Origin of the sequence: Streptomyces sp. enrichment culture (assembly GCF_964272855.1) — a bacterium.
In the GTDB taxonomy this organism is placed as follows: Bacteria; Actinomycetota; Actinomycetes; order Streptomycetales; family Streptomycetaceae; genus Streptomyces.
This window is the reverse complement of sequence record NZ_OZ186847.1, coordinates 1,319,960-1,376,404: the sequence shown is the minus strand read 5'-3', so window position 1 is coordinate 1,376,404 and position 56,445 is coordinate 1,319,960. Positions and strand designations below refer to the sequence as shown.

Sequence of the window (56,445 nt, the reverse complement as noted above, 5' to 3'; positions counted from 1 at the left end):
CCGTCCTCCGATCGCGTTCACCGAGGTGCGATCGGGCATACCCCGTGGGAGCGCCCTCAGACCTCATGGTCGCGCAGGTGACCGGGTACGGGGGAGCCGGCGCCCCGAACGCCGTGTGCCCCCGGCCCGTACGTCGACGTGCCCGGCTGATGGTCTACGTCTCGACTCACCCGGTCGGTGCGTCGTGCAACCCTGCCCGGGTCTCGGCTCCCTCAACCGGTACGTCGCCGCGCCTCGCCCCGACCCCGGCCCCGCCTCCGGCGCCCTGGCTCCCCGGTTCGCCATCCGCCCCGCCCGCCGCAGGCGTGTGCGTCCGCGTCCGCCCCGGCAGCGCGCCCCCGATCGCCGCGCCCGCCGCCGCGAGGGCGGCGAAGGCCGTCAGCGGGGTGTGCAGACCACCGGCGGTCACGAGCAGGGTCGCCGCGGCGACGCCGAGTGCCGGTCCGACGTTCAGGGCGGTCTGCTGGAGCCCGCCCGCCACCCCGGCCGACTCGGCGGGGGCATGCCGTACGACGACGTGGGTGGCCGCCACCATCACCGTGCCGAACCCCGCGCCGACCAGCGCGAAACCGGTGCACAGCGCGAGCGTGCCGGACGCGGTGGACAGCAGCAGGGCTCCGGCGGCGAGCACCAGCGTGGCGGTGACGGTGGCCCGCCGGGCGCCCGTGCGCCGCAGCAGGACCGGGCTGACGGCCGCGGCGGCGATCATCAGCACGGCCAGGGGCAGGCTGCGCAGGGCGCTCTGGAACGGGTCGAGGCCGAGCGGGCCCTGGAGGAGGTACACGCAGACGAACAGCGTGCCGTGCAGCGCGGCCGAGGCGGTCACCAGCACGCCGAGCGCCGATCCGACGGCCGCCGACCGTACGACGTCCGCGGGCACCAGCGGGTGCGGGGCGCGCCGCTCGTGCCGTACGAACGCCGCACCGGCGACCGCCGCCACCGCGAGGGCCGCTCCCGCCGAGGCGGTGCCGCCGCTGTCCGCCACGCCGGCGAGGCCGTGCACCAGGGCGGCGAGGGCGAGCGCGAGCAGCAGCGCGCCGGGCAGGTCCAGCCGTACGGCGGCCCTCGGCGGCTCGGGCGTCCGCGTGGTCAGGGCGAGCAGACCGAAGGCGAGCGCCGGTACGACGTGCAGGAAGAACACCGCCCGCCAGCCCAGCTCCGTCACCAGTGCCCCGCCCAGGACCGGCCCCGCTGCCGCCGCCACCCCGATCGCGGCGGTCCGAACGGCGAGAGGCGTACGCAGCCCGTCGGGCGGGTAGGCGGCGCGTAGCATGCCGAGCGTGGCGGGTTGCAGCAGCGCCCCGCACACCCCCTGGGCGATCCGCAGCCCGATGACCCAGCCGATCCCGGGGGCCAGTCCGATTCCGGCCGAGACGACGCCGAAGCCCAGCATGCCGACGCCGAACAGCCGCCGGTGCCCGTACCGGTCGCCGAGCCGCCCCGCGAACACCAGCAGCGCCGCCACCGCGACGAGATACCCGGTGGTGGTCCACTGCACCTGCGCGAAGGAGGCGTCGAGGTCCCGCTGGAGGGTGGGCTGCGCGACGGTCAGGAGGGTGCCGTCGAGGGCGACGACGACCGCCCCGGCCACACTGCTCGCCAGGGTGAGCGCGCGGTTCACCGGTCGCTCCCGGGACCGAGGTGGGCGTCCAGCGCGGTGTGCAGCAGTGATCCGAAGTCGTCCGCGCCGACGGCGAGTTGCAGGCTGCCCCAGCCCCACAGCTGGGCGATGCCGTGCAGGTTCGCCCACAGCGCGCCCGCGACGGCCCGGGCGTCGGCGCCGGGACACGCCCGGCCGACCAGCTCCACCAGCAGGCCGAAGAGGGGAAGGCTGGTGTCCCTCAGCCGCAAGTGGCCGCTGGCCAGCAGATCGTGACGGAACATCAGCTCGTACATGCCGCGGTTGCCCAGCGCGAACTCCAGGTAGACGCGGCTCAGTGCCGCCACCTGTGCGCGCGGGTCCGCCGCACCGTCGCCGAGCGCTTCCCGGGCCCGTTCGCCGAGCGCGTCGAAGCCGCGGCGGGCGATGGCCGACAGCAGTTCCAGATGGGTGGGGAAGTGGCGACGCGGCGCCCCGTGCGAGACACCGGCCCGGCGGGCGATCTCCCGCAGGGTCAGTGCCTGGGCGCCCTCGCGGGTCACCAGGTCCACGCCGGCGTCGACCAGTCGTGCGCGCAGATTCGGCTCGGCTTCACTCATAGACAGTGTCTACCAGCTCTGTGTAGACACTGTCTACTCGTGGGTCCCTCGTATTCGCTCGCGGGAATGCGAGGCCGGGTCGCGGGAGTTGACCGGGGTATGACCCAGGACGACCTGCTGAAGCTGTTCTCCGAAGGCCACGACGGCGTGCTCGTCACCCTCAAGCGCGACGGCCGCCCCCAGCTGTCGAACGTCAAACACACCTACGACCCGGACGAGCGGATCATCCGCGTCTCGCTCACCGACGACCGCGCCAAGACCCGCAACCTGCGCCGTGACCCCCGGGCGTCGTACCACGTCACCACCGACGACCGGTGGGCCTACGCGGTCGCCGAGGGCACGGCCGACCTCTCACCCGTCGCCGAGGACCCGCACGACGAGACCGTCGAGGAGCTGATCCGGCTGTACCGGGACGTCCTGGGCGAGCACCCCGACTGGGACGACTACCGGGCCTCCATGGTCCGCGACCGGCGTCTTGTGCTGCGGCTGCGGGTGGAGCGGGCGTACGGGATTCCCCGTTCCTGAGGCGCTCCCGAGGAGGCGATTCCCTGCTCCCGAGGAGGCGATTCCCTGCTCCCGAGGAGGCGATTCCCTGCTTCTGAGGAGGGGGCTCCCCGTCCCTGACCTGATCAGGGAGCCCCCGCTGCTACCGGCGAGCCGTCGCCCCGGGGAACCCGTGCGCGCGGGCGCCCACCACCACCGCCAGCACCGGCACCAGCAGCACCAGCACGGTCCACGGGAACGCGGTCGCGCCGAACAGGCCGAGCAGGATGCCGCCCACGGCCCCGCCGCCGGCCATCGCCGCGTTCCACAGCGTGACGAGCATCGCCTGCGCGGCGTCGGCCTGCTCGCCACCCGCCTCCGCGACCGCGGTCTGCAGCAGGGTCGGCGCGCCGCCCCAGCCGAGCCCCCAGAGCGCCGCCGCCAGCCACACCAGCGGCTCGGTGCCGGCGTACCCGGCCAGCAGCACGGCGGCCGCGCCGACCAGCAGGGTGCTCGCCACGGTGAGCGCGCGCAGCCGCCGGTCGATGTGCGCGCCGACGACCCAGATGCCGATCAGCGACGCGCCGCCGAACACCAGCAGCACCAGGTCCGCCCGGTCGCCCATGCCGAACCGGTCGAGGAACGTGGCGATGTACGCGTACAGCACGGTGTGCGCCAGCACGAAGACCAGGGTCACGAAGAGCACCGGCGCCACCCCGGGCACGGTCAGCGCCCGCAGCATGCCGCCGCGCGCCTCCGGCCGCTGTCCCGGGCGGTCCGGGACGCCCACCGCGATCCAGCCGAGCAGGACCGCGGTGAGCGCCGTCATCAGCCAGAACGCCGTCCGCCAGCCCAGCGCCCCGCCCAGGTACGTGCCAGCGGGCACGCCGAGCGACAGCGCCACGGGGATGCCGGTCATGACGACCGCGACCGCCTTGCCCTGGAGGGCCGGGGGTGCCAGGCGGCGGGCGTATCCGGCGAGCAGTGCCCAGGCGAGGCCCGCGGCCACCCCGGCCGTGAACCGGGCCGCCATGGTCAGCGGATAGTTCGCCGACGCCGCGGTGACCGTGTTGGCGACGGCGAACCCGGCCATCGCCGCCAGCAGCAGCCGCTTGCGCCGCCAGTGCGCGGTGGCCGCGGACAGCGGGATCGCGGTGAGTGCCGTACCCGCCGCGTACACCGTCACCGACTGACCCATCGCGCTCTCGCCCACCCCGAGGTCCGTGCTCATCGCGGGCAGCACACCCGCGGGCAGGGTCTCGGTGAGGCTGGTGACGAAGACGGCGGTGGCCAGGGCGAGGAGGGCGGTCAGGGGCAGCCGGGGCGACGCCGTGCGCGGCTGCCGTTCGAGGTCCGTGTCGAGAGGAGTCCGGTTTCGCATGCCCGCAGGCTCGGGCCTGACACTGATGTCAGGTTCAAGGGGCGAGCCCCCGGAACGCCGAACGTCCGGGGGCTCGGGAGGCGGGGGGCGCTCAGGCGGTGACCGCCGCCGGGCTGGGCGTCTCGGCGGGCGTCCGCTCGCCGAGGAGTTCCGTCGGCACCCGGTGCGTCTCGCGCGCCGACAGCGCGGCGATCACCGGCGGCACGCACAGCGCGGCGGTGAACAGGGCCACGGAGAACCAGTCGTCCCCGTCGGGGCCCGCGATCTGCGCCGCGAACGTGACCGCGAACCCGGCGACGGCGAAGCCGATCTGCGTGCCGATCGCCATGCCGGACAGCCGCACCCGGGTCGTGAACATCTCGCCGTAGAACGCCGGCCACACCCCGTTCGCCGCGCTGTAGACGACACCGAAGGCGACGATGCCGAGCAGCATCGTCAGCGGGTAGGAGCCGGTGGAGATCGCCCACAGGTACAGGAACATCGTCACCGCGCTGCCGACCGCGCCGACGAGGTAGACCGGGCGGCGGCCGATCCGGTCCGACAACGTGGCCCACAGCGGGATCGCGGCGAGCGCGACGACGTTGGCCAGCGCGCCCACCCAGAGCATCCCGGAACGGCTCATGCCGACCGAGTCGCCGGTGGCGTACGCCAGCGCCCACACCGTGAAGATGGTGCTGACCGAGGCGATCAGGGCGCCCGCGACCACCCGCAGCACATCCGCCCAGTGCTCGCGCAGCAGGATCGCCAGCGGCAGCTTCGCGACCCCCTCGGTCGCGGCCTGCTGCTCGAAGGCGGGCGTCTCGTCCAGCTTGCGGCGGATCACCCAGCCGACCACGGCGACGGCGACGCTCAGCCAGAACGGCACCCGCCAGCCCCACGCCATCAGGTGCTCCTCGGGCAGCGCGGCGATCGGGATGAAGACGAGCGTCGCCAGCAACTGGCCGCCCTGGGTGCCGCTGAGAGTGAAACTGGTGAAGAAGCCGCGGCGGCCCGGCGGCGCGTGTTCCAGCGTCATGGAGTTGGCGCTGGCCTGTTCGCCCGCCGCCGAGATGCCCTGGAGGACCCGGCACAGCACCAGCAGCACCGGGGCGAGGGTGCCGACCTGGTCGCGGGTGGGCAGACAGCCGATCAGGAAGGTCGACAGGCCCATCAGCATCAGCGTGAAGACCATGATCTTCTTACGGCCGAGCCGGTCGCCGAAGTGACCGAGGAAGAGCGCCCCGACCGGGCGGGCCGCGTACGCGACACCGAACGTGGCCAGCGACAGCAGCGTCGCGGTGGCCGGGTCGGACTCGTCGAAGAAGACCTCCGGGAAGATCAGGGCGGCCGCGCTGCCGTAGATGAAGAAGTCGTAGTACTCGAGCGCACTGCCGATCCAGGCGGCCGCGGCGGCCTTCTTCGGCTGGCCGGGCGGGGCGGCGGAGGCGGGGGCGGGGACGGACACGGCGGCTCCTTCGGGGGACTCCGACGCAGCGGAGTGAGGGGAGAGGGGAAGTGCCGGATCTCGGCTAATTAACCCACTGGATAGTTAATCGGGGTTGGTTAGGGATGCTGCGCCCGTGTGTCGTGCATGTCAAGGGGTCGTGCACAGAGGATTTCCGGGACTTCTCCGGAGCCCCGGCGGCGCCTGGAGCGGCTGGGGGTGGCCGGGGATCGGGGTCAGTCCGCCGCTCGGTCCGCCGTCAGATAGGCGATCACCATGTCGCCGAGCATGGCCCGGTAGTGCTCGCGCTGGGCGGGGTCGACCAGGTCGCGGCCGAACAGGGCGCCGAACGTGTGCCGGTTGGCGACCCGGAAGAAGCAGAACGAGCTGATCATCGCGTGCAGGTCGACCGCGTCGACGTCGGCGGTGAACAGCCCCGACTCCTGGCCCGCCGCCAGGATCCGGCGGATCACGTCCAGCGCCGGCGAACCGATCCGCCCCAGTTCCTCGGAGGCGGCGATGTGCTCCGCGCCGTGGATGTTCTCGATGCTGACCAGCCGGATGAAGTCCGGGTGCTGCTCGTGGTGGTCGAAGGTCAGCTCGGCCAGCCGCCGGATCGCCGCCACCGGGTCGAGATGCTCGACGTCCAGCTGCTGTTCGGCCTCGCGGATCACGCCGTACGCGCGCTCCAGCACGGCCGTGAACAGCTGCTCCTTGCCGCCGAAGTAGTAGTAGATCATCCGCTTGGTGGTGCGGGTGCGGGCGGCGATCTCGTCGACCCGGGCGCCGTCGTAGCCGGCCCGGGCGAACTCCTGTGTCGCCACGTCGAGGATCTCGGCCTTGGTGCGGGCCGCGTCGCGGATCCGCCCGTTCGGTCGTGCCGGTTCGTCGACGCTGGTCATCGGAATCCTTCGGGCGAGGGGCCAGTGCCGAGATTGTAAGAGGCCGCCGGGCGGGGCTTCCCCTGGCGGGGCACTGCTGCTATGACTAACGTACTAGTTCGTACATTAGCTTCGTCGTCGGCTCCGCGGCATCGGCTCTCCGGCAGCCGCCGCGGGCGACCCGCACAGGAGGTCCGCGTGGCCCAGGACTCGTATCTCGTCGGACTGATCGGCTCCGGCATCGGACCCTCGCTCAGTCCGGCACTGCACCAGCGCGAGGCCGACCGGCAGGGCCTGCGCTACCTCTACCGGCTCCTCGACCTCGACCGCCTCGGCCTCCCGCCCGAGGCGGTCGGCGACCTGGTGGGCGCCGCCCGCGACCTGGGCTTCGACGGGCTGAACATCACCCACCCGTGCAAGCAGCTCGTCCTCGGCCACCTGGACGCGCTCGCCCCGCAGGCCGAGGCGCTCGGCGCGGTCAACACCGTGGTCTTCGAGGGCGGGCGCGCCGTCGGCCACAACACCGACGTCACCGGCTTCGCCGCGTCCTTCGCCCGCGGGCTGCCCGACGCGCCACTGGAGCGGGTGGTGCAGATGGGCGCCGGAGGCGCGGGCGCCGCCGTCGCGCACGCCCTGCTCACCCTCGGCGCCGGGCGGATCACGGTCGTCGACGCCCTGCCCGAGCGGGCCGCCGCCCTCGCCGGCCGGCTCGCCCGGCACTTCGGCGACGGCCGCGCCGCCGCGGGCACCCCCGACCGGCTGCCCGCACTGCTCGCGGACGCCGACGGCATCGTGCACGCCACCCCCACCGGCATGGCCGCCCACCCCGGACTGCCCTTCCCCGCCGGCCTTCTCCGGCCCGCCCTGTGGGTCGCCGAAGTCGTCTACCGGCCGCTGGAGACCGAACTGCTGCGCACCGCCCGCGCCGCCGGCTGCGCCACGCTGGACGGTGGAGGGATGGCCGTATTCCAGGCAGTGGACGCGTTCCGGCTGTTCACCGGACACGAGCCGGACAGCGCGGCGATGCTGGCGGACATCGCCGAGCTGGCCGGGGCCGTGGCCGCCCCGAAGTAGGGCCGGAAGACGAGCCCTCCGGGGACGCCCGCCCCGCCGAACCAAGGCACTCGCAGAGAAGAGGTACCGCCGTGCGTACGTCCATCGCCACCGTCTCCCTCAGCGGCCCCCTCACCGAGAAGCTGACGGCCGCCGCCCGGGCCGGCTTCGACGGAGTGGAGGTCTTCGAGAACGACCTGCTCGCGAGCCCCCTCACCCCCGAGGAGATCCGCGCCCGGTGCGCGGACCTGGGCCTGAGCATCGACCTCTACCAGCCGATGCGGGACCTGGAGGCCGTGCCCGCCGAGGAGTTCGCCCGCAATCTGCGCCGCGCCCGGCGCAAGTTCGAGCTGACGCGCAGGCTCGGCGCGGACACCGTGCTGGTCTGCTCGTCCGTCTCCCCGCTCGCCGTGGACGACGACGCGCTCGCCGCCGAGCAGCTGAGCGGACTCGCCGACGCGGCAGCGGAGTACGGGGTGCGGATCGCCTACGAGGCGCTGGCCTGGGGGCGGCACGTCAACACGTACGACCACGCCTGGCGGATCGTCGAGGCGGCCGGGCATCCGGCGCTCGGCACCTGCCTGGACAGCTTCCACATCCTGTCCCGGGGCTCGGACCCCAAGGGCATCGAGGACATCCCCGGCGAGAAGATCTTCTTCCTGCAGCTGGCCGACGCGCCGCTGCTCGCGATGGACGTGCTCCAGTGGAGCCGCCACTACCGCTGCTTCCCCGGGCAGGGCGGATTCGATGTGGCGGGGCTGGTACGCCATGTACTGCATACGGGATACAGCGGACCGTTGTCCCTGGAGGTGTTCAACGACGTCTTCCGGCAGGCCGAGGCCGGCCCGACCGCCGTCGACGCCCGCCGCTCCCTGCTCCTCCTCCAGGAGACCGTCGGCGCGGCCGCCCTGCCCGAGCCGGTCGTCCCCACCGGCGTCGCCTTCGCCGAACTGGTCACCCCGGACACCGAGCCGGTCGCCGCGCTGCTCAGCGCGCTCGGCTTCACGCGCACCGCACGCCACCGCGGCAAGCCCGTCGACCTGTGGCAGCAGGGCGAGGCCCGCATCCTGGTCAACACCGGCCCGGCCGTTCGCCGTGAGGGCACCGGGCTCGCCGCCATCGGCCTGGAGTCCCCCGACCCGGCCGGTGCCGCCCGCCGCGCCGAGGCCCTGCTCGCGCCCGTCCTGCCCCGCCGCCGGGCCGTGGGCGACGCCCAGCTGGACGCCGTCGCCGCCCCCGACGGCACCGAACTCTTCTTCTGCGCGACCGACCGGCCCGGACACCCCGACTGGCGCGCCGACTTCGAGCCCACCGGCCACGGTCCGGCAGCCGCCGCCACCGCCGCCATAGGCGTCCGCCGCATCGACCACCTGGCCCTCACCCAGCCCTGGCACCAGTTCGACGAGGCCGCCCTCTTCCACAGCAGCGTCCTCGGCCTGCGCGCCCAGGAGAGCGTCGACGTCGCCGACCCGTACGGTCTGCTGCGCAGCCGCGCCGTCACCAACGACGACGACACCGTCCGGATCGCCCTCACCGTCGGCGCGGCGCCCACCGACGACACCGTCCGCGCCCAGCACATCGCGCTGGCCACCGACGACGTGGTCGCCGCGGCCCGCCGCTTCCGCGCGGCCGGCGGCCGTCCGCTGCCGGTCCCCGGCAACTACTACGACGACCTCGCCGCCCGCTTCGACCTGCCCGACGAGGAACTGGACACCTACCGCGAGCTCGGCATCCTCTACGACCGGGACGCGCACGGCGTCTTCCGCCACTGCTACACCCACACCGTCGGCCGGGTCTTCTTCGAACTCCTCCAGCGCGACGGCGGCTACCGCGGCTACGGCGCCCAGAACGCGCCGGTCCGCCTGGCCGCCCAGCACACCGCCCGCCACCTCACCGGCGGATGAGCCATCACCGGCGGATGCCCCTTCGTCTGCGGACGCCCCTTCACCGGCGGGCACCCTGCACCGACGGCCGACGCCTCACTGGCGGCTGACCGTCCGGGTCACGCCGGCCAGCACGGCCGTCGCCAGGATCCAGCCGGTCAGCACCAGGACGTACGCCAGCGCCTGGTGCGGGCCGGTCGGCGCGAACGCCGTCTCCTGCCCGAAGGAGATCACCGGCAGCAGCAGGTCGAGGGTGTAGAACACCGGGTTGAAGTCCGGCGCCTCGTCGGGCTTCAGCGGCGGCGGGTGCTCCAGCGCGTAGGCGACCGAGCCGACGGCGAGCAGCGACAGCAGCCAGCCGAACGCGCGCAGCGGCCGGAAGCCGTAGCCGACGGTGGCGTCCTGGACGTGGCCCCACAGACGGCCGTACCAGGGGAGCGTGGAGCGGTGCCGGCGCTGCTTGGCGAGCTGCACCAGCCGGGCCGCGTGGTCGTCGCCGATGCGCCGGTACGCGGCGGTCAACTGCTCGTAGGCGTGCGGGACATAGCCCTCGCCGTCCCGCTCCAGCATGGGCAGCCGCCGCTCGGCGGGCTCGTGCGGGGTGAGCGAGGTGTAGGCGAGGCTGCTCAGCAGCACCCGCTGCGGCAGCGTCTCCGGCTCCAGGAACAGCACGTCGATCTGTGCGCGGCGCACGTTCAGCGTGCCCTCCACCGGCGGGCCCTTGCGCAGCCACAGTTCCCCGACGGTGCTGCTGCTGGCGTGCAGCGCGGTGCCGGAGGGGTTCGAGACCTGGGCGTACGACAGGTCGAGGCGGCCCGCGATCCGGGCGCCGCGCAGTCCGATCCAGCCGCGTACCCGGGCCCGCCGCAGCAGGAAGTCCCCGCCGACGGCGAGGGTCTGCGCGTCCACGGCGGCCTCCCCGTCCCGCTCCAGCAGGGCTTCGGTGAGGTTGACCGAGCCGGTGACGGAGGCCCCGTTGAGGCGTATCTCGCCCCGCGCGCGCAGGCGGGGCGCCCACAGGTCGTCGTCGATGACCGACTGGTTGAGTTTCAGGACGGGGCCGGAGCCGTCCGGCGCGGTCAGTTCGGCGTCCTCCAGGAACAGGGCGCCGGATATCTGCGTGCCGGCGAGCTGCACCTGTCCGTCGATCCGGCAGCCGCTCAGCCGCAGGGTGCCGTCGATGCGGGCGCTGCCCAGACCGAGTCCGGGCAGGACCGACCCGTGCAGGCTGAGCCGTCGCAACTGGATGCCGTACAGCTCGGGCCGCTCGGCGAAGTGGCAGTGGCTGAGGCGGACGGGGTGGGATTCGAGGACGGCGTGGGTGAGGTCGAGCGGGCCGGTGATCCGGGCTCCGGCGACCCTGAGCGCCGCGATCTCGCCGTCCTCCTGCGGCGCGTGGAGCAGCAGTGCCTTCAACGCCGAGGCTCGGATGGTGCGTTCGGGCCCCCAGGCCGTCCCGTCGGCGGCGTCCTCGTCGTCGGTGGCGCGGAAGTCGACCCGCTCCCCGCGCGGGAAGGCCCGCCAGACGCGCAGCTCGGCCGGTGTCAGATCGGTGATCTCCATCAGCGGCGACTCTGGCGGGCCCTTCGAACGGCTGTCAACTCAGCGCAGGGGAGACCCCACGGTGGCCCTACTTCTTCGCCGACTCGACGGCGTGGCCGCCGAACTGGTTGCGCAGCGCGGCGATCATCTTCATCTGCGGCGAGTCCTCCTGACGCGAGGCGAACCGCGCGAACAGGGAGGCCGTGATCGCGGGCAGCGGCACGGCGTTGTCGATCGCCGCCTCCACCGTCCAGCGGCCCTCGCCGGAGTCCTCGGCGTAGCCGCGCAGCTTCTCCAGGTGCTCGTCCTCGTCGAGGGCGTTGACGGCGAGGTCCAGCAGCCAGGACCGGATGACCGTGCCCTCCTGCCAGGACCGGAACACCTCGCGCACGTCCGTGACCGAGTCGACCTTCTCCAGCAGCTCCCAGCCCTCGGCGTAGGCCTGCATCATGGCGTACTCGATGCCGTTGTGGACCATCTTCGCGAAGTGCCCGGCGCCGACCTTGCCGGCGTGGACGTAGCCGTACGGCCCTTCCGGCTTGAGCGCCTGGAAGATCGGCTGGAGCCGGTCGACGTGCTCCTTCTCGCCGCCGACCATCAGCGCGTAGCCGTTCTCCAGGCCCCACACACCGCCGGAGACGCCGGCGTCGACGAAGCCGATGCCCTTGGCGCCGAGCTCCGCGGCGTGCTTCTCGTCGTCGCTCCAGCGGGAGTTGCCGCCGTCGACGACCGTGTCGCCGGGCTCCAGCAGGTCCGCCAGCTCGTCGACGACGGACTGGGTGGGCGCGCCGGCCGGGACCATCACCCACACGGTGCGGGGCGCCTCCAGCCGCTCGACGAGTTCGGCGAGGCCGCTGACGTCGGACAGCTCGGGGTTGCGGTCGTAGCCGATGACGGTGTGGCCCGCGCGGCGGATCCGCTCGCGCATGTTGCCGCCCATCTTGCCGAGGCCGATGAGGCCCAGTTGCATCGGTGCCATGATCAGTTCTCTTCCTTGAGGTCACGGTAGGCCGCGACGAGGGCGGCGGTGGAGGAGTCGAGGCCGGGCACGTCGGCGCCTTCGGTGAGCGCGGGCTCGACGCGCTTGGCGAGGACCTTGCCGAGCTCCACGCCCCACTGGTCGAAGGAGTCGATGTTCCACACGGCGCCCTGGACGAACACCTTGTGCTCGTAGAGGGCGACGAGCTGGCCGAGCACCGACGGGGTCAGCTCCCGGGCGAGGATCGTCGTCGTCGGGTGGTTGCCCTTGAAGGTGCGGTGCGCCACCTGCTCCTCGGCGACGCCCTCCGCGCGGACCTCTTCGGAGGTCTTGCCGAAGGCGAGGGCCTGGCCCTGGGCGAACAGATTGGCCATCAGCAGGTCGTGCTGCGCCTTGAGTTCGTCGCTCAGCTCGGCGGCGGGGCGGGCGAAGCCGATCAGGTCGGCGGGGATGAGCTTGGTGCCCTGGTGGATGAGCTGGTAGTAGGCGTGCTGGCCGTTGGTGCCGGGGGTGCCCCAGACGACGGGCCCGGTCTGCCAGTCGACCTCCTGCCCGTCCCGGTCCACGTACTTGCCGTTGGACTCCATGTCCAGCTGCTGCAGGTAGGCGGTGAACTTGGACAGGTAGTGGCTGTAGGGCAGGACGGCGTGGGACTGGGCGTCGTGGAAGTTGTTGTACCAGATGCCCAGCAGGCCGAGGATCAGCGGCGCGTTGGCCTCCGGGGGCGCGGTGCGGAAGTGCTCGTCGACCGTGTGGAAGCCGTCGAGCATCTCCCGGAAGCGGTCCGGGCCGATGGCGATCATCAGGGACAGGCCGATCGCGGAGTCGTAGGAGTAGCGGCCGCCGACCCAGTCCCAGAACTCGAACATGTTGTCCGGGTCGATGCCGAACTCGGTGACCTTCTCGGCGTTCGTCGACAAGGCGACGAAATGCCTGGCCACGGCCTTCTCGTCGCCACCGAGCCCGGCGAGCAGCCAGGAGCGGGCCGATGTCGCGTTGGTGATCGTCTCGATGGTGGTGAACGTCTTGGACGCGACGATGAACAGGGTCTCCGCCGGGTCCAGGTCGCGGACCGCCTCGTGCAGGTCGGCGCCGTCCACGTTGGAGACGAAACGGACCGTCAGGTCCCGTGCCGTGTACGGGCGCAGGGCCTCGTAGGCCATCGCGGGGCCGAGGTCGGAACCGCCGATGCCGATGTTGACGACGTTCCGGATGCGCTTGCCGGTGTGGCCGGTCCACTCGCCGGAGCGGACCCGCCCGGCGAAGTCGGCCATCTTGTCGAGGACCGCGTGGACGGCGGGCACCACGTTCTCGCCGTCGACCTCGATCACCGCCTCGCGCGGGGCCCGCAGCGCGGTGTGCAGCACGGCCCGGCGCTCGGTGTTGTTGATCCTCTCGCCGCGGAACATGGCGTCCCGCAGCCCGAACACGTCCGTCGCGGCGGCCAGTTCGCGCAGCAGCTCCAGCGTCTCGTCGGTGATCAGCTGCTTGGAGTAGTCGATGCGCAGATCGCCCACGCGTACCACGTACCGCTCCGCGCGGCCGGGGTCGTCGGCGAACAGGTCCCGCAGATGCGCCTGCCAGGCGGCGCGGTGGTCCTCCAGGGCCGTCCACTCGGGACGGCGGCTGAGCCGGGGGGTGTCGGACATCTCAGGCGTTCTCCTTGGTGCCCTCGCCGCGCAGGGCGACGGCGTACATCTCGTCCGCGTCGAGGCGCCGCAGCTCCTCGGCGATGAGTTCTGAGGTGGGACGCACCTTCAGGGCGAGGGTGCGCGGCGGCTGGCCCGGCAGGGTCAGCGTGGCGAGCGGGCCCTCGGGCCGGTCGATGACGATCTCGCCCTTCTCGGTGCCGAGGCGGACGCCGGTGACGACCGGTCCGGCGGTCTCCACCCGCTCGACCTTCACGTGCAGCCGGGCCTCCAGCCAGCGGGCCAGCAGTTCGGCGCTGGGGTTGTCGGCCTCGCTCTCCACGGCCGCCGAGGTGATCGTCAGCTTGGCCTGGTCGAGGGCGGCGGCCAGCATCGAGCGCCACGGGGTGAGCCGGGTCCAGGCGAGGTCGGTGTCGCCGGGCGCGTACGAGCGGGCCCGGACGTCCAGGGCGGCCAGCGGCGTCTCGACGGCGTACATGTCGGTGATCCTGCGCTGCGCCAGCGCGCCCAGCGGGTCCTTGGCGGGCACGTCGGGGGCGTCCACCGGCCACCACACGACGACGGGCGCGTCGGGCAGCAGCAGCGGCAGCACCACCGAGTCGGCGTGCTCGGAGACCTCGCCGTAGGTGCGCAGGACGACCGTCTCGCCGGTGCCGGCCTCGGAGCCGACCCGGACCTCGGCGTCCAGCCGGGACCGGGTGCGCTCGCGCGGGGTGCGGGCGTGCCGCTTGATGACGACCAGGGTGCGCGAGGGGTGCTCGTGCGAGGCCTGCTCGGCCGCCTTGATCGCGTCGTAGGCGTTCTCCTCGTCCGTGACGATCACCATCGTCAGGACCATGCCCACGGCCGGGGTGCCGATGGCGCGGCGGCCCTGCACCAACGCCTTGTTGATCTTGCTTGCCGTGGTGTCGGTCAGGTCGATCTTCATGGCCTGCGCCAGCTCCGTCCGTCTCGTGCGAGCATCTCGTCCGCTTCCTTGGGTCCCCAGCTGCCCGACGCGTACTGGGCGGGCCTGCCGTTCGAGGCCCAGTACCGCTCGATCGGGTCGAGGATCTTCCAGGACTCTTCCACTTCCTGGTGACGGGGGAACAGGTTGGCGTCGCCGAGCAGCACGTCCAGAATCAGCCGCTCGTACGCCTCCGGGCTGGACTCCGTGAACGACTCGCCGTACGCGAAGTCCATGGTGACGTCCCGGATCTCCATCGACGTGCCCGGCACCTTCGAGCCGAACCGGACCGTCATGCCCTCGTCGGGCTGGACGCGGATGACGATCGCGTTCTGGCCGAGTTCCTCGGTGGCCGTGGTGTCGAACGGGGAGTGCGGGGCCCGCTGGAAGACCACCGCGATCTCGGTGACCCGGCGGCCCAGGCGCTTGCCGGTGCGCAGGTAGAACGGCACACCCGCCCAGCGGCGGTTGTCCACGCCCAGCTTGATCGCGGCGTAGGTGTCGGTGACGGAGGCCGGGTCGATGCCGTCCTCCTGGAGGTAGCCGCGCACCTGCGCGCCGCCCTGCCAGCCGCCCGCGTACTGCCCGCGCACGGTGTGCCGGCCCAGGTCCTCCGGCAGCCTCACCGCCTTCAGCACCTTCAGCTTCTCGGTGAGCAGCGACTCGGCGTCGAACGCGGCGGGCTCCTCCATGGCGGTGAGCGCCATCAGCTGCAGCAGGTGGTTCTGGATGACGTCCCGCGCTGAGCCGATGCCGTCGTAGTAGCCGGCCCGGCCGCCGATGCCGATGTCCTCGGCCATCGTGATCTGCACATGGTCCACGAAGGACCGGTTCCAGATCGGCTCGAACATCTGGTTGGCGAAGCGCAGGGCCAGGATGTTCTGGACCGTCTCCTTGCCCAGGTAGTGGTCGATGCGGAACACCTGGTCCGGCTCGAACACGTCGTGCACGATCGCGTTCAGCTCCCGTGCGCTGCCCAGGTCGTGGCCGAACGGCTTCTCGATGACGGCGCGCCGCCAGGAGCCCTCCGGGGCGTCCGCGAGGCCGTGCTTCTTCAGCTGCTGGACGACCTTCGGGAAGAACTTCGGCGGTACCGAGAGGTAGAAGGCGTAGTTGCCGCTGGTGCCGCGCGAGGAGTCCAGCTCCGCAACCGCCGCGCGCAGCTGCTCGAACGCGTTGTCGTCGTCGAAGTCGCCGGGGATGAACCGCATGCCCTCGGCGAGCTGCTGCCAGACCTCCTCACGGAAGGGGGTGCGGGCGTGCTCCTTGACCGCGTCGTGCACGACCTGCGCGAAGTCCTGGTCCTCCCAGTCCCGGCGGGCGAACCCGACGAGGGAGAAGCCCGGCGGCAGCAGGCCGCGGTTGGCCAGGTCGTAGACGGCCGGCATCAGCTTCTTGCGGGACAGGTCGCCGGTGACACCGAAGATGACGAGCCCGGACGGGCCCGCGATCCGCGGCAGCCGGCGGTCGCGCACATCGCGCAGCGGGTTGGCCCAGCCGGCCGCGGGCGCGGTCAGCTCCTGGAGCGGTGTCTCGCTCATTTTTACGCCTCAACTCCCTTGCTCCGCAGGGACTTCGTCACCGCGTCCAGCAGGTCCTGCCACGCCACCTCGAACTTGGCGACGCCCTCGTCCTCCAGCTGCTGGACGATCTCGTCGTAGGAGATGCCGAGCCGCTCCACGGCCGCGAGGTCGGCGCGGGCCTGGGCGTAGCCGCCGGTGACGGTGTCGCCGGTGATCTGGCCGTGGTCGCGGACGGCGTTCAGGGTGGCCTCGGGCATGGTGTTGACCGTGCCGGGGGCGACCAGGTCGTCGACGTACAGGGTGTCCTTGTACGCCGGGTCCTTCACGCCGGTCGACGCCCACAGCGGGCGCTGCTTGTTGGCCTTGGCGCCGGACAGGGCCAGCCAGCGGTCGCCGCCGAACACCTCCTCGTACGCCGCGTAGGCGAGCCGGGCGTTGGCGAGCGCGGCCCGGCCCCTGAGGGCGAGGGCGTCGTCGGTGCCGACGACGGTCAGCCGCTTGTCGATCTCGCTGTCGACACGGGAGACGAAGAACGAGGCCACCGAGTGGATGGTGCTCAGGTCCAGGCCCGCGGCCTGGGCCCGCTCCAGGCCGGCGAGGTAGGCGTCCATGACCTGCCGGTACCGCTCCAGGGAGAAGATCAGTGTGACGTTGACGCTGATGCCCTGGGCGATGACCTCGGTGATGGCGGGCAGGCCCGCCTTGGTCGCCGGGATCTTGATCATGACGTTCGGGCGGTCGACCAGCCAGGCGAGCTGCTTCGCCTCGGCGATGGTGGCCGCGGTGTGGTGGGCGAGGCGCGGGTCGACCTCGATGGAGACCCGGCCGTCCCGGCCGCCGGAAGCGCTGTATACAGGATGCAGAATATCGGCGGCGGCCCGCACGTCGGCGGTCGTCATCATCCGGACGGCCTCGTCGACCGTGACTCCGCGCACGGCGAGGTCGGCCAGCTGCTCTTCGTAGCCCGCGCCCGAGCCGATGGCGGCCTGGAAGATGGACGGGTTGGTGGTGACCCCCACCACGTGGCTGGTCTCGACGAGTTCGGCGAGATTGCCGGAGGTGATCCGACCGCGGGACAGGTCGTCCAGCCAGATCGACACGCCCTCGTCGGACAGGCGCTTGAGTGCTCCCGCGCTCGCGGTCGCTTCGGTCATTCTGATCATCTTCTTTCTGGCGGTCGGATCAACCGCGCGCGGCGGCCAGGGATTCCCGGGCGGCGCGGACGACGTTCTCGGGGGTGAAGCCGTACTCGGCGAAGAGGGTCCTGGCGTCGGCGGAGGCGCCGAAGTGTTCGAGGGAGACGATGCGTCCTGCGTCACCTACGAACCGGTACCACGTCAGCCCCACCCCGGCCTCGACAGCGACACGCGCCTTCACGGACGGCGGAAGCACCTGCTCGCGGTAGGCGCGCGGCTGCTCCTCGAACCACTCCACGGACGGCATGGACACCACGCGCGCCCCGACGCCCTCCGCCTCCAGCAACTCGGCGGCGGCGACGGCGAGCTGCACCTCGGAGCCGGTGGCGACGAGCACGACGTCCGGGGTCCCGGTCGACGCCTCTCGCAGCACGTAGCCGCCCTTGGCCGCGTCCTCGTTCGGCTCGTACGTCGGTACGCCCTGACGGGTGAGGGCGAGGCCGTGCGGGGCGGGCCGGGTGGCGTGCCGGCGCAGGATCTCCCGCCAGGCGATCGCGGTCTCGTTGGCGTCGGCGGGGCGCACGATGTTCAGGCCCGGGATGGCGCGCAGCGAAGCCAGGTGCTCGACCGGCTGGTGGGTCGGGCCGTCCTCGCCGAGGCCGATGGAGTCGTGCGTCCACACGTACGTCACCGGCAGCTGCATCAGCGCGGACATCCGCACCGCGTTGCGCATGTAGTCGGAGAACACCAGGAAGGTGCCGCCGTAGACACGGGTGTTGCCGTGCAGCGCGATGCCGTTCATCTCCGCGGCCATCGAGAACTCGCGGATACCGAAGTGGACGGTGCGGCCGTACGGGTCGGCCTCCGGCAGCGGGTTGCCCTCCGGCAGGAACGAGCTGGACTTGTCGATCGTCGTGTTGTTCGAGCCGGCCAGGTCGGCCGAACCGCCCCACAGCTCCGGGACGACCTCACCGAGCGACTGGAGCACCTTGCCGGACGCGGCACGGGTGGCGACCGCCTTGCCCGGCTCGAAGACCGGCAGCTTCTCCTCCCAGCCGGCCGGCAGCTCGCCCTTGCTGATCCGGTCGAACTCGGCGGCACGCTCGGCGTGGGCGGTACGCCAGGCGGTGATCCGCTTGTCCCAGGCGGCGTGCGCCTCGGCGCCCCGGTCGAGGGCCCGGCGGGTGTGCGCCAGGACCTCGTCGGCGACCTCGAAGGCGCGCTCCGGGTCGAAGCCGAGGATCCGCTTGGTGGCGGCGATCTCCTCCTCGCCGAGCGCGGACCCGTGCGAGGCCTCGGTGTTCTGCGCGTTCGGCGCGGGCCAGGCGATGATCGTGCGCATCGCGATGATCGACGGCCGCTCGGTCTCGGCCCGCGCCGCCTTCAGCGCCGCGTACAGGGCGGCCACGTCGACGTCGCCGTTCCCGGCGGGCTCGATCCGCTGGGTGTGCCAGCCGTAGGCCTCGTACCGCTTCAGCACGTCCTCGGAGAAGGCGGTCGCGGTGTCGCCCTCGATGGAGATGTGGTTGTCGTCGTAGAGGAAGACCAGGTTGCCCAGCTTCTGGTGGCCGGCGAGCGAGGACGCCTCGGCGGACACGCCCTCCTGGAGGTCGCCGTCGGAGACGATCGCCCAGATGGTGTGGTCGAACGGCGACTGGCCGGCCGGGGCGTCCGGGTCGAACAGGCCGCGCTCGTAGCGCGCCGCCATCGCCATGCCCACGGCGTTCGCCACGCCCTGCCCGAGCGGTCCGGTCGTCGTCTCCACACCGGCGGTGTGCCCGTACTCGGGGTGGCCGGGCGTCTTCGAGCCCTGGGTGCGGAACGCCTTGAGGTCGTCCAGGCTCAGCTCGTACCCGGCGAGGTACAGCTGGGTGTAGAGCGTCAGCGAGGTGTGTCCGGGGGACAGGACGAAGCGGTCGCGGCCCGTCCACTCGGGGTCCGCGGGGTCGTGCCGCATCACCTTCTGAAAGATCGTGTACGCGGCGGGGGCCAGGCTCATCGCCGTGCCCGGGTGCCCGTTGCCGACCCGCTGTACGGCATCGGCCGCCAGGAGGCGGGCGGTGTCGACGGCACGCCGGTCGAGCTCGGTCCACACGAAGTCGTCGGTGGTCTGCGTGCTCATCTGATGGCAGTCCCCTTCAAAAAGTCACTGAAAGACATGTCTTGGCTGGTCAGACGCGTTCGACTTTAAAAGTCTGACTTTTACGCGTGAAGGTCGGGGTGTGTCAGCCTGTGGTGAAAGTGGGACACCCCGAGCACGACCGAGGCGGCGTAACGAAGACATGGCGGACAGAACCGGCCCAGAGGGCGACAACGGCGGCATCAGAACCTTCGCCTTCCCCGCCGAACGCAGCATCAGCGGCGTCGGCATGCAGGTCGGCCCCATGGGCGCCGACCGCACCTGGCACTCCGACGCGCCGCTCGGCCGCGTCCACCGCATCGACTTCCACGTCGTGATGGTCTTCGCCGCCGGCCCCGTCCGCCACATGGTCGACTTCACCGAGTACGAGGCGACGGCCGGCGACGTGCTCTGGATCCGCCCGGGACAGGTACACCGCTTCACGACCACGAGCGAGTACCGCGGAACCGTCCTCACCATGCAACCCGGCTTCCTGCCGCGCACCACCGTCGAGGCCACCGGCCTGTACCGCTACGACCTGCCGCCGCTGCTCCACCCCGACCCGGCCCGGCTCACCGCCCTGGAGGCCGCCCTCGCCCAGCTGCGCCGCGAGTACGAGGACACCGCGACCCTCCCGCTCAGCCTGCACACCGCGGTCCTGCGCCACTCCCTGACCGCGTTCCTGCTGCGCCTCGCGCATCTCGCCGCCAGCTCCGCGGAGGCCGGACGGCACCCGGGCGACACCACCTTCACCCTGTTCCGCGACGCCGTCGAGGGGGGCTTCGCCACCAACCACAGCGTCAGCGCCTACGCCGACGCCCTCGGCTACTCCCGCCGCACCCTCGTCCGCACGGTCCGCGCCGCGACCGGCGAGACACCCAAGGCGTTCATCGACAAACGGGTGGTGCTGGAGGCGAAGCGCCTGCTGGCCCACACGGATCTGCCGATCGGACGGGTGGGCGTCGCGGTCGGCTTCCCCGACGCGGCGAACTTCTCCAAGTTCTTCCACCAGCACACGGACATGACACCGGCGGCGTTCCGCGCGGAGCTGCGATAACGCGAAGGGGCTCCACGCGGGCGTGGAGCCCCTTCACGTCGGGGTCGGTCAGTGGCCGAACTCGAACCAGTTCACGTTCACGAAGTCCGCCGGCTGCCCGCTGGTGAACGTCAGATACACGTCGTGCGTGCCGGTCACCGAGGAGATGTTCGCCGGGACCGTACGCCAGGACTGCCAGCCGCCCGTGTTGCCGACCGCGAAGCTGCCGATCGGCGCGTTGCCGCGGCTGTCCAGCCGGACCTCGACCAGCCCGCTCACCCCGGAGGCGGCCCCGCTCGCGACGCGGGCGCGGAACTGGGTGGCCGCCGTGGACCCGAAGTTCACGCCCTTGTAGAGCGTCCAGTCGCCGTTGGCGACGGCGCCGATGTTCTGCCCGCCGCCGGTGTCGGACGTGGGCTCGCTGAACACGCCGGACTGGCCGTCGAACGACTCGGCCTGGATGGCGCTGTACGCGTCCCGGTTCCCCGTCGGCGGGGGAGTGGTACCGCTCCCACCGGCCGACAGCACTTGGACGTAGTCGACGAGCATGGAGTGGCCGGGGACCGTGCCGGCGTCCGGGCCGCCGCCGAAGGCGTCGGGGAACCCGCCACCCATCGCCACGTTGAGGATGACGAAGAAGCCGTGGTCGGTGGCGTTGGACCAGGTCGTCGCGTCCACCTGGTTCTCGCGCACCGTGTGGTAGTTGTTCCCGTCGACGTAGAAGCGGATCTCCTCCACGCTCGTCGAACGGTCCCACTCCATGCGGTAGGTGTGGAATCCGGCCTGGCAGCTGGTGCCGGGGCAGGCGGTGGAGCCGCCGATGCCGCTGGTCTCGTTGCAGGGGCCGCCCGGAGAGGTGCCGCAGTGCATGGTGGCCCACACGGTGTTCAGGCCCTGGGTGTTCTCCATGATGTCCAGCTCGCCGACGGCGGGCCAGTTCCAGTAGTTGCCCCGGTAGGGCGCGCCGAGCATCCAGAACGCGGGCCAGTAGCCCTTGGCGGCGGCCCCGGTGACGTTGGGCACCTGGATGCGCGCCTCGACGCGCAGCTTGCCGTTCGCCGGGGGCTGGAAGTCGGTGCGGTTGGTCTCGATCCGGCCGGACGTCCACCGCCCGGCGGCGTCCCGGCGCGGGGTGATACGGAGGTTGCCGCTGCCGTCCAGGGAGACGTTGTCGGGGCTGGACGTCATGGTCTCGATCTCGCCGGTGCCCCAGTTGGCGGGGCCGCCCGGGTAGCCGGTGCCGGTCGCGTACCGCCAGTCGGCGGTGTTGACGCCGCTGCCCGCCGCGCCGTTGAAGTCGTCGACGAAGACCTGTGTCCAGCCGGACGGGGGCGGTGGCGCGGCGGCGGTGGCGGACGGCGCGGTGACCGTCGCCGCGGCCGCCGCCAGGGTCAGGGCGCCGACGGCGGCGGCCAGTGCCCGCCGCAGCGGGCGCCGTCTGGAAGGTGTGCCGGGGGGTGCGCTCATGTGGGGGTGCCTCTCGGTACGGGAGTGGGGTCACGGGAGCCCGCGGGAGCGCTCGCGGCGCTTTGAGAGCGCTCTCAAGGTGCGCCCAATGTGCTCGCCGTGCCCTCACACGTCAAGAGGTGAGACCGGGAAAGTCCTTCCGCCGCAGGGACGTTCACCCACTGAAGGCGGAAGCGGCCTCCCCGGTGACCTCCCCGCTGGCCTCCTGAGTGACCTCCCCTGAACGGGACATGTGCGTCAGCGCCTCACGTCACCCGGATGAGCAAGGTCGTACGGACGCGGGTACGGCGTCGGCCGGTGGCTCGTGTAGCGGGGCGCGGTCGACGGGTCGGCTGCGCTCGCCCGGGAGTTGAGGGTGGCGGGATCGGCGGTCCAGCGGCCCGTGGCCAGGCGGTGCTCCAGGGTGTGCAGGGCGGCCAGTGTCTCTCCGGTGGTGAAGGTGCAGTGGCCGGGACCGTCGACGTAGGCCTGGGCGAGCAGGCCGCCGGATCCGGCGGCGGTGGCGGCGCGGCGGTGGGCGCTCTCGGAGTGCACGGGGATCAGCGCGTCACCCGTGGTGTGGATGTTCAGTTGCGGGTCGCGCAGGCGGCCGGTGAGGACGCTGGTGCCGCGCATCCACCGTACGGCCGACGGGTCGGCCGCGACGCGGGGCGCGCGGTTCAGCGCCGCGAGGTCGGCGCGCAGCGGGACACCCGCCTCCTTGTACAGCTCCGTCACCTCCTTGAAGAGGGGTGAACGCCTCAGCGTGGCGGTGTAGTCGACGCCGGTGTTCCAGGAGGGGTTGCCGCCGGCGCGGGACTCGGCCTCCTGCCGCCAGCCGAAGGCGGGCATCCGCAGCAGGCCCGAGAGCGCCTGGTACTGGTTGGCCTGCCGGGCCCGCCAGTCGGTGGGTCCCGGCTCGGGCTGAGCGGGATCGTTGTGGCCGGGAATGCCGTGCAGGGCGGCGGCCAGCGCGATCCGCGCACGCCCCGCGGGCGTCTGCTGTGCGGCGTCGACCTTCGCGGTGAGCGCGCTCGCGGCCCGCTGGGCGGCTTCCTGGCCGGCGAAGCCGGTGAGCGGGATGTCCGAGTCGGGGGCGAGCAGCGTCTTGAGGGCGAACACCGGGTCCAGGGTGCTGTTCCAGTTGGCGATCCCGCCCTGCACCAGACCGCACATCGACAGGGTGCCGTCGAAGCGGTCCGCGTGCCGTTCGGCGAGCGTGGTGGTGACCAGCCCGCCGTAGGAGGTGCCCCAGGCGAGTGTCCGCCGGGCCGTGCCGAACCGCTCCGTGAACAGGTCCAGCGTGGCGAGCTGGTCGGGCACGGCGTCCGTGACGGCCCAGCCCGTGGTCGCGTACGACGAGCCGATCAGGGCGTAGCCGTCGGCGAGGAGCGCGGCACGGGTCTGCGGACCGGGCGCGTTCTGCGCGGGGTTGGGCGACCCGGCCGGGCGGTAGCCGTGGCTGTAGAGGAGGACGGTGCCGTTCCAGGCGGCGGGTACGTCCATCAGGTAGGCGGCGCCTGAGGGGAGACGGCCCTCCAGGCTGGTGTCCTGGAGGCGGGGGGCGCCGTCCGTGGCGGCCCGGGCGGGGACGGCGGCGACGGTCAGCAGCGCCAGGGCCGTCAGGGCGGGTCGGATCCTCAACGCGGGGTTCCTTCCAGGGTGGTGGTGCGGGAGGCGGGGGATTCCAGGGCGTCGGCGCGGGTCTCCCGCAGCCGCCACACGGTGAGCGCGGTGATCGTCGCGCCCGCGCACAGCAGCAGGGCGACCGGGGTGCCTGCGCCGCCGGAGGAGGCGAGCAGACCGCTCGCGATCAGCGGGGAGAACCCGGCGCCGGCCAGGGTCGCGGCCTGGTAGCCCAGGGAGGCGCCGGTGTAGCGGACACGGGTGCCGAACATCTCGGTGAACAGCGCCCCGAGCGGCCCGTACATCGTCGACTGGGCCAGGCCGTGCCCGAGGACCAGGGCGAGGACCAGCAGGCCGGGGGAGCCCGAGTCGACCAGCGCGAGCACCGGGAAGGCGAGCGCCGCCGAGGTGATCGCCCCGGCCAGCACGACCGGGCGGCGGCCGACACGGTCGGACAGCGCGGAGGCGGCGGGCAGCACCAGCAGCGCCACGCAGGAGGCGGCGGTCACCGCGGTCAGCACCTGCGGTCGACTGTATCCACCGTGGTCGACCGCATACGAAATCATGAATCCGGTCAGCAGTGACTGCGCCGTGAACGCGCCGATGCCGACGCCCGCCGCCAGCAGCACCGGCTTCGGCCGGCGCAGCACCTCCACCACCGGCGGCCGCGCCTGCGGTTCGTGCCGCGTCTCGGCGAAGAGCGGGCTCTCGGCGACCTTGAGCCGCACGAACAGCCCGACGGCCAGCAGGACCACGCTCAGCAGGAACGGCACCCGCCAGCCCCAGGAGCGGAACTGGTCGTCCGGCAGCGCGGACACCAGCGTGACCACGCCCGCCGACAGCATCGAACCGAGCGGGGCGCCGAGCTGGGTGAAGCCCGACCACAGGCCGCGCCGGGAGCCCTGGGTGCGCTCGGCGTGCTCCACGACCATCAGGGTGGCGCCGCCCCACTCGCCGCCGATCGCGACGCCCTGCACGACCCGCAGGGCGACCAGCAGGACGGGCGCCCACACGCCGATCGCGTCGTACGTCGGCAGCAGGCCGATGAGGAAACTGCCGCAGCCCATCAGGACCATGGTCAGCAGCAGCATCGACTTGCGGCCGACCCGGTCGCCGAAGTGGCCGAAGAGGATGCCGCCCAGCGGCCGGGCCACGTATCCGGCGGCGAAGGTGCCGAAGGCGGCGACGGTGCCGACCGCCGGGTCGGCCTCGGGGAAGAACAGCTCGCCGAAGACGAGTGCGGCGACGGTGCCGTAGACGAGGAAGTCGTAGAACTCCACGGCCGTGCCGAGCAGTCCGGACAGTGCGACGCGGCGCAACTGCCGGGTTTCCGGGGACGGTTGGCGGGTGGGCGTACGGGATGGCTGCACGATGGGCTCCCTGGGGGCCGGGCCGGTGCCTCGAACGCCGGTGAAGTTATGCATATCCCGTACGGCCGTCAATCATCTGCACAACATCGACTGCCGGGCGTCAACTCCCGAACCCTGTCCCGGCGATTCGCAGCAGCAGTGCGTGCAGGGTCTCCCGCTCGGCCGGGTCCAGCGGCCTCACCAGGTCGTTGGTGACGCGCAGGCTCGCCTCGTCGGTGTCCCGCAGGAACGCCCGCCCGGCCTCGGTGAGCACGACGATCCGGCTGCGCCGGTCCTCGGGAGCGGGTCGCCGCTCGGCGAAGCCCTGCTTCTCGAGGTCGTCCACCAGGCTGACGATCGCGCTCGGGTCGTACCCGAGCCGTTCGCTCAGCTCGCGCTGGAGGGCGCCCTCGGTGCCGGCGAGGAAGCGCAGGACCGCGTAGTGCCGCAGGCGCAGGCCCGACTCCTGGAGGAAGGCGTTGAACAACTGCCCGGAGCGCAGGCCCAGTCGGTACAGGAGATAGCCGGTGTCCGCGTGCAGGGCGCGCATCCACGGTTCCTGCTCGTCGATGGGTGTGTCGGCGTTCGCGGTGTGCTGCTGGCGGCTGATGGCGGACTCCCTGGTGGCGGCCCCGGAGCGGGGCGGTTTTCCGTGGTCGGTCCCAGTCTGGTCCATGCCGTCGGCCGCAACAACTATTGACGACAACAATTATTGCTCTTAGCTTCGATCTCGCTCGCCCCGGCGCCGCACCGGCGCCCTTTCGCGTGAAGGGACTTCTCCGTGCCCAGCATCGATCTGACCGGCAAGGTCGCCGTCGTCACCGGCAGCGGACGGGGCCTCGGCCTCGCCTACGCCCACGCCCTCGCGGCCCACGGGGCCCGGGTGGTGGTGAACGACATCGACGAGGCCGTGGCCGAGCAGGCCGCCAAGTCCGTCAACGAGGCCGGCGGGACCGCCGTCGCCGAGGTGGTCCCGGTGGGGACCGGTGAGGCCGCCGACCGGCTGGTGGGCCGCGCGGTCGAGGAGTTCGGCCGGCTCGACGTCCTGGTCACCAACGCCGGCATCCTGCGCGACCGGGTGCTGTGGAAGATGACCGACGACGACTTCGACGCGGTGATCACCACCCATCTCAGGGGCACCTTCACCTGCGCCCGCGCCGCAGCCGTACGGATGCGGGAGCAGGGCGAGGGCGGCACCCTGGTGCTGGTCGGCTCCCCGGCCGGGCAGCGCGGCAACTTCGGCCAGACCAACTACGCCGCCGCGAAGGCCGGCATCGCCGCCATGGCCCGCACCTGGTCCCTGGAGCTGGGCCGGGCGGGCATCACCGTCAACGCGATCGTGCCGGTCGCCGCGACCGCGATGACGGAGACCGTCCCCGCCTTCGCCCCGTACGTGGAGGCGCTGCGCGACGGCGAGCCGCTGCCGGACGTCCTGCGCAAGGGCGAGGGCTTCGGCACCCCCGAGGACTGCGCGGCCCTGGTCCCCTTCCTCGCCTCCGAGCGGGCGCGCGGCATCACCGGCCAGTGCATCGGCATCGGCGGTGACAAGGTGGCGCTCTGGTCGCATCCGCAGGAGATCAGGACGGCGTACGCCGACGGCGGCTGGACCCCCGAGAGTCTGGCCGACGTCTTCGCGGCCTCCGTCGGCGCGGAACTCCAGACGGTGGGCATCCCGGCACCGCAGCTCCCGGAGGCCTGATGGACATCGAGAAGCTGACCGCGATCGACGTCCACACCCACGCGGAGGTGTCCTCCCGGGGCCACTCCTCCCTGGACGACACCCTGCACGCCGCCTCCGCCGCCTACTTCAAGACCAAGGGCGACCGGAGGCCCACGCTGGAGGAGACGGCCGCCTACTACCGCGAGCGGAACATGGCCGCCGTGATCTTCACGGTGGACGCCGAGTCCGCGACCGGCACGGCCCCCGTCCCCAACGAAGAGGTCGCCGAGGCCGCCGCCGCCCACCCGGACGTCCTCATCCCCTTCGCCTCCGTCGACCCCTTCCGGGGCAAGGCGGGCGTGCGGCAGGCCCGCCGGCTGGTGGAGGAGTACGGGGTGAAGGGGTTCAAGTTCCACCCGAGCATCCAGGGGTTCTACCCCGACGACCGCGCCGTGGCGTACGACCTGTACGAGGTGATCGAGGAGACCGGGACGATCGCGCTGTTCCACACCGGCCAGACCGGCATCGGCGCCGGCGTGCCGGGCGGCGGGGGCATCCGGCTGAAGTACTCCAACCCGCTCCACGTCGACGACGTCGCCGCCGACTTCCCGCACCTGAAGATCATCCTGGCGCATCCGTCCTTCCCCTGGCAGGACGAGGCGCTGGCCGTCGCCACGCACAAGCCGGGCGTGCACATCGACCTGTCCGGCTGGTCGCCGAAGTACTTCCCGCCGCAGCTGGTGCGGTACGCCGGCTCGCTGCTGAAGGACAAGGTCCTGTTCGGCTCCGACTTCCCCGTCCTGACCCCGGACCGCTGGCTCGCCGACTTCGCCGAGCTGCCGATCAAGGACGAGGTCAGGCCGAAGATCCTCAAGGAGAACGCGGCCCGGCTGCTCGGGCTGACCAAGCCGTAAGGGGTGTGACGATGCGCAACGAGGGAGTGGGATCGTGGCCCGCGCGCCGGGCCCGGAAGACTCCACACCGTACGGCCCTGGTCCACGGTGGGACGTCGACCGACTACCGCACATTGCATACACGCACCACGCGCCTGGCCCACGCCCTGCGCGCCCGGGGCGTCCGACGCGGCGACCGGGTCGCCTACCTCGGCCCCAACCATCCCTCCTACCTGGAGACGCTGTTCGCGGCGGGCACGCTCGGCGCGGTCTTCGTCCCGCTCAACACCCGCCTGGCCCGACCGGAGATCGCCTACCAGCTCGCCGACTCCGGCGCGAAGGCCCTGGTGCACGGGCCGGGCCACGCCGGACTCGTCGCCGCGCTGCCCGGCGGCGCGGGCGTCCGCACACATATCGAAGTCGGCGCCGCCTACGAGCAGGTGCTCGCCGCCGCGCCGGACGAGCCCATCGACGAGCCGGTCACCGGCGACGACCTCTGCGTCATCATGTACACCTCGGGCACGACGGGCCGCCCCAAGGGCGCCATGCTCACCCACGGCAACCTCACCTGGAACGCGGTCAACGTCCTCGTCGACACCGACCTGACCACCGACGAACGCGCCCTCGTCTCCGCCCCGTTGTTCCACACGGCCGGACTGAACATGCTCACCCTGCCGGTGCTGCTGAAGGGCGGCACCTGCGTGCTCGCCGAGTCCTTCGACCCCGGCGGCACCTTCGACCTGGTCGAACGGCACCGGATCACCTTCATGTTCGGGGTGCCGACCATGTTCGACCAGATGGCCCGGCACCCGCGCTGGCACGACGCCGACCTGTCGTCCCTGCGGATCCTGATGTGCGGAGGCGCACCCGTGCCCACCTCGCTCATCGCCGCCTACCAGCGGCGCGGCCTGACCTTCCTCCAGGGCTACGGCATGACCGAGGCCGCCCCCGGCACCCTGTTCCTGGACGGCGAGCACGCGGTCGGCAAGGCGGGCTCGGCGGGCGTGCCGCACTTCTTCAGCGACGTCCGGGTGGTACGGCCCGACCTCACCCCGGCCGCCCCCGGCGAGACGGGCGAGGTCCTGGTGCGCGGGCCGCACGTCATGCCCGGCTACTGGGGGCTGCCCGACGAGACCGCCGCCGCCTTCGCGGACGGCTGGTTCCGCAGCGGGGACGCGGCCCGGGTCGACGACGACGGCTACGTGTACATCGTCGACCGCATCAAAGACATGATCATCTCGGGCGGGGAGAACGTCTACCCGGCCGAGATCGAGGACCTGCTCCTCGGCCACCCGGACATCGCCGAGTGCGCGGTCATCGGCGTGCCCGACGCCACCTGGGGAGAGGTGCCGCGCGCGGTCGTCGTCCCGCGCGAGGGCGTCGCCCTCGACCCGGGCGAGGTGGTGGCCTCCCTGGCCGGGCGCCTCGCCAAGTACAAGATCCCGAAGTCGGTCGTCGTCGCGGACACCCTCCCGCGCAACGCCTCCGGGAAGCTCCTCAAATCCCGCGTGCGCGAGCACTACGGCGCGCCCTCTCAGCCTCTCTCCTCCTGACCCAGGGACAGCCACATGAGCATCACCGTCAACGGCCTCGACGAACTGCGCAAGCTCGCCGGAAGCGATCTCGGCGTGAGCGAGTGGACCGAGGTCACGCAGGAACGCATCAACACGTTCGCCGACGCCACCGGCGACCACCAGTGGATCCACGTGGACCCCGAGAGGGCCGCCGCCGGCCCCTTCGGCGCCCCCATCGCGCACGGCTACCTCACCCTGTCCCTCTTCATCCCCCTGTTCACCGGGCTGCTGGACGTCCGGGGCGTGACGACGAAGGTCAACTACGGCCTGGACAAGGTGCGTTTCCCCGCACCCGTGAAGGCCGGCGCGCGCATCCGGCTCGCCGGACGGCTGGCGGAGGTCGCGGACGTGCCCGGCGGAGTGCAGATCGCCGTCGACGGCACCATCGAGATCGACGGCGGGACCAAGCCGGCGGCGGTGCTGCGCAGCCTGTCCCGGTTCTACGCCTGACCCTCCCGCTCCGCCCGCTCCTCCCGCACGGGCACCACGTCGAGGAGACGTTCCGCCGCCGCGTCCGCGAGCGGGGCGAGCCGGTCGTACACCGTCCGGAACGTCTTCTCGGCCTGCTCGGCCGGCCAGTCCGGCGGCAGGTGCGCCACCGGCGGCCGAGGATCCCGGCGGATGATCCGCAGCCACTCCGTCTGCAGCAGCAGCCGCAGCGCGAGCGCGTCGTCGGCGTCCGGCAGCCGGGTCTCCCACGGCTGCCAGCGCCGGACGAACGCCGTGTAGCGAGCGGCGAGTTCGGACAACTCCCAGGTCTCCTCGATCATCGCGCCGATGTCCGTCCCGGCGTCGGCGTGCGCGCGGAACACCTTGACGTGCGCGGCGAGCCCCAGCTCGGCCACCAGTTCGGACACGTCCACCTCACCGGGAGCGATCCACAGCCCGCCGAACAGCGGTCCGAAACCGTTCCAGGTGAGCTTCGAGCGCAGGTCGTGGCGCTGCCGCTGCCAGGACTCCGGCAGCGAGAAACCGAGCAGCGTCCAGGTGCCGTCCCACTGCCGGTTGACCGCGCCGGTCTGCCAGATCAGCCGCTCGCCGTCGCGCAGCACGGCCGCCGAACGCTCGGTCAGCCCGAAGTACATACGGCGGCCCTCACGCTGGCGGCGCAGCAGACCGCGGCTCACCATCCGCGTCAGCGTCGAGCGGGTCGCCTGTTCGCCGACCCCGGCGCGGGCGAACACGTCGACGACGCTGCCCGAGTACACACAGACGTCCCGCCCGAGCACCTGGTCACCCAGGAAGGTGAGCATCAGGGACTGGGGCCGCAGCGACTCTTCGGTGGTCACGCGGCCCACGGTACGCCCCGGCGATCAGCCGGTGGTCTCCCGGTACGCGTACACGGCGGTCGCCACCGCGCACACCCCGGGCTGGATCACCTGGGCGCGGAGGGTGCCGCCGGCCGGGTCGTAGTCGACGCCCTCCGTCTCGTAGGTGCCGCTGGTGCACGTGCTGCGCTGCGGCAGCGCGAACAGGCCGGTCACCGTGCCCGTGACGGGCCCGCCGTCCAGCGCGTGCGGCAGATCGACCTGGAGCAGCGGCCGCTGTTCCGGGAAGTGCGTGCCGGTGGCGTCGTTGGAGGCGCACACCAGGCGGGTGTCGGTCACGAAGTCGCAGCCCTGGATGTCGCGCACCGGCCGGTCCAGGGTGATCTGCCCGGCCTCCGCGAGCGTGCCGCCCGTGGCGGGGGTGCTCGGGTTCAGCAGCGGGGCCGGGAAGACCTGGAGCCGGTGCTGCTCGCCCCACTCGCCGGCCACGAGCCACCGGGCGTCGGGGGAGACGGCGGCGAAGGAGTTGTTCACCTTCTCGCCCTGGCTCAAGGGATGGACGTACTCGTAGCGCATCCCGGCCGGCGTGGTCACCGCGAACATCTTCGACGTGGCGGTGTCCGCGGCCTGGTAGGCGTCGAAGACGTGGCCGCGCGCGATGTCCGGGTCGCCGACGTGGTTCCAGCCCTTCAGGCGCAGACCGAGCGGGATGTCGGCGAGCCCCCGGTACAGCAGCGAGCCGTCCGCGTGGCTGGCGAGGCCCTGCCCGCCGCCGAGGGTGTCGGTGTACGCCGTCCCGGTCTCCGTCCAGCGTGGCGCGCCCGCGGCCAGGGCGGTGCCGGCGGCGAGGGTGAGGGCGCCGGTCATGGCGGCGGCGATGGTGAGCAGATGACGTCTCATCAGACTCCTGTCCGGGCGTGGGAGATGGCGTTCGCATCGAACCACGTGACGGCCTACGGGTCACCGTCGCGGGCGAACGCGGGCGTGGCGGTACTGTGCACACCGTGCCGGGCTGGTGCTCGCGACGGACGTGGTGCAGGAGGACGGGAGCGGCGTGAAGCTGACGATTCTGGGCGGCGGCGGATTCCGGGTGCCGCTGGTGTACGGGGCGCTGCTTAGGGACCGTGGGGCGTGCCGGGTGACGCGTGTCGTGCTACACGATCCCGACGCCGGTCGACTGTATGCGGTCTCCCGTGTACTGGAGGAACAGGCCGCCGACGTCCCCGACGCCCCCGAGGTCGTCGCCACCACCGACCTCGACGAGGCCCTGCGCGGCGCCGACTTCGTCTTCGCCGCCATCCGCGTCGGTGGCCTGGAGGGACGCGCGGACGACGAGCGGGTCGCGCTGGCCGAGGGGGTGCTCGGCCAGGAGACGGTCGGCGCGGGCGGCATCGCCTACGGGCTGCGGACCGTCCCCGTCGCCGTGGACATCGCCTCCCGGGTCGCCCGCCTCGCCCCCGACGCCTGGGTCATCAACTTCACCAACCCGGCCGGCCTGGTCACCGAGGCGATGTCCCGCCACCTCGGCGACCGCGTCATCGGCATCTGCGACTCGCCGGTCGGCCTCGGCCGCCGTATCGCCCGTGTCCTCGGCGTCCCGAACCCCGCCGAGGCGTGGATCGACTACGTCGGCCTCAACCACCTCGGCTGGGTGCGCGGACTGCGGGTCGCGGGCCGGGACGAACTGCCGCGCCTGCTCGCCGACCCCGCCCTGCTCGGCTCCTTCGAGGAGGGCAGGCTCTTCGGCGCCGACTGGCTGCGCTCGCTCGGCGCGATCCCCAACGAATACCTGCACTACTACTACTTCAACCGCGAGACCGTCCGCGCCTACCGGGAGGCGGAACAGACCCGCGGCGCCTTCCTGCGCGACCAGCAGGCCCGTTTCTACGCCGAGGCGGGTGACCCGGGAACCTCCGCGCTCGCCGCCTGGGACCGCACCCGCGCCGAACGCGAGGCCACCTACATGGCCGAGAACCGCGAGACCGCCGGCGCCGGCGAGCGCGAGGCCGAGGACCTGTCCGGCGGCTACGAGAAGGTCGCCCTCGCCCTGATGCGGGCCATCGCCCGCGACGAGCGCGCCACCCTGATCCTCAACGTCCGCAACCGCGGCACGCTCACCGTCCTCGACCCCGACGCGGTGATCGAGGTGCCCTGCCTGGTCGACGCCAACGGCGCCCACCCGGTAGCCGTCGACCCGCTGCCCGGCCACGCCACCGGCCTGGTCTGCGCGGTCAAGGCCGTGGAGCGCGAGGTGCTGTCCGCCGCCGCGTCCGGATCCCGGGAGTCGGCGGTGAAGGCGTTCGCGCTGCACCCGCTCGTCGACTCCGTGACCGTGGCCCGCAAGCTCCTCGACGGCTACACCGCCGTCCACCCGGGCCTCGCGTACCTGAAGTAGCCGGCCACGGCATCGGCCCGGCTAGAGCGAGACGACCTCGGCCGCCACACCGACGGAGTCGACCCGCTGCTGCGGCACCGACACCTGCCGCAGCGGCCGCGGCCCCGCCACCACCGTGTAGTCCTGGCCGAGGAACGGCGGCGCCAGCTCGCCCGGGTCCTCCCCGAGCGCCAGCCGCACCGCGGCCCACGGCGCGTTCAGCCCGCACAGCGACAGCTGGTGCAGGCCGCCCGCGGGCCGCGCGTTGACGTCCATCAGCACCGGCCGCTCACCGAACATCCGGAACTGGATGTTGGACAGATAGTGCAGCCCGAACCCCTCCGCGATCCGCCGCGCCGGCTCCAGCCACTGCTCGTGCAGGGTGAACCCGCGCCGCCGCCCGTCCTTGGTGCGGCCCACGGCCAGCCGGACCCGGTTGTCGGGACCGGTGAGGCAGTCCACCGACACCTCCGGCTGCTCCAGCCGCGGCATCACCAGCCAGTCGACCGGTTCCTCCGCCTGCCGCAGCGCCTCCACCACCAGGTCGAGGGGCACGTAGGGGCTCGGGAACCCCTCGAGGTGAAAGAGCGAGAAGGGGGCGCGCGTGACGACGCGGAAGCCCACCCCGCCCGCGCCGGACGCCGGCTTGAAGCACGCCTTGTGCCCGGCCGCCTCCAACTCCTCAACCACGGCGGTGAGTTCGTCGGCGTCGCGCACCCGCCACCACGGCGGCACCGGCACCCCGATCGCCTGGACGGCCTCGTAGGCGACCGCCTTGTCCTGGAAGACGGCGACCGCCTGCGGCGGCGGGGCCAGCAGCGCGGTGCCGGCCGCCTCGAACTCGGCGCGGTGCGCCACGATCGCCGCCTGGTGCAGCCGGGGCACGAACACGTCGATGCCGCGCCGCGCGCACTGGTCGAGGGCGTACTCCACGTACGCGGCGGGGGACAGGCCCTCGGGCTCCAGCTCGGCGGTGTCGGCGGCGGCCAGCACGGGCGAGTCGGGATCGCCGTGGGTGGCATGGATCTCGACGGCCCGGTCGCTGGGATTTCGGCGCAGCTGATCCATGAAGAACACGTTCTCCGCGTACGTGCGGTTGAGCCAGACGCGTACGCGAGAGACCATGCAGGCCGCCTTTCACGGTTCGCGGGCACGGCGGAGCGAGGCCGACCCGGCCGGGGGGATGAATGGAGGGACACCAAACCGCCCCTGAGTGAAGGGGGTTCAGACGGTGGTGTTGGGGCGATCATACGGCTTCGCGGACCCGCCGCGTGCAACGCGCGTGTTACGGATCATACGATCACGCACACCTGACCCCCCGGCTCCCGGCGACCCGCCCGCGCCCGCCGCCCCGCCCTCTCCCGCCACCCCTTCCGGACCCCGCCGACCCCCCTGTCCCACCGCCGGGTGGGGGACCACGGCGGGTCACCCTTGCCCGGGGCGGCGCACATGTGTTCTCGTGGTGCCGTTCGTGTGATCGTGAGGGGGCGACAGGTGACATCGACGGCCGGTGGTGCCGGGCAGCTGCTGGCCATCAGCGACCTGCACATCGGGTACGAGGAGAACCGGGCGCTGGTCGAGCGGATGCGCCCCCAGACCGACGACGACTGGCTCATCGTCGCCGGTGACGTCGCGGAGTCCGTCTCCGCCATCGAGTGGGCGCTGAAGACCCTCGCCGGACGGTTCCGCAAGGTCCTCTGGGTCCCCGGCAACCACGAACTGTGGACCCACCCCTCCGACCCCGTCACCCTGCGCGGCGTCGAACGGTACGAGCACCTGGTGGAGATGTGCCGGCGGCTCGGCGTCGTCACCCCCGAGGACCCCTACCCGGTCTGGGAGGGCCCCGGCGGCCCGGTCGCCGTCGCCCCGCTGTTCCTCCTCTACGACTACTCCTTCCTCCCCGCGGGCTGCGCGACCAAGGAGGAGGGGCTTGCGTACGCGCACAAGACCGGCATCGTCTGCAACGACGAGTACCTGCTCCACCCGGACCCCTACCCGACCCGTGAGGACTGGTGCCGGGCCCGGGTCGCCGAGACCGAGCGCCGCCTCGCCGCGCTCCCGGACGACCTGCCGACCGTCCTGATCAACCACTGGCCGCTGGACCGGCATCCGACCGAGGTGCTGTGGTACCCCGAGTTCGCCATGTGGTGCGGCACCCGGCTGACCGCCGACTGGCACCGCCGCTTCCGCGTCGAGACCATGGTCTACGGCCATCTGCACATCCCGAGGACCACCGTGCACGAGGGCGTCCGCTTCGAGGAGGTGTCGGTGGGCTATCCCCGCGAATGGCGCAAGCGCCCGCAACCGCCGGGCCGGCTGCGCCGCATTCTCCCGACGGAGGTCTGATCCCGGTGATCGAGGAACTGCTGCCCGACACGGTCGTCGCGGTCGAGGCGCACGGCACCGACGAGGCCGGGGACGTCCCGCTGCATCCGGCCGAGGAGCCCTTCGTGGCGCAGGCCGTCCCCAAGCGCCGCCGGGAGTTCGCCACCGTGCGCGCCTGCGCCCGGCGCGCCATGGAGAAGCTGGGCGTGCCCCCGCAGGCGATCCTGCCCGGCGAGCGCGGTGCCCCCGGCTGGCCGGACGGACTGGTCGGCAGCATGACGCACTGTCAGGGCTACTGTGCCGCCGCCCTGGTGCGGGCGGACGACCTGGCCTCCCTCGGCATAGACGCCGAACCGCACGCGCCGCTGCCGGAGGGTGTCCTGGAGGCCGTCGCCCTGCCGGCCGAGCGGTCCAGACTGCGGCACCTGGGCGCCCGCCGGCCCGGGACGCACTGGGACCGGCTGCTGTTCAGCGCGAAGGAGTCCGTCTACAAGGCGTGGTTCCCGCTCACCGGGCAGTGGCTGGAGTTCTCCGAGGCCGACATCGACCTCACCGCCGACACCGAGGACGCGACGAGCGGCCGGTTCCGCGCCGAACTCCTCGTCCCCGGCCCGGTCCTGGGCGGGCAACGGGTCGGCCACTTCGAGGGCCGCTGGATGGTCGGCCAGGGCATCGCGGCGACCGCAGTGATCGTGCCGCACCCCTGACGCCGTACGGCCCGGCCGGCGCCCGCGCGTCCGGGCGCCGTCACCCGCCGTACCGGATCTCAGGAGTCCGGGCACCAGCTGTGCAGCAGCCGGAAGAACTCCTCCTCGTTGCCGCTCAGGCCCGCGTCCGCCAGTGCCTGCTCCGCCTCGGCGAGCACGGCGGGCGGCACGACCGGTGGCCAGGGCACCTCATGCGGGCCGGGCGCGGTGTCGAAGGCGGCCCGCACGGTGTGCAGCAGACGCAGATAGGCCTGGACGGCGGTGCGCTCGCGGTCGGTCAGTACGGCAGTGGTCATCGGTTCGGCTCCCCGTCTCGCGTCTCCCCGTCACGCGCCGCGCGGCGCGTCGTGTCCCGCACGGCGCGGGACACGACTCCAGCTTGCCGCCCACCACTGACAATCGGGCCGTGCCCCGGCCCGGTTCGCCCGCTCAGCGGAGGCGACGGCCCGGCGCAACGAGCCGGGGCGTGCCACCCCGCGCTGGTGTGAAGGGGGAGTGAGGAAACCGCCGGGCCACCGCGGGAGGCACGACGTCAGCCTTGCGGCCCCAGGTAGCCGAGGGACGCCTCGATGCGCCCCGCCAGATGGTCCCGCTGCACGGGCCCCCGCAGTGCCGACCCGGCCAGCCAGGTGCGGCACTTGCTGGCCAGCAGCAGCCCGAAGCTCTCCGCCTCCCGCTCATCGGCGAGGTCGAAGCGGCTGCGGGCGGCGACCCTGCGGACGGTGGCCTCCAGGTCCGCCTCGTCGTCGAGCAGCCGGGCGGCCACCGCGGCGCCCTCGACGTGGTGACCGCAGTGACCGGCCTTCATGTGCCACAGTTCGTGGCCGAGGATCACCAGCTGATGGTCGGGTGCGGTGCGCTCCTCGACGACCACCAGGTCCTGGTCGGCCATGTCGAGCCACAGCCCGCTGGCCGTGCCGGCCGGGAAGGCCGCCGTACGGAACCGCACGGGGCGGCCGCGGCGCCGGCTCATCGCGTCGCACAGCTCCCGGTACAGCTCCTCGGGCGGGGCGGGTGCCAGGAGGGTCAGCTCCGAGACCAGCTCACCGCACAGGCGGCGCATTTCCTTACCGATGCCCACAGTTGTCCCCCGGATCACGACTCGGGCCGCTTGACGCTCTCCAGGAGCATGTCCAGCCATTCGGCGACCTTGTCGCGATGCTGGTCGGTGGGCAGTTGGGCGGCCCGCCAGGCGATACCGCGCACGCCGTGGTCCTGCAGCAGCCGCTCCAGCGGGTCGTCGGCCGCCGCGGCGGCCGCCCGCTCCCGGTCGGCGAGCTTCTGCAGCAGCTCCTGCTCGGTGCGCTGCAGCGCGCCCGCCAGGGCCTCCGGGTCCTCGGCCGTCAGAAAACCGGCGTGCACCCGGAAGAAGCGCTGGATGGCGTCGCAGTGCTCCATGGTGGGGCGGCGGTCGCCGTTGATGAGCGCCCCGGCCTGCTGGCGGGACATGCCCGCCCCGTCGGCTATCTCCTGCTGGGTGTACCGGCGGCCGTTCGGTTTCAGCCGGGTGCGCCGCAGCAGGTCCAGCCGCTGCAGGAACCGCGCCTGGACGTCGGGTTCGCCGGCGGGCCGGCCGCGCAGCAGCTCCCTGACCACCGGCTCGGGGACACCGCAGGCGACGGACAGCCGGGCGATGTCGAAGACCTCGGAGTGCGGCACGCCGAGCCGGTCGGCGAGCGCGGTGACGCGGGCGACCACGGCCGGCAGCACAGCCGTCGCCGTGGGGCCCGGAACCTCGTAGCCATCCGTCACCGGTAGGTCTCCCACGTCTCTCACAGGCTTCTCACAACTGGTTGCCGTGAACTTCCCGGAGAGTAGCCGGTGCTTCGAACTCACATCCAGGTCTCGCCACAACTGTGGCCAATTTCAGCCGTCAACCGGCATGAAATGCCACGATAGTTGACACGCCTCGCCTCGGGGCCCCAGGATCAAGGCGCCGCGTGAAGGCCGCAGAGGCAAGAGGGGTGACCTCCCGATGGCGTATCAGGCAGGAGGGCAGCGGTCCGAGCTGCGGCCCGTACCCGAGTGTCCGGAGGCCCGGGCGTACTTGGCGGACTACGCCACGCTGCTCCAGGCCGTCCCCTTTCCCTCCGTCGTCGTCGACCAGAGCTGGGACGTCGTCCTGGCCAACAGCGCGTTCGAGACACTTTTCCGCGGTGTGGGACCGCATCCCACGGCCATGCCGTGGGACAACTTCCTCAGGTTCGTCCTGTTCCACCCCGACGCGGGCACGGTCCTCGGCGAGCACGAGTCGCGCTGGTGCCTGCCGATGCTGGCGCACTTCGCGGCCGCCGTGGAGCGGCACGGCCAGGACCGCCAACTCCAGTCGATCCGCCGGGAGATCGCCCAGGACCCGATCATGGAGGCCGCCTACCGGCAGGGCCTGCCGCACTGGATCCGCGCGGTCGGTGAGGCGGCCTTCGAGCACGACGGCGCGATCCGTCCGCTGCTGCACCCGGACCCGCGCTGGGGTGCCACCGACTGCCGTATCGTCGGCGAGACGCCCAAGACGCTCCAGGAACTCGGCTACACCCGGCTGACGCTGGTGCTGCGCGAACCGCGCCGCACGGCGTCCGCCCCGCGCAGGCGCTCCCGCGCCCGCCATACGGCGGGCCACCTCAGCGTGGTCCCCGCCCCCGAGGTCTGACCGGGCACCGCCGGCGTTCAGGTCGCCGACGGCGCCACGGTCGGACCGGGCTTGCCCTCTCGCAGGGTCCCGGCCGGAAAGCACCTGCCGTACCCCCGACTTTCACATGCGCGCCACCGCACCCTTCCCTGACGTTTGGTGCTCTTGGAACACTCCTTCCGCGCACGTTCCGTCATTCCCATCCGGCGGGTCGAACAACGTCAGGACGAGAGGTCCCCCACCCATGCCCGAAGTCAACCGGCGCAAATTCCTCCAGATAGCGGGCGCCACCACGGCGTTCAGCGCGCTCGCCAGCAGCATCGAGCGTGCCGCCGCCGTCCCGGCCGACCGCCGCTCGGGGACGATCGAGGACGTCGAGCACATCGTCGTACTCATGCAGGAGAATCGTTCCTTCGACCACTACTTCGGCAAGCTGCGCGGCGTCCGCGGCTTCGGCGACCCGCACCCGGTCACCCTCGACAGCGGCAAGCCGGTCTGGCACCAGCCGAACGGCGGCAAGGACGTGCTGCCCTTCCACCCGGACGCCGACGACCTCGGCATGCAGTTCCTGGAAGGCCTGCCGCACGGCTGGACCGACGGCCAGGACGCCTACCGCGGCGGCAAGTACGACAACTGGGTGCCCGCCAAGGGCACCACGACCATGGCGTACCTCACCCGCGAGGACATCCCGTTCCACTACGCGCTCGCCGACGCCTTCACCGTCTGCGACGCCTACCACTGCTCGTTCATCGGCTCCACCGACCCCAACCGCTACTACATGTGGACCGGGCACACGGGCAACGACGGCACGGGCGGCGGCCCCGTCCTCGGCAACGACGAACTGGGCTACGGCTGGACCACCTACCCCGAGCGCCTGCAGCGGGCCGGGATCTCCTGGAAGATCTACCAGGACGTCGGCGACGGCCTGGACGCGGCCGGCCACTGGGGCTGGATCGAGGACGCCTACCGCGGCAACTACGGTGACAACTCCCTGCTCTACTTCAACTCCTACCGCAACGCCGAACCCGGCGACCCGCTGTACGACAAGGCCCGCACCGGCACCGACGTCAAGAACGGCGACGGCTACTTCGACCGGCTGCGCGCCGACGTGCAGGCCGGCAAGCTGCCCCAGGTCTCCTGGATCGCCGCCCCCGAGGCGTTCTCCGAGCACTCCAACTGGCCGTCGAACTACGGCGCCTGGTACATCGCGCAGGTGCTGGACGCGCTCACCTCCAACCCGGCCGTCTGGGCGAAGACGGCCCTGTTCATCACCTACGACGAGAACGACGGCTTCTTCGACCACATGGTGCCGCCGCTGCCGCCCGCGTCGGACGCGCGCGGCAGGTCCACCGTGGACGTCTCCCTCGACCTCTACCCCGGTGACAGCAAGCGCCCCGCCGGCCCCTACGGGCTCGGGCCGCGCGTGCCCATGCTGGTCGTCTCACCGTGGAGCAAGGGCGGCTACGTCTGCTCCGAGACCCTCGACCACACCTCGATCATCCGGTTCATGGAGCGCCGCTTCGGCGTCCACGAGCCGAACATCTCGCCCTGGCGGCGTGCCGTCTGCGGCGACCTCACCGCGGCGTTCGACTTCTCCCGCACGGACAGCCGGCCGGCCGCGCTGCCCGGCACCGACGGCTACGAGCCGCCGGACCGCGAGCGCCACCCCGACTACCGTCCGACGCCGCCCGCGCACCCGGACATGCCCCGCCAGGAGCGCGGTCTGCGCCCGGCCCGGCCCCTGAAGTACGCGCCGTTGACCGACGGCTCGGTGGACGCGGCGGCCGGGAAGTTCACCCTCACCTTCGCCTCGGGGGCGAAGGCCGGGGCCGCCTTCCTCGTCACCTCCGGCAACCGCACCGACGGCCCGTGGACCTACACCACCGAGGCCGGCAAGACCCTCACCGACACCTGGAACTCGGCGTACTCCAAGGGCTTCTACGACCTGACCGTGCACGGGCCCAACGGCTTCCTGCGGGTCTTCAAGGGGCCGAACAAGACGGCCGGCCCCGAGGTCACCGCCCGGCACACGGGCGACGACATCGAGCTGACCTTCACCAACAAGGGCACCGGCACGGCCCGCCTGAAGCTGGCCGACGGCTACGGCGGCGAGTCCCGGACCGTGCGGGTACGCCCCGGCGAGACCGTCCGGCACACCGTCGACCTGACGGCGAGCCGCCGCTGGTACGACCTCACGGTCACCTCGGACACCGCCCCGACGTACCTCCGCCGTTTCGCCGGCCACGTCGAGAACGGCCGCCCCGGCGTGAGCGACCCGGCGATCGTCACCGAGTAGCACTCAGAGAGGAGTGAGGTGCCCCGGCCCGGGCCGCTGCCGCCGAGACTGCCGCGCCTGCCGGGGCACCACCGGGGGCGGCACCTCGGCCGGTGACACGGCACGCGGGCGCGGCTCGGCTGGGGGAGCCGGGGCCGGGGCCCGCTCGGCGAGAGGCGCGGCGGCCTGGGGCCGGGGTTGCTCGGCGAAAGGCGGGTCGGGGAGTGCTGCGGCGGGGGCCAGGTCGGGGACCGGTGTGGTGGTCAGGGCGGGATCGGTCGGGGGCGGTCCCTGCTCGATGAACGGCGCGGCCGTCTGGGCCTGGCCTTGCTGGGCGCGTGGTGGGCCGGCCGGGGTCGGTTCCTCGAGGGGCGTGGTGGTCCCGGCGCGGCTGGGGGCCGGGGTGGCGGCGACGGCGGGCTCGGCCAGGAATGGGGCAGTCAGGGGTGGGCCCTGTTCAATGAAGGGCGCGGCCGTCTGGGCCTGGCCTTGCTGGGCGAGTAGTAGGTCGGCCGGGACCGGTTCCTCGAAGGGCGTGGTGGCCCGGGGCCGGTTGGGGGCCGGTGTGGCGGTGAGGGCGGGCTCGGGCAGGGGTGCGGTGGCCTGGGCCGGGGCGAGGGCGGGCTTCGGCGACGGTGCGGTGGCCGAGGCCGGGGCGGTGGCTGCTGGGATCGCGAGGATGGGTTCGGTCGGCGGGCCCGTCGTCAGGGACAGGTCGGTGACGGGCGTGGCGGTCGGCGGTGGTTCGGGGGTCGGCTGGGGTGTCGTGCGGGACAGCAGTACCACCCCCCACGACGCCAGGGCCGCCCCCGCCAGGGCCAGCAGTACCCCCGCCGGTCCGCCCTGGAGGCGTTCGCCGAGGAGGGAGAGGCCGATCGCCGCGGCGGCCACCGGGTTGGCCAGGGTGACCATCGCGAGCGGGGCGCCGAGGCCGCCCCGGTAGCCGGTCTGGGCCAGCAGGAGCCCGCCCGTGGCGAACGCCGCGACGAGCAGCGCCACCGCGATCACCTGGGCGTCGACGACGGGGCCGGAGCGGTCCGTCGCCGCGACCGTCACCGTCTGGGTGAGCGCGGAGGCGACGCCCGAGGCGATCCCGGACGCGGTGGCGTGCCGCAGGCCGGGCCGGGCGCCGGGCCGCGCCAGCGAGCCGATCAGCACGGCGGTGACCCCCGCGACCGCCAGCGCCTCGGGAACGCTGAGCACGTCGTCGGGCGCGGGACCGGACGCCGTGACGAGCACCGCGGCGAGCCCGACGAGGGTGAACGCGGTGCCCCGCCACTCGGCCGCGCTGACCCGCCGGCTGGCGATCCGCGCGCCCAGCGGCACCGCCGCGACCAGGGTGAGCGCCCCCAGGGGCTGCACCACGGTCAGCGGACCGTACTTCAGGGCGACCACGTGCAGCAGCGCGCTGGTCGCGTTCAGCGCCACCGCCACCCACCAGGTCGCGCTGCCGAGCAGCCGCAGCGTCCCGGAACCGGGACTGCGCGAGGCCAGCCGCTCCTGGGCGACCGCGGCCGCCGCGTAGCCGACGGCGGAGAACACCGACAGCACCAGGGCGAGGGTCAGGGCGCTCACCGGCCCGCCTCCACCAGCGTCGGCCGATCGGCGGAAGCGTCGGCCCGTACGTCTGTCCCGGTACGCGCCGGGGGTACCGTCCCGGCCGCGCCGGCCCCGGGCGGTGAGCCCCTGCGCGTCGGCGGGCGCAGCACGGTGAGGGCGACGCCGACCAGGGCGCCGGCGACCAGGGAGTCGAGCCAGTAGTGGTTCGCGGTGCCCACGATCACCAGCAGGGTCAGCAGCGGGTGCGAAAGCCACAGCCACCGCCACCGCGAGCGGGTCGCGGCGATCAGGCCGATCGCCAGCATCAGTGCCCAGCCGAAGTGCAGCGACGGCATCGCCGCGAACTGGTTGGAGAGGCTGTCGGTCGTCGGCGGGCCGTACACCGACGGCCCGTACACCCGCCCGGTGTCGACCAGTCCCGCCGCCGCCAGCATCCGCGGCGGGGCGAGCGGGAACGTGAGATGCAGCACGAGCGCCGCGCCGGTCACCGCGGCCAGCACCCGGCGCGCCCAGACGTAGTGACCGGGGCGGCGCAGGTAGAGCCAGATCAGGAAGGCGGCGGTGGCCGGGAAGTGGACGGTCGCGTAGTAGGTGTTCGCGACCCGTACGAGGGTGTCGCCGTGCATCAGCAGGGACTGCACCGCTCCCTCGCCGGGCAGGTGGACCGCTCGTTCCAGGTCCCACACGCGACCGGCGTGCCGGAAGGCCTCGGGGGTGTGGCCGGTCGCCAGTCGGCGGCCGAGTTTGTAGACCAGGAAGAGCCCCGCGACGAGCAGGAACTCACGGACGAGCGGCGGCCGCGCTATCGCGTCGGACTCCGCTTCTGCAGGCTCGGTGCGGGCATTCATCCCCCGGCCCTTTCGCTGACGGTGGTGCGTGGGTGATACGTGCGGAACCAGTGATTCCGGATACGCGGTCGGCCATCTTATCGATACGATCGCGTACCGATACGTCAGTGTACCGATACGGTCGAGTACCGGTACACTGGCGTATCGACAGGGGCGAACCCCACTCGAGAACCCCACTCGAGAGCCCGTCTCGAACCCCACTCGAAGGCAGGGAGAAGAGCCGATGACGTCGCAGGCCGCGGACCGACCGGACCCGGTCGTCGCCTCGCGCCGCTCCAAGCTCACGCCCGAGCGTGAGCAGGAGTTCTTCGACGCCGTCCTGGAGCAGATCCGCGAGTGCGGCTACGACGCCGTGACCATGGAGGGCGTCGCGGCCAGCACTCGCTGCAGCAAGTCCACGCTGTACCGGCAGTGGAAGACGAAACCGCAGTTCGTCGCGGCGGCCCTGCGCTCCAACCGCAGGGTGCGGTTCGCCGGGATCGACACCGGTTCGCTCGCCGGGGACCTGCGTGAGGTCGCCCGCTGCGCGGCCGCCTGGTCGGCGAAGGACACCAAGCTGCACCAGGCGCTCGGCCACGCGGTGACGCAGGACAAGGAGCTCGCCTGCGCGCTGCGCGAGGCGCTGGTGGAGCCGGAGCTGGCCGCGCTGGAGGAGATCCTGCGGCGCGGTGTCGAACGGGGCGAGGTGCCCGCCGGCCATCCGGCGCTGCCGTTCGTCCCCGCCCAGTTGTTCGGGGTCCTGCGCGTCAGGCCCGTGCTGGAGGGCGAGTACGCCGATCCGGACTACCTGGTCCGGTTCGTGGAGGCCGCGGTGCTGCCGGCACTCGGCCTCGACTGAATACTCAGATCGCGCCGTCCACGGGATGACTGGACGGCCGGTCTGACCGCGCCGCACCGTGGGGACGGGGGCGGCGCGCACCCCCCGGCCGGGTGGGGTTCCTCTGGAGCGGAGAGGCGCCCCACCCGGCCGACTGCTTGCCGAGGGCGGGTCAGACGTCCTGCCCGCTGCCGCCGCCGGGCGCGGCCTTGATGCCCTTGGTGATCTCGTCGAGGACGGACACCTTCTGGTCGGTGTCCACGCCGAAGCGCAGCAGGACCATCCGGTCCGCGGAGTCCGGGGAGGGGAAGGCCAGCGACTGGACGTAGCCGTCCGCGCCCTTGCTGGTGACCGCCTTCCAGCGGACCAGGTAGCCCTTCTGCCCGGCCACGGTGACCGCCTTGGACGCCAGCACCTCGTGGGAGGTGATCTCGCCGTAGGACGTGCCGCCGTAGGACTCCTCGGCGTTCCTCGCGATGTCGGCCTTCGCGACCGCCTCCGCCGTGCCGCCCTCGCTGCCCAGCAGTTCGGCGGGCGCCGAGTACGCGCCGCCCTTGGTGCAGGTCTTGGAGGTCTCGCCGGGGCAGGGGTAGGTGTCCTCGGACGACATCTGCACGCCCACGTTCACGGTCTGCCCGGTCCAGCCCTCCGGTACCGGAACGCTGATGCCGTTGGCCGGGTCGGGCACCGTGCCGCCGCCCTCGACCTCCGGCGCCTCCGGCTGCCCGGGCCCGGGCGACTCGCCGTCCCGGCCGCCGGAGCCGCCGTCGCCGTCCCCGAACGGGCCGTCCTGCCCGCCGGAGCCGTCGTCCCGGCCGTCCGGTCCCTGCCGCTGCGAGTCGGCGCGGCTCGCGGCGCCGTCGTCGTCCCTGGTCAGCGCGTACACGCCGACCCCGATGCTGGCGAGCACGGCGGCGGCCACGGCGACCGCGATGCCCGTCCGCAGGCCCCGGCGCGGCCCGGACGGCGGCTGGACCGGATACCCGGCATAACCGGGGTGCGCCGGGTACACCGGAGGCCCGGCCTGCCCCGCGACCCCGGGCTGAACCGGCTGACCGGCCGGGGGACCCCAGGCGGCGGCCTGCCCCGCCGGACGGGTCTGGTCCGTCCATGCCCTGCCGTCCCACCAGCGCTCGGTGGCGGGACCGTCACTTGTCTGCCCGGGGTCGGGGTACCACCCGGGGGGAGTCACCTGCGTCATGACCCCACCGTATGAGGCGACGGTGAAAGCCGGATGAGAGGGATCCGGGCCGTTCACCGCCGATAACGGACACACCGTCACGTACCGCCGCGTCAGCCGGGCTCGGCGGACGCCGGCCGCCCGGGCCGGGCCCCCGCTCACTCCACCAGCAGCCGCCGCGGCGCCCGCCGCCCCGGCGCCGGCAGCCGCAGCCCGTCCCGCCCCGGCGTCACCGAACCCAGGACGCTCGGGTGCCGCGCGCCGGTGCTCGCCGGGACCGTGCCCGGCAGGCCGTGCACGGTGAGGAACCCCAGGACGGCGAAGGCGTACGCCTCCTTCGCGTCGGCGGGCAGCCCCGACTCGTCCGAGCCGCGCACCGGCACCTGAGCCAGCCGCTCCCGCAGATCCCGCATCAGCACCGGATTGCGGGTACCGCCGCCGGAGGCGAGCACCTCCGTGCCGCCGACCCGCCGCACCCCGGCGGCGACCGTCTCGGCGGTCAGCCGGGTCAGCGTGGCCAGGACGTCCTCGGCGGGCAGCGCGCCGAGCCCGGCCAGCGCCCGGCGCAGATAGCCGGAGTGGAACAGCTCCTTGCCGGTCGTCTTCGGCGGCGGCAGCGCGTAGTACGGCTCCGCCAGCAGCCGCCGCAGCAGCGCCGGGCGGACGGTCCCGCGGGCCGCGAGAGCGCCGTCCGCGTCGTACGGCGTCCCGCCGCCGCCGAACGCGCGGGCCGCCGCGTCGAGCAGCGCGCAGCCGGGCCCCGTGTCGAAGGCGGTGCCGTCGGGCGCGGTGAGGTTGGCGATACCGCCGATGTTGAGGGCGACCGGTGTGCCCGGCCGGCCGCGCAGCCACAGCAGGTCGACCAGACTGGCCAGCGGCGCGCCCTGGCCGCCGGCGGCGACGTCCCGGGGCCGGAAGTCGGCGGCCACCGGCAGGCCGGTCGCCTCCGCGATCCACGCGGGCTGCCCGAGCTGGAGGGTGCCGTGCACCCGCCCCGCCTCCGCCCAGTGGTAGACCGTCTGGCCGTGCGAGGCCACCAGCTCCGCCCGCCCGTCGCACAGTTCACGGTCGGCGCGCACCGCGGCCGCGGCGAAGGCCTGCCCGATCCGGGTGTCCAGCCGGCACACCTCGCCGAGCGAACAGCTCCCCGGCGGCAGCGCCGCCGCCAGCGCGCCCCGCAGCTCCTCGTCGTACGGCTCGCTCACCATGCCGAGCGGCCCGAGCACCAGCGCGTCACCGACGAGCTCCAGATCGGCCGCGGCCGCGTCGATCGCGTCGTAGGACGTACCGGACATGAGCCCGATCACCCGCATGAGATCACCGGGCCTCCGCCTCCGTCTCCGCCGTTGGTGCCCGCCCCGGTCTCGCCGCCAGGGCCAGGGCGCTCACCGCGCAGGTCACCACCGCGTAGTACGCGGGCACGTCCACGTTCCCGGTGCGTTCCACCGTCTCCGTGATGACGAGCCCCGCGCAGCCCGAGAACACCGCGTTCGACAGGGCGTAGGCGAGACCCAGGCCGGTGTAGCGGACGGTCGTCGGGAACAGCTCGGCGAGCATCGCCGGGCCCGGGCCCGCCATCAGCCCGACGACCGCGCCCGCCCCGAACACCGCCGCGCCCTTCACGGTGTGCGACACGCCCGGGTCCTGGAGGAGGTCGAGCAGCGGCACGGCGAGGACCACCACCAGCAGCGCGCCCGTCAGCATCACCGCCCGGCGTCCGATCCGGTCGCTGAGCAGGCCCGCCGGCAGGATCGCCGCCGCGAAGCCCAGGTTGGCCAGGACGGTCGCGATCAGCGCCTGCTGGAAGCTCGCGTCGAGGGTGCTCTGCAAGTAGGAGGGGAGGACGACGAGGAAGGTGTAGCCCGCCGCCGCCCAGCCCATGATCCGGCCCGCGCCCAGCGCGACGGCCCGCGCCACCTCCCGCCCCGGCGGCCGTGTCACCGCCCGCTCCGCCCGGAACGCCGGTGTCTCGTCCAGCCGCAGCCTCAGCCACAGCGCGCCCAGCCCCAGCGGCAGCGTCAGCAGGAACGGCAGCCGCCACCCCCAGTCGCCCAACTGCCGATCGCTCAGCACGGTGGCGAGCAGCGCCGCCGCGCCCGCGCCGCCCAGCAGACCCAGCGCCACCGTGAACGACTGCCACGCCCCGTACAGCCCGCGCCGCCCCTCGGGCGCGAACTCCGTCATCACGGACACCGCCCCGCCGAACTCACCGCCTGCCGACAGCCCCTGAAGGACCCTCAGGAACGTCAGCAGCCAGGGGGCGAGCGCGCCGACGGTGTCGTACGTGGGCAGCGCCCCGATCAGCGTCGTCGCGGCCGTCATCAGCGCGATCACCAGGATCAGCACCGGACGCCGGCCGTAGCGGTCGCCGAGCCGCCCGAACAGGGCCGCGCCGACGGGCCGGAAGAAGAACGCCAGAGCGAACGAGGCGTACGTCCGCACCAGCCCCTCGGCCTCGCTGCCGCCCTCGGGCGTGAAGAAGCGCGCCGCGATGATCGTGGCGAAGTAGCCGTAGACCCCGAACTCGTACCACTCGATGAAGTTGCCCACCGAGCCCGCGATCAGCGCCCGACGGGACCGCGACGGTGCCTCGGCCATGCCGACAAGCCTCCGCCCGACGCCTTTTGACTGTCAACGACCGTCACCGGCACGGCCCAGGCCACGGCACGTCGCCTCCGATATACAAGGTGTCACCCGTGACGGCAAGAGGTCTTGTGGCCCTCCACCACCGGGGGGTCCGGGCGGCTACGCTCGCCCTGTACGTCGTTCGGGCGACTTGGGGAGGTAGCGGGATGACGGAGGTACGGCCGACGGCGGCCGCCTCGGCTTCCCTGTGGGAGCGTGACGAGGAGCTCGACGTCATCCGGCGGGCCGTCGACGCCCTGTGCGCCGACCGATCGTCCTCCGGCAGCCTGCTGGTCCTGCGCGGCGAGGCGGGCCTCGGCAAGACCGCGCTGCTCGCCGAGACCCGCCGGATCGCCGAGGAACGCGGCTGCACGGTGTGGTCGGCGCGCGGCGGCGAGACCCTGGGCTCCGTCCCCTTCAACGTCGTACGGCAGCTGCTGCAGCCCGCGCTGGTGTCGATGCTGCCCGAGGAGGCCCGCGACTACCTCGGCGACTGGTTCGACATCGCGGGCCCCGCCCTCGGCATAACGGACCCCGGCGAACGCCAGGCCGACCCGCAGGGCGTGTGCGACGGCCTGGTCGCCGCCGTGCGCAGGCTGTCCCGGCGGGACTGGCCGCTGGTGCTGCTGATCGACGACGCGCACTGGGCCGACCAGGAGACCCTGCGCTGGCTCGCCGCGTTCGCCGAACGGCTGCCCGACCTGTCCGTACTGGTCGTGGTCGCGCGCCGGCCCGGCGGGGTCACCGGCGAGCGTGCCCGCCACCTCGACGCGATCGCCGCCGCGGCCGCCCGGTCCGTCACCACGCTGAGCGCCCTCACCCCGGACGCCGTCGCCGGACTGACCCGCGCCACCGTCGGCCCGCACGCCGACGGCCCGTTCTGCCGCGAGGTGTGGGCGGTCACCGCCGGGAACCCGTACGACACCGTCGAGCTCCTCGCCAAGGTGCTCGACAGCGAGATGGAGCCCACCGAGAACTCCGCCGGCGAACTGCGGGCCCTGAACCGCTCCGCGCGCGGCGGCGGCCTGGTCGCCCGCCTCGAAGGCCTCGGCATCGACGCCACCCGGTTCGCCTGGGCGGCCGCCATCCTCGGCACCGGCATCACCGTCGACCTGGTGGCCCGGCTCACCACCATGAGCCACGAACAGGCCGAACGCTGCGCCGGACTGCTGGAGAACGCCCGTATCCTCACCGCCCCCGACCCGGCGGGCGCCCAGGTCTCCGACGACGACCTGGAGTTCGTCCACCCGCTGATCGCCACCGCCGTCTACAACTCCATCCCCGACGCGCTGCGCCGCGCCATGCACGGCATCGCCGCCCGGATCGTCACCGACCTCGGCCTCGGTGCCGCGGCCGCCTCCCGGCACCTGCTCCAGGTCCACCCCGACGACGACGCCGAACTCGTCGACCAGCTGCGCGACGCAGCCCGCGAACACCTCGCCGTCGGCGCGCCCGACGCGGCCCGCCAGTGCCTGGAACGCGCCCTGCAGGAGCCGCCCCGCCCCGAGGTGCACGCCCACGTCCACTACGAGCTGGGCTGCGCCACCCTGCTCACCGCGCCCGCCAAGACCGTCGACCACCTCCAGACCGCGCTCGCCATGCCCGGCTTGGACGGCCCCGAACGCGTCGACGCCGTCTTCCGCCTCTCCCAGGCGCTGCTCCACAACGACCAGCTGGAACAGGCCGTGCGCACCGTCGAGGCGGAGGCCGCCCGGCACGAGGAGGGGCCCGCCCGGATGCGGCTGCGGGCCGTGCAGTACATGTGGGAGGGCGTCTACGCCGGCGAGTCCGCCACCCCGGGCCGCTCCCGCCGCCTCGCCGAACTCGCCGGCACCTGCGCCGGCCGCGACAACTCCGAGCGCGCCCTGCTCATCCTGCGCGGCTTCGACGCCATGACGCACGGCGAGAACGCCGAGGAGGTCGTCGAGGTCTGCGACCGCGCGCTCGTCAACGGCCGCCTCGCGCCCGGCCTCGGCTGGACCGACACCGAGTGGGGTGTCGAACTGCTGATGATGCTCGGCAGCTCCTACGCCTACACCGACCGGCTGGACCGCGCGGAGAACCTGTTCGCCGAGGCCCTGCGCACCTACACCTCGGCCGGCTGGAGCGGCGGCCACCTGGCTCTCGCGCACGCCTTCCTCGGACTCGCCTTCCGCCGCCAGGGCCGCCTGAAGGACGCCGAGCAGACGCTGCGGGAGTCGCTGCGGCTCGCCGAACGCGTCGGCCGGGGCCTGCCCCTGTACTGGTCGGCCACCTGCGGACTGGTCGACACGCTGCTCGCCCGCGGCCATGTCGAGGAGGCCTGGTCGATCGCCGAACGCTACGGCTTCGCCCCGCCCTACCCGTCGACCATCGTGCTGCCCGACACCCGCTCCGTGCGCGGCCGCCTGCTCCTCGCCGTCGGCCGCACCGAGGAGGGCGTCAACGAACTGGAGGCCGCCGAGAAGGCCGCCGCCACGCGCGGCGGCCACAACCCGGTGCTGGCGCCCTGGACCGTCGACCTGGCCCGTGCCCTCGCCGTCCAGGACCCGGCCCGCGCGGCCCGGCTCGCCGCCGACGCCCGCCGCCAGGCCGAGCGGTTCGGCACCGACACCGCCATCGGCGAGGCCCTGCGCTGCGCCGCCGCGCTGGAGACCGGCCAGCGCCAGGTGCGGCTCACCGCCCAGGCCGTCACCTACCTGGAGGCCTCCCCCTGCCAGTACGAGCACGCCGCCGCCCGGATCGAGCACGGACTCGCCGCCCGCTCCACCGCCGAACTGAACCGGGGCCTGACCCTGGCGCGTTCGTGCGGCGCGGACGGGCTGGCGCGGCAGGCGGAGGACGCACTGGCGGCGCTGGCGGGGACGTAGGGCGCGGGCCTCGGACGACATCCCGGGGTAGCGGCCACCGCCGGTGTCACCCGGCGGCGTCCTCCTCCGGGAAGGTCATCGGGTGGAGTCCTCCTCCGCCAGCACCCGCTGGGCCGTCGCGAACGCCGAGTTCGCCGCCGGGACCCCGCAGTACACCGCCGTCTGCAGCAGCACCGCCCCGATCTCCTCCGGCGTCAGCCCGTTGCGCCGCGCCGCCCGCACGTGCATCGCCAGCTCCTCGTAGTGGCCGTGCGCGACCAGCGCGGTCAGCGTGATCATGCTTCGTTCGCGGCGGCTGAGCGTCGGGTCGGTCCAGATCTCGCCCCACGCGTAGCGCGAGATGAAGTCCTGGAACCGCGCGGTGAACGGCGTCTGCCGGGACTGAGCCCGGTCCACGTGCGCGTCGCCCAGCACCTCGCGCCGCACCTCCATGCCGCGCCGGGCGTCCCCGCCCAGATGGGCCCGCAGCGCGCTCAGCACGGCCTCGGGGCGCTCGGCGGGCGCCAGGTGCGAGGCGCCCGGGATCTCCACCAGGGTGGCGTCCGGCACCGCGTCGGCGATCTCCCGCAGATGCGCGGGCGGCGTCGCCGGGTCGTCCCGGCCCGCGATCAGCAGCGTGGGCACGCCGATGCCGGCGAGCCGGTCGCGCAGGTCGAACGCGGCGAGTGCGTCACAGCAGGCGGCGTACGCCTCGGGGTCGGCCTCGCGGTGGTCCCGTACCAGCTCCGGCACGGTGAACCCGGGGGTGAACCAGCGGGCGTCCGCGCCCTCCGCCAGCCCGGCCAGCCCTTCGCGGCGGACCAGCGCGGCCCGCTCCTCCCACGGCCGGGAGCCGTTGAAGTGCGCCGACGAGCAGATCACGGCCAGCGACGACAGCCGCTCGGGGTGGTGCACCGCCAGGTGCAGCCCGACCGCACCGCCCAGCGACACCCCCGCGTACGCGAACCGCTCAACGCCGAGCGAGTCGGCGAGCGCCAGCACCAGCGCGGCGAGGTCGCCCACGGTCGCCCCGGGCTTGATCAGCTCGGCCGCGGAGCCGCCGTGGCCGGGCAGGTCCCAGCGGATCACCCGGTGCCCGGCGGACAGTTCGGGCGCGACCTTGTCCCACAGCGCGTACGACGTGCCGAGCGAGGGCCCGAGCAGCAGCGGGGGAGCGGTCGGCGCGCCTTCGGCACGATGGTTGAGCAGCTGGTCGGTCACTCTCGCTCCAGGGCACGGTCGGTGAGGGCTCCGGCGGAGCCGGTGTAGCGGGTGGGGTCGGTGAGGTCGTCCAGGTCGAGGTCCTGCAAGTCCGGCTCGGACGCCAGGAGTTCGGCGAGGGGACGGTTCTCGTCGTAGGCGCGGCGGGCCGCTTCGGTGAGCAGTTCCCTGGCGCGGGCCCGGCCCAGCACGGGCGCCAGCGCGGCGGCCAGCCGCTCGGAGGTGATCATCCCGTGGGTGAGGTCCAGGTGGGCGCGCATGGCGTCCGGGCGCACCCGCAGCCCCTCGGCCAGTTCCACGGCGTCCCGCGCCGCGCCGCCGACCAGCCGCAGCAGGTCCCGCAGCGGCTCCCACTCCGCGTGCCAGGCGCCGGCCGGCCGTTCGTCCTCCGCCGCAAGCGACCCGTACAGCGTGGCCGCGAGCTGGGGTGCGCGCCGGGCGGCGGCGGCGATCAGCGTGGCCCGCACCGGGTTCGCCTTGTGCGGCATGGCGGAGGAGCCGCCGCCGCTGCCCTCGGAGACCTCCGCGATCTCCGTGCGGGCCAGCGTGAGCACGTCGACGGCCGTCTTGCCGAGGGCCCCCGCGGTGAACACCAGGGCGCCGGCGAGATCCGCGACGGGCGTGCGCAGAGTGTGCCAGGGCAACACGGGGACTGCCAGGCCCAGTTCGCGGGCATAGGCGTCGACCAGGGCCAGCGGATCGCGCGCTCCGAACGCGGTGAAGGCGGCCAACGTGCCCGCCGCGCCGCCGAGTTGCACCGGCAGCGCGTCACGCACCGCCCGCAGCCGGTCCCGCGCGTCCAGCACCAGCGACCGCCAGCCGGCCGCCTTCAGCCCGAACGTCGTCGGCACGGCGTGCTGGGTGAGGGTCCGCCCCGGCATCGCCGTGTCCCGGTGCTCCGCGGCCAGCCGGGCCAGCGCCCCCTGGACGCGGCCCAGATCGGCCAGCACCACGTCCAGGACACGCGCGGCGACCAGCGCCGTCGCCGTGTCGAGGACGTCCTGGCTGGTCGCCCCCCGGTGGACGTACGGGCCGTACTCCCCGCCGACCGCCTTCGTCAGATCGGCGACCAGCGGGATCACCGGGTTGCCGCCGCCGCGGGCCCGCTCGGCCAGCGAGCGTACGTCGAACCGGTCCGGGTCGGCGGCCTCGGTGACCGCCGCCGCCGCCCCGTCCGGGGCGAGGCCGAGGGCCGCCTGGGCGCGGGTGAGCGCCGCCTCCGCGTCGAGCAGCGCCCGCAGGTACGCGGTGTCGCTCGCCGCGTCGGCGGCGGGGGAGCCCGCCCACCCGGGGGTGAGCAGGCCGGTGTCGGGAGCGTCGGATGTCACTGGAACTCCAGGAAGACCGTCTCGCCTTCGCCCTGAAGGCGGATGTCGAAACGGTAGGTGCCCTTCCCGTCGTCCTGGGCGACCAGCGTGGCGCGGCGCGACGCGTCGAGCCGGGCCAGCAGCGGGTCGGCGGCCAGCGCCGCCTCGTCGCCGGGCAGATAGATCCGGGTGAACAGGTGCACCAGCAGCCCGCGCGCGAAGACGCACACGCTGAGGTAGGGCGCGTTGTTCCCGCGCGCGCCGGGCCGCAGGGTCCGCGCGCTCCAGTGGCCGCCCGCGTCGGTCTGGACGCGGCCCCAGCCGGTGAACTCCACGCCGTTGCGGCCGAGGAAGCCGCCACTGGCGGGGTCACGGCGCATGGAGCCGTCGACCCGCGGCAGCTCGCCGTCCGGGTCCGGGCCCCACAGCTCCAGGAAGGCGTCCGGCAGCGGGTTGCCCTCACCGTCGTACACATGGCCCTGCAGGGCGATGGTGTCCGGGTGGCCGACGGGCGCGATGTCGCCGCCGCCGGGGAAGGGCAGGGCGTGGCCGTAGAAGGGGCCGACCGTGTGCGACGGGGTGGGCAGCACGGTCTCCGGACGGCTCGTGTCGATCTTCGTCATGGCTGGTCAGCGCCCTTCTTCCATCCAGGTGGCCTGCGGGCCGTCGAGCACGATGTCCCAGTGGTAGCCCATCGAGAACTCCGGCACCGACAGGCCGTGGTCGTACGTCGCGACGAGCCGCTGCCGGGCGGCGTCGTCCGTCACCGACTGGATGATCGGGTCGTACGGGAAGAGCGGGTCGCTCGGGAAGTACATCTGCGTCACCAGCCGCTGGGTGAACGCCGTGCCGAAGACCGAGAAGTGGATGTGCGCCGGCCGCCAGGCGTTGAGGTGCTGGCGCCACGGGTACGGGCCCGGCTGGATGGTGGTGAAGTGGTAGCGGCCCTCGGCGTCGGTGAGTGTGCGGCCCACGCCGGTGAAGTTGGGGTCGAGCGGCGCGTCGTGCTGCTCGCGCTGGTGAGCGTAGCGGCCCGCCGAGTTGGCCTGCCAGATCTCGACGAGCTGCCCGCGGATCGGGCGCCCGGCGCGGTCCAGCAGCCGTCCCGACACGGTGATGCGCTCGCCGATCGGCTCCCCGGTGTGCTGCCGGGTCAGATCGTTGTCGATCTCCGTGATGTCCCGCTCGCCGAAGGCGGGCGAGGACAGCTCCACCAGCTCCGGGTCCTTAGTCACGTCGATGGTGATCGGCGGCTGCTTCGGGTGCCGCAGTACCGAGGAGCGGTACGGCGCGTAGTCGCGCCGCGGGTGGTGCTCGACCGGGGCGCCGTCGGCGACCCGCTTCTCGTACGCGGCGTGCTCGGCCGCGATCTCCTGGTCGATGTCCTGCTGAGTGAGCGTCATGAGCGGTTCCTAGCGTTCCAGGACCAGGGCGAGACCCTGGCCGACGCCGATGCAGAGGGTGGCGACACCGACCCCGCCGCCCTTGCGGGCGAGCTGGTGGGCGACGGTGCCGGCGAGGCGGGCGCCGGAGGCACCGAGCGGGTGGCCGAGGGCGATGGCGCCGCCCTGCGGGTTGAGGATCGCCGGGTCGAACTCGGGCCATTCGGCGACACAGCCCAGCACCTGGGCGGCGAAGGCCTCGTTCAGCTCCAGCACGTCGAGGTCGGCGAAGCCCTTGCCGGCCTTGGCGAGCGCCCGGTTGACCGCCTCGACGGGGGCGAGCCCGAAGTAGTGCGGGTCGATCGCCGAGACGCCGGTCGAGCGGACCCGCGCGAGGGGTTCGCGGCCGGTGGCCTTCAGGCCCTCCTCGTCGACCAGCAGCAGCGCGGCGGAGCCGTCGTTCAGCGGGGAGGCGTTGCCCGCGGTCACCGTGCCGCCGTCCTCGCGGAAGGAGGGCCGGAGCTTCGCCATGGCCTCCAGGGAGGCGTCGGGCCGTACGCACTCGTCGGCGGCGAGGACGATGGGGTCGCCCTTGCGGCGGGGGACGGACACGGGGACGAGTTCGCCGTCGAACAGGCCGTCGGCCTGGGCCTGGGCGGCCTTGCGGTGGCTGGCGAGGGCGAACTCGTCCTGCTGCTCCCGCGTGATCTTGTGCTTGTCGGCGATGAGTTCGGCGCTCTCTCCGAGCGGGACGGTCCACTGCGGGTTCATCCGCGGGTTGACCATGCGCCAGCCGAGGGTGGTCGAGTACAGCTCGGTGTGGGCGGCGGGAAAGGGGCGGTCGCTCTTCGGGAGCACGTACGGCGCCCGGGTCATGGACTCGACACCGCCGGCGACGGCGACGGAGGCGTCCCCGACCGCGATGGCGCGGGCCGCCTGGATCACGGCCTCCAGACCGGACGCGCACAGCCGGTTCACGGTCACGCCGGGCACCGACGTCGGCAGGCCCGCCAGGAGCGCGGCCATGCGGGCGACGTTGCGGTTCTCCTCGCCCGCCCCGTTGGCGTTGCCGAAGTAGACGTCCTCGACACGGGACGGGTCCAGGCCGGGTGTCCGGGCGAGGAGTTCGCGGACGGCGTGGGCCGCGAGGTCGTCCGGGCGGACCGGGGCCAGGGTGCCGTTGTAGCGGCCGATGGGGGTGCGGACGGCGTCGACGACGTAGACGTCCCTCATGACGCGATCTCCTCGCTGACGCGGACCTTGGCGGCGGTCTTCGCCACGATCTCCTCGGGGGTGACGCCGGGCGCCGTCTCGACGAGGACGAGACCGTCGTCGGTGACGTCGAGGACGCCCAGGTCGGTGATGACCCGGTTCACACACGCCTTGCCGGTGAGCGGCAGCGCGCACTCCTGAAGGATCTTGGGGCTGCCGTCCTTGGCGGTGTGCGTCATCACCACGATCACCGTGCGGGCGCCGTGGACCAGGTCCATCGCCCCGCCGATGCCGGTGACCATCTTCCCCGGCACCGCCCAGTTCGCCAGGTCCCCGCGCGCGGAGACCTGCATCGCGCCGAGCACCGCGACATCGATGTGCCCGCCGCGGATCATGCCGAAGGACAGCGCCGAGTCGAAGAAGGAGGCGCCCGGCAGCACGGTCACGGTCTCCTTCCCGGCGTTGATCAGATCGGGGTCGACCTGGTCCTCGGTGGGGTAGGGGCCGGTGCCCAGGATGCCGTTCTCCGACTCCAGGACCACCTCCACGCCCTCGGGCAGGTGGTTCGGGATCAGCGTGGGCAGGCCGATGCCGAGATTGACGTACTGGCCGTCCCGAAGCTCCCGGGCCGCCCGCGCGGCCATCTCCTGACGCGTCCAGGCCATCAGCTGCTCACCGTCCGCTGCTCGATCTTCTTGTCCGCCGCCTGCTCCGGGGTGAGGGCGACCACCCGCTGCACGAAGATCCCCGGCAGATGGACCGCGTCCGGGTCGATCCCGCCGGGCTCGACCAGCTCCTCCACCTCGGCGATCGTGACCCGCCCGGCCGTCGCCGCGAGCGGGTTGAAGTTCCGGGAGGACTTGTTGAACACGAGGTTCCCGTGCCGGTCGCCCTTCGCCGCCCGCACCAGCGCGAAGTCGGTGCGGATGCCGCGCTCCAGCACGTACTCCACGCCGTCGAACTCCCGCACCTCCTTCGCCGGCGAGGCCAGCGCGACACCGCCCTCGCCGTCGTACCGCCACGGCAGGCCGCCCTCGGCGACCTGGGTGCCGACACCGGCGGGGGTGTAGAAGGCGGGTATCCCGGCGCCGCCGGCGCGCAGCCGTTCG

48 protein-coding genes and 1 pseudogene (1 of these 49 running past the window's edge) are annotated in these 56,445 nt (G+C 73.1%); 15 read left to right on the top strand and 34 right to left on the bottom strand.

Annotated elements, in window-relative coordinates:
• Positions 1–166 precede the first annotated feature (166 nt).
• Positions 167–1,621: an MFS transporter gene (locus ACSU6L_RS05910; protein ID WP_437054239.1), complete on the bottom strand. Its 1,455-nt coding sequence runs from the start codon at positions 1,619–1,621 to the stop codon at positions 167–169.
• Positions 1,618–2,199, bottom strand: a complete 582-nt coding sequence (locus ACSU6L_RS05905; RefSeq protein ID WP_437054237.1) for a TetR/AcrR family transcriptional regulator — start codon at positions 2,197–2,199, stop codon at positions 1,618–1,620. The genes ACSU6L_RS05910 and ACSU6L_RS05905 overlap by 4 nt, the downstream gene beginning before the upstream one ends.
• A 99-nt stretch (positions 2,200–2,298) precedes the next feature.
• Between ACSU6L_RS05905 and ACSU6L_RS05900 the strand changes: the two genes are divergently transcribed.
• The gene (locus ACSU6L_RS05900) at positions 2,299–2,724 is read left to right on the top strand and encodes a PPOX class F420-dependent oxidoreductase (protein ID WP_365517111.1); all 426 of its coding nucleotides are present in this window, start codon (positions 2,299–2,301) and stop codon (positions 2,722–2,724) included.
• A 121-nt stretch (positions 2,725–2,845) separates the two neighbouring features.
• Here ACSU6L_RS05900 and ACSU6L_RS05895 read toward each other — a convergent pair whose 3' ends face one another.
• From ACSU6L_RS05895 to ACSU6L_RS05885, 3 genes are all read right to left on the bottom strand, one after another.
• The gene (locus ACSU6L_RS05895) at positions 2,846–4,063 is read right to left on the bottom strand and encodes an MFS transporter (protein WP_437054234.1); all 1,218 of its coding nucleotides are present in this window, start codon (positions 4,061–4,063) and stop codon (positions 2,846–2,848) included.
• Positions 4,064–4,154: 91 nt separating this feature from the next.
• A complete protein-coding gene (locus tag ACSU6L_RS05890) occupies positions 4,155–5,507 on the bottom strand; it encodes an MFS transporter (protein WP_437054232.1) in 1,353 nt (450 codons plus the stop codon).
• A 215-nt stretch (positions 5,508–5,722) separates the two neighbouring features.
• On the bottom strand, positions 5,723–6,388 hold the full coding sequence (locus ACSU6L_RS05885) for a TetR/AcrR family transcriptional regulator (RefSeq protein ID WP_437054230.1): 666 nt from the start codon (positions 6,386–6,388) through the stop codon (positions 5,723–5,725).
• 177 nt (positions 6,389–6,565) lie between these two features.
• Here ACSU6L_RS05885 and ACSU6L_RS05880 point away from each other — a divergent pair, with 177 nt between their 5' ends.
• Entirely contained in the window at positions 6,566–7,441 is an 876-nt protein-coding gene (locus ACSU6L_RS05880; RefSeq protein WP_437054228.1) for a shikimate dehydrogenase, read from the top strand.
• A gap of 71 nt (positions 7,442–7,512) precedes the next feature.
• Positions 7,513–9,324, top strand: a complete 1,812-nt coding sequence (locus ACSU6L_RS05875) for a bifunctional sugar phosphate isomerase/epimerase/4-hydroxyphenylpyruvate dioxygenase family protein (protein WP_437054226.1) — start codon at positions 7,513–7,515, stop codon at positions 9,322–9,324.
• Positions 9,325–9,399: 75 nt separating this feature from the next.
• Here the strand turns inward: ACSU6L_RS05875 and ACSU6L_RS05870 are convergent, their stop codons facing one another.
• From ACSU6L_RS05870 to tkt, 7 genes are all read right to left on the bottom strand, one after another.
• Positions 9,400–10,866, bottom strand: coding sequence for a membrane-associated oxidoreductase (locus ACSU6L_RS05870; RefSeq protein WP_437054224.1), 1,467 nt, complete (start codon positions 10,864–10,866; stop codon positions 9,400–9,402).
• 67 nt (positions 10,867–10,933) lie between these two features.
• Positions 10,934–11,815 (bottom strand): phosphogluconate dehydrogenase (NAD(+)-dependent, decarboxylating), encoded by an 882-nt coding sequence (gnd, locus tag ACSU6L_RS05865; RefSeq protein ID WP_437064778.1) that lies wholly within the window; start codon positions 11,813–11,815, stop codon positions 10,934–10,936.
• Positions 11,816–11,826: 11 nt separating this feature from the next.
• Positions 11,827–13,473 (bottom strand): glucose-6-phosphate isomerase, encoded by a 1,647-nt coding sequence (gene pgi / locus ACSU6L_RS05860; RefSeq protein ID WP_437054222.1) that lies wholly within the window; start codon positions 13,471–13,473, stop codon positions 11,827–11,829.
• Between the two features lies 1 nt (position 13,474).
• Positions 13,475–14,401 carry a glucose-6-phosphate dehydrogenase assembly protein OpcA gene (gene opcA / locus ACSU6L_RS05855; RefSeq protein WP_437054220.1) on the bottom strand — a complete coding sequence of 309 codons (927 nt, stop codon included), beginning with the start codon at positions 14,399–14,401 and terminating at the stop codon, positions 13,475–13,477.
• The gene (zwf, locus tag ACSU6L_RS05850; protein WP_437054218.1) at positions 14,398–15,960 is read right to left on the bottom strand and encodes a glucose-6-phosphate dehydrogenase; all 1,563 of its coding nucleotides are present in this window, start codon (positions 15,958–15,960) and stop codon (positions 14,398–14,400) included. Before zwf ends, opcA begins: the two co-directional genes overlap by 4 nt.
• 2 nt (positions 15,961–15,962) lie before the next feature.
• Positions 15,963–17,105 carry a transaldolase gene (gene tal / locus ACSU6L_RS05845; RefSeq protein ID WP_437054216.1) on the bottom strand — a complete coding sequence of 381 codons (1,143 nt, stop codon included), beginning with the start codon at positions 17,103–17,105 and terminating at the stop codon, positions 15,963–15,965.
• Between the two features lie 19 nt (positions 17,106–17,124).
• Positions 17,125–19,200 carry a transketolase gene (gene tkt / locus ACSU6L_RS05840; RefSeq protein ID WP_437054214.1) on the bottom strand — a complete coding sequence of 692 codons (2,076 nt, stop codon included), beginning with the start codon at positions 19,198–19,200 and terminating at the stop codon, positions 17,125–17,127.
• 160 nt (positions 19,201–19,360) lie between these two features.
• Between tkt and ACSU6L_RS05835 the strand changes: the two genes are divergently transcribed.
• Positions 19,361–20,254: a helix-turn-helix domain-containing protein gene (locus ACSU6L_RS05835; RefSeq protein WP_437054212.1), complete on the top strand. Its 894-nt coding sequence runs from the start codon at positions 19,361–19,363 to the stop codon at positions 20,252–20,254.
• A 48-nt stretch (positions 20,255–20,302) separates the two neighbouring features.
• Here ACSU6L_RS05835 and ACSU6L_RS05830 read toward each other — a convergent pair whose 3' ends face one another.
• The 4 genes from ACSU6L_RS05830 to ACSU6L_RS05815 all read right to left on the bottom strand — a co-directional run bounded on the left by ACSU6L_RS05830 (position 20,303) and on the right by ACSU6L_RS05815 (position 25,330).
• A complete protein-coding gene (locus ACSU6L_RS05830; protein WP_437054210.1) occupies positions 20,303–21,700 on the bottom strand; it encodes a glycoside hydrolase family 16 protein in 1,398 nt (465 codons plus the stop codon).
• 237 nt (positions 21,701–21,937) lie between these two features.
• Complete coding sequence (locus ACSU6L_RS05825) at positions 21,938–23,323, bottom strand: prolyl oligopeptidase family serine peptidase (RefSeq protein ID WP_437054208.1); 1,386 nt, start codon at positions 23,321–23,323, stop codon at positions 21,938–21,940.
• Positions 23,320–24,675: an MFS transporter gene (locus ACSU6L_RS05820; RefSeq protein ID WP_437054206.1), complete on the bottom strand. Its 1,356-nt coding sequence runs from the start codon at positions 24,673–24,675 to the stop codon at positions 23,320–23,322. The genes ACSU6L_RS05825 and ACSU6L_RS05820 overlap by 4 nt, the downstream gene beginning before the upstream one ends.
• A gap of 100 nt (positions 24,676–24,775) precedes the next feature.
• On the bottom strand, positions 24,776–25,330 hold the full coding sequence (locus tag ACSU6L_RS05815) for a MarR family winged helix-turn-helix transcriptional regulator (protein ID WP_437054204.1): 555 nt from the start codon (positions 25,328–25,330) through the stop codon (positions 24,776–24,778).
• Positions 25,331–25,435: 105 nt separating this feature from the next.
• On the opposite strand from ACSU6L_RS05815, the gene ACSU6L_RS05810 reads away from it, so the two are divergent.
• From ACSU6L_RS05810 to ACSU6L_RS05795, 4 genes are read left to right on the top strand one after another with little or no spacing between them, the layout of a single operon-like run.
• The gene (locus tag ACSU6L_RS05810) at positions 25,436–26,353 is read left to right on the top strand and encodes an SDR family NAD(P)-dependent oxidoreductase (RefSeq protein ID WP_437054202.1); all 918 of its coding nucleotides are present in this window, start codon (positions 25,436–25,438) and stop codon (positions 26,351–26,353) included.
• The gene (locus ACSU6L_RS05805; RefSeq protein ID WP_437054200.1) at positions 26,353–27,228 is read left to right on the top strand and encodes an amidohydrolase family protein; all 876 of its coding nucleotides are present in this window, start codon (positions 26,353–26,355) and stop codon (positions 27,226–27,228) included. The genes ACSU6L_RS05810 and ACSU6L_RS05805 overlap by 1 nt, the downstream gene beginning before the upstream one ends.
• A gap of 11 nt (positions 27,229–27,239) precedes the next feature.
• A complete protein-coding gene (locus tag ACSU6L_RS05800) occupies positions 27,240–28,760 on the top strand; it encodes an acyl-CoA synthetase (protein WP_437054198.1) in 1,521 nt (506 codons plus the stop codon).
• Positions 28,761–28,775: 15 nt separating this feature from the next.
• Entirely contained in the window at positions 28,776–29,231 is a 456-nt protein-coding gene (locus ACSU6L_RS05795) for a MaoC family dehydratase (protein WP_437054196.1), read from the top strand.
• Here ACSU6L_RS05795 and ACSU6L_RS05790 read toward each other — a convergent pair.
• Positions 29,222–30,070: a PaaX family transcriptional regulator gene (locus ACSU6L_RS05790; RefSeq protein ID WP_437054194.1), complete on the bottom strand. Its 849-nt coding sequence runs from the start codon at positions 30,068–30,070 to the stop codon at positions 29,222–29,224. The genes ACSU6L_RS05795 and ACSU6L_RS05790 overlap by 10 nt on opposite strands.
• Positions 30,071–30,094: 24 nt before the next feature.
• Positions 30,095–30,949 carry a hypothetical protein gene (locus tag ACSU6L_RS05785; RefSeq protein ID WP_437054192.1) on the bottom strand — a complete coding sequence of 285 codons (855 nt, stop codon included), beginning with the start codon at positions 30,947–30,949 and terminating at the stop codon, positions 30,095–30,097.
• Between the two features lie 154 nt (positions 30,950–31,103).
• Between ACSU6L_RS05785 and ACSU6L_RS05780 the strand changes: the two genes are divergently transcribed.
• Positions 31,104–32,444, top strand: a complete 1,341-nt coding sequence (locus ACSU6L_RS05780) for a 6-phospho-beta-glucosidase (protein WP_437054190.1) — start codon at positions 31,104–31,106, stop codon at positions 32,442–32,444.
• A 21-nt stretch (positions 32,445–32,465) separates the two neighbouring features.
• On the opposite strand, the gene ACSU6L_RS05775 is transcribed toward ACSU6L_RS05780, so the two are convergent.
• Complete coding sequence (locus tag ACSU6L_RS05775; RefSeq protein WP_437054188.1) at positions 32,466–33,548, bottom strand: ATP-grasp domain-containing protein; 1,083 nt, start codon at positions 33,546–33,548, stop codon at positions 32,466–32,468.
• A gap of 369 nt (positions 33,549–33,917) precedes the next feature.
• Here ACSU6L_RS05775 and ACSU6L_RS05770 point away from each other — a divergent pair, with 369 nt between their 5' ends.
• Both ACSU6L_RS05770 and ACSU6L_RS05765 read left to right on the top strand, forming a co-directional pair.
• The gene (locus tag ACSU6L_RS05770) at positions 33,918–34,769 is read left to right on the top strand and encodes a metallophosphoesterase family protein (protein ID WP_437054186.1); all 852 of its coding nucleotides are present in this window, start codon (positions 33,918–33,920) and stop codon (positions 34,767–34,769) included.
• A gap of 5 nt (positions 34,770–34,774) precedes the next feature.
• Positions 34,775–35,455, top strand: a complete 681-nt coding sequence (locus tag ACSU6L_RS05765) for a 4'-phosphopantetheinyl transferase family protein (RefSeq protein ID WP_437054184.1) — start codon at positions 34,775–34,777, stop codon at positions 35,453–35,455.
• Positions 35,456–35,514: 59 nt separating this feature from the next.
• Here ACSU6L_RS05765 and ACSU6L_RS05760 read toward each other — a convergent pair whose 3' ends face one another.
• From ACSU6L_RS05760 to ACSU6L_RS05750, 3 genes are all read right to left on the bottom strand, one after another.
• Positions 35,515–35,751: a hypothetical protein gene (locus tag ACSU6L_RS05760; protein ID WP_365513862.1), complete on the bottom strand. Its 237-nt coding sequence runs from the start codon at positions 35,749–35,751 to the stop codon at positions 35,515–35,517.
• A 236-nt stretch (positions 35,752–35,987) separates the two neighbouring features.
• Complete coding sequence (locus ACSU6L_RS05755; RefSeq protein WP_437054182.1) at positions 35,988–36,518, bottom strand: toxin-antitoxin system, toxin component; 531 nt, start codon at positions 36,516–36,518, stop codon at positions 35,988–35,990.
• Between the two features lie 32 nt (positions 36,519–36,550).
• Positions 36,551–37,207: a helix-turn-helix domain-containing protein gene (locus ACSU6L_RS05750; protein ID WP_365513865.1), complete on the bottom strand. Its 657-nt coding sequence runs from the start codon at positions 37,205–37,207 to the stop codon at positions 36,551–36,553.
• 223 nt (positions 37,208–37,430) lie between these two features.
• Here ACSU6L_RS05750 and ACSU6L_RS05745 point away from each other — a divergent pair, with 223 nt between their 5' ends.
• A complete protein-coding gene (locus tag ACSU6L_RS05745) occupies positions 37,431–38,102 on the top strand; it encodes an MmyB family transcriptional regulator (RefSeq protein WP_437054179.1) in 672 nt (223 codons plus the stop codon).
• 223 nt (positions 38,103–38,325) lie between these two features.
• On the top strand, positions 38,326–40,377 hold the full coding sequence (locus ACSU6L_RS05740; RefSeq protein ID WP_437054177.1) for a phosphocholine-specific phospholipase C: 2,052 nt from the start codon (positions 38,326–38,328) through the stop codon (positions 40,375–40,377).
• A 737-nt stretch (positions 40,378–41,114) separates the two neighbouring features.
• On the opposite strand, the pseudogene ACSU6L_RS05735 reads toward ACSU6L_RS05740, so the two are convergent.
• Positions 41,115–41,931: pseudogene (locus ACSU6L_RS05735) on the bottom strand (hypothetical protein); the annotation flags it as partial.
• Positions 41,928–42,764, bottom strand: a complete 837-nt coding sequence (locus ACSU6L_RS05730) for a phosphatase PAP2 family protein (protein ID WP_437054175.1) — start codon at positions 42,762–42,764, stop codon at positions 41,928–41,930. The pseudogene ACSU6L_RS05735 and the gene ACSU6L_RS05730, both read right to left, overlap by 4 nt.
• 223 nt (positions 42,765–42,987) lie before the next feature.
• Between ACSU6L_RS05730 and ACSU6L_RS05725 the strand changes: the two genes are divergently transcribed.
• Positions 42,988–43,602: a TetR/AcrR family transcriptional regulator gene (locus ACSU6L_RS05725; RefSeq protein ID WP_437054173.1), complete on the top strand. Its 615-nt coding sequence runs from the start codon at positions 42,988–42,990 to the stop codon at positions 43,600–43,602.
• A 151-nt stretch (positions 43,603–43,753) separates the two neighbouring features.
• Here the strand turns inward: ACSU6L_RS05725 and ACSU6L_RS05720 are convergent, their stop codons facing one another.
• The 3 genes from ACSU6L_RS05720 to ACSU6L_RS05710 form a co-directional block, all read right to left on the bottom strand.
• Complete coding sequence (locus tag ACSU6L_RS05720) at positions 43,754–44,782, bottom strand: DUF2510 domain-containing protein (RefSeq protein WP_437054171.1); 1,029 nt, start codon at positions 44,780–44,782, stop codon at positions 43,754–43,756.
• A 137-nt stretch (positions 44,783–44,919) separates the two neighbouring features.
• Positions 44,920–46,074, bottom strand: coding sequence for an anhydro-N-acetylmuramic acid kinase (locus tag ACSU6L_RS05715; protein WP_437054169.1), 1,155 nt, complete (start codon positions 46,072–46,074; stop codon positions 44,920–44,922).
• Between the two features lie 4 nt (positions 46,075–46,078).
• Entirely contained in the window at positions 46,079–47,359 is a 1,281-nt protein-coding gene (locus ACSU6L_RS05710) for an MFS transporter (RefSeq protein ID WP_437054168.1), read from the bottom strand.
• 194 nt (positions 47,360–47,553) lie between these two features.
• On the opposite strand from ACSU6L_RS05710, the gene ACSU6L_RS05705 reads away from it, so the two are divergent.
• Positions 47,554–50,235: an ATP-binding protein gene (locus tag ACSU6L_RS05705; protein WP_437054166.1), complete on the top strand. Its 2,682-nt coding sequence runs from the start codon at positions 47,554–47,556 to the stop codon at positions 50,233–50,235.
• Positions 50,236–50,310: 75 nt separating this feature from the next.
• Here ACSU6L_RS05705 and pcaDC read toward each other — a convergent pair whose 3' ends face one another.
• The 7 genes in view from pcaDC to ACSU6L_RS05670 are tightly spaced (at most 9 nt apart) and all read right to left on the bottom strand, a layout consistent with a single transcriptional unit that may run on beyond the window.
• Positions 50,311–51,435: a bifunctional 3-oxoadipate enol-lactonase/4-carboxymuconolactone decarboxylase PcaDC gene (pcaDC, locus tag ACSU6L_RS05700; protein ID WP_437054164.1), complete on the bottom strand. Its 1,125-nt coding sequence runs from the start codon at positions 51,433–51,435 to the stop codon at positions 50,311–50,313.
• Entirely contained in the window at positions 51,432–52,763 is a 1,332-nt protein-coding gene (pcaB, locus tag ACSU6L_RS05695) for a 3-carboxy-cis,cis-muconate cycloisomerase (protein ID WP_437054162.1), read from the bottom strand. The genes pcaDC and pcaB overlap by 4 nt, the downstream gene beginning before the upstream one ends.
• Positions 52,760–53,365, bottom strand: a complete 606-nt coding sequence (gene pcaG, locus ACSU6L_RS05690; RefSeq protein ID WP_437054160.1) for a protocatechuate 3,4-dioxygenase subunit alpha — start codon at positions 53,363–53,365, stop codon at positions 52,760–52,762. The genes pcaB and pcaG overlap by 4 nt, the downstream gene beginning before the upstream one ends.
• 6 nt (positions 53,366–53,371) lie before the next feature.
• Entirely contained in the window at positions 53,372–54,145 is a 774-nt protein-coding gene (gene pcaH / locus ACSU6L_RS05685; RefSeq protein ID WP_437054158.1) for a protocatechuate 3,4-dioxygenase subunit beta, read from the bottom strand.
• Positions 54,146–54,154: 9 nt separating this feature from the next.
• Positions 54,155–55,357 carry a thiolase family protein gene (locus ACSU6L_RS05680; protein ID WP_437054156.1) on the bottom strand — a complete coding sequence of 401 codons (1,203 nt, stop codon included), beginning with the start codon at positions 55,355–55,357 and terminating at the stop codon, positions 54,155–54,157.
• The gene (locus tag ACSU6L_RS05675; RefSeq protein WP_437054154.1) at positions 55,354–56,001 is read right to left on the bottom strand and encodes a CoA transferase subunit B; all 648 of its coding nucleotides are present in this window, start codon (positions 55,999–56,001) and stop codon (positions 55,354–55,356) included. Before ACSU6L_RS05675 ends, ACSU6L_RS05680 begins: the two co-directional genes overlap by 4 nt.
• Positions 56,001–56,445, bottom strand: the 3' portion of a protein-coding gene (locus tag ACSU6L_RS05670; RefSeq protein WP_437054152.1) for a CoA transferase subunit A. 311 nt of this gene lie beyond the right edge of the window; only the last 445 of its 756 coding nucleotides appear in the window; its start codon lies off the right edge, out of view; the stop codon is at positions 56,001–56,003. The genes ACSU6L_RS05675 and ACSU6L_RS05670 overlap by 1 nt, the downstream gene beginning before the upstream one ends.

What these genes read in the sequence shown, in the direction of transcription:
- ACSU6L_RS05800 (WP_437054198.1), top strand. Translation starts at nt 27,240, where the DNA reads ATGCGCAACGAGGGAGTGGGATCGTGGCCCGCGCGCCGGGCCCGGAAG.
- pgi (WP_437054222.1), bottom strand. Translation starts at nt 13,473, where the DNA reads ATGTCCGACACCCCCCGGCTCAGCCGCCGTCCCGAGTGGACGGCCCTG.
- ACSU6L_RS05900 (WP_365517111.1), top strand. Translation starts at nt 2,299, where the DNA reads ATGACCCAGGACGACCTGCTGAAGCTGTTCTCCGAAGGCCACGACGGC.
- ACSU6L_RS05815 (WP_437054204.1), bottom strand. Translation starts at nt 25,330, where the DNA reads ATGGACCAGACTGGGACCGACCACGGAAAACCGCCCCGCTCCGGGGCC.
- ACSU6L_RS05705 (WP_437054166.1), top strand. Translation starts at nt 47,554, where the DNA reads ATGACGGAGGTACGGCCGACGGCGGCCGCCTCGGCTTCCCTGTGGGAG.
- ACSU6L_RS05795 (WP_437054196.1), top strand. Translation starts at nt 28,776, where the DNA reads ATGAGCATCACCGTCAACGGCCTCGACGAACTGCGCAAGCTCGCCGGA.
- ACSU6L_RS05895 (WP_437054234.1), bottom strand. Translation starts at nt 4,063, where the DNA reads ATGCGAAACCGGACTCCTCTCGACACGGACCTCGAACGGCAGCCGCGC.
- pcaH (WP_437054158.1), bottom strand. Translation starts at nt 54,145, where the DNA reads ATGACGCTCACTCAGCAGGACATCGACCAGGAGATCGCGGCCGAGCAC.
- pcaG (WP_437054160.1), bottom strand. Translation starts at nt 53,365, where the DNA reads ATGACGAAGATCGACACGAGCCGTCCGGAGACCGTGCTGCCCACCCCG.
- ACSU6L_RS05710 (WP_437054168.1), bottom strand. Translation starts at nt 47,359, where the DNA reads ATGGCCGAGGCACCGTCGCGGTCCCGTCGGGCGCTGATCGCGGGCTCG.
- ACSU6L_RS05905 (WP_437054237.1), bottom strand. Translation starts at nt 2,199, where the DNA reads ATGAGTGAAGCCGAGCCGAATCTGCGCGCACGACTGGTCGACGCCGGC.
- opcA (WP_437054220.1), bottom strand. Translation starts at nt 14,401, where the DNA reads ATGAAGATCGACCTGACCGACACCACGGCAAGCAAGATCAACAAGGCG.
- ACSU6L_RS05785 (WP_437054192.1), bottom strand. Translation starts at nt 30,949, where the DNA reads ATGAGACGTCATCTGCTCACCATCGCCGCCGCCATGACCGGCGCCCTC.
- ACSU6L_RS05675 (WP_437054154.1), bottom strand. Translation starts at nt 56,001, where the DNA reads ATGGCCTGGACGCGTCAGGAGATGGCCGCGCGGGCGGCCCGGGAGCTT.
- ACSU6L_RS05805 (WP_437054200.1), top strand. Translation starts at nt 26,353, where the DNA reads ATGGACATCGAGAAGCTGACCGCGATCGACGTCCACACCCACGCGGAG.
- ACSU6L_RS05720 (WP_437054171.1), bottom strand. Translation starts at nt 44,782, where the DNA reads ATGACGCAGGTGACTCCCCCCGGGTGGTACCCCGACCCCGGGCAGACA.
- ACSU6L_RS05870 (WP_437054224.1), bottom strand. Translation starts at nt 10,866, where the DNA reads ATGGAGATCACCGATCTGACACCGGCCGAGCTGCGCGTCTGGCGGGCC.
- tkt (WP_437054214.1), bottom strand. Translation starts at nt 19,200, where the DNA reads ATGAGCACGCAGACCACCGACGACTTCGTGTGGACCGAGCTCGACCGG.
- ACSU6L_RS05885 (WP_437054230.1), bottom strand. Translation starts at nt 6,388, where the DNA reads ATGACCAGCGTCGACGAACCGGCACGACCGAACGGGCGGATCCGCGAC.
- ACSU6L_RS05725 (WP_437054173.1), top strand. Translation starts at nt 42,988, where the DNA reads ATGACGTCGCAGGCCGCGGACCGACCGGACCCGGTCGTCGCCTCGCGC.
- ACSU6L_RS05740 (WP_437054177.1), top strand. Translation starts at nt 38,326, where the DNA reads ATGCCCGAAGTCAACCGGCGCAAATTCCTCCAGATAGCGGGCGCCACC.
- gnd (WP_437064778.1), bottom strand. Translation starts at nt 11,815, where the DNA reads ATGCAACTGGGCCTCATCGGCCTCGGCAAGATGGGCGGCAACATGCGC.
- ACSU6L_RS05730 (WP_437054175.1), bottom strand. Translation starts at nt 42,764, where the DNA reads ATGAATGCCCGCACCGAGCCTGCAGAAGCGGAGTCCGACGCGATAGCG.
- ACSU6L_RS05775 (WP_437054188.1), bottom strand. Translation starts at nt 33,548, where the DNA reads ATGGTCTCTCGCGTACGCGTCTGGCTCAACCGCACGTACGCGGAGAAC.
- ACSU6L_RS05835 (WP_437054212.1), top strand. Translation starts at nt 19,361, where the DNA reads ATGGCGGACAGAACCGGCCCAGAGGGCGACAACGGCGGCATCAGAACC.
- ACSU6L_RS05760 (WP_365513862.1), bottom strand. Translation starts at nt 35,751, where the DNA reads ATGACCACTGCCGTACTGACCGACCGCGAGCGCACCGCCGTCCAGGCC.
- ACSU6L_RS05755 (WP_437054182.1), bottom strand. Translation starts at nt 36,518, where the DNA reads ATGCGCCGCCTGTGCGGTGAGCTGGTCTCGGAGCTGACCCTCCTGGCA.
- zwf (WP_437054218.1), bottom strand. Translation starts at nt 15,960, where the DNA reads ATGAGCGAGACACCGCTCCAGGAGCTGACCGCGCCCGCGGCCGGCTGG.
- ACSU6L_RS05715 (WP_437054169.1), bottom strand. Translation starts at nt 46,074, where the DNA reads ATGCGGGTGATCGGGCTCATGTCCGGTACGTCCTACGACGCGATCGAC.
- ACSU6L_RS05745 (WP_437054179.1), top strand. Translation starts at nt 37,431, where the DNA reads ATGGCGTATCAGGCAGGAGGGCAGCGGTCCGAGCTGCGGCCCGTACCC.
- ACSU6L_RS05680 (WP_437054156.1), bottom strand. Translation starts at nt 55,357, where the DNA reads ATGAGGGACGTCTACGTCGTCGACGCCGTCCGCACCCCCATCGGCCGC.
- tal (WP_437054216.1), bottom strand. Translation starts at nt 17,105, where the DNA reads ATGATCAGAATGACCGAAGCGACCGCGAGCGCGGGAGCACTCAAGCGC.
- ACSU6L_RS05830 (WP_437054210.1), bottom strand. Translation starts at nt 21,700, where the DNA reads ATGAGCGCACCCCCCGGCACACCTTCCAGACGGCGCCCGCTGCGGCGG.